Genomic DNA, 54561 nt, shown 5'->3' with positions numbered 1-54561 from the left:
CTGATCCTCTCCGTCGCGGCGATGATCATCCTGCGGCTGCGCCAAGAGTGAGCCCCGGCGGCGCGCGGCGCGCCCGCGTGTCCCCGGGGATGGCGGCGCGCGGGGCCCCGGCGAGGCATCCCTTCCGTGGCCGGCGTCTGCGATTGCGCATCGCCCGCCCGTCCGCTGCCCGCTCAGGACGCCGGGGCGGCAGGCGCGGATGCGAGGAAGGAGGCGAGGGTTTCGCGCAGGGCGTCCCAGTCCGTGAACTCGTGCGCGCCCCGGGCCGGGTCGTAGGGACGGCCGCGCAGAACGACGTGGCGGATCAGCTGCGAGGCGAAATAGTCGTATTCCCCGGTCTTCACCGCCCCGGCGACCAGCGCCTCGGCATCGGGGGTGAAGCCGGTGCGCATCTCCATCTCGGTCAGGTAGTCCTGCGCCTCCTCCAGCCCCTCGGGGAAGGCGGCGGAGAGGCTGACCGACAGCATCAGGGTCCGCTTTTCCTTCAGCTCCTCGCGGCGGGCGGCCAGCAGCACCTCGAAGGCTTCCGGGTGGCGGCGTTCGTGGACCGGGGCGGCGAGGATCACCGCGTCGGCGCCGTCGAGGGAGACGGCGGCGGTCTTCGCCGTGACGTCCACCAGCGCCACCTCCTGACCCGCGGCCCGAAGGGTGTCGGTGGCGAAACGGGCGATCTTGTGGGTCTGCCCCTCGCATGTGGCGTAGAGGATGAGGATGGTCATGGGCGGCCTCCGTGGTTTCGAGGCACGGTAGGGGAGCGGGGAGGCGGGGGCCTTGTTCTGGATCAAGAGGGGTTGGGCGAGGGTGGGGTGAAACCCCATCCTACCGGAGCGCGGCGAATGCTGCGAAGATGGGTGGGCGTCATGCGGAGGACCTTACGATGATGGCACGGACAACCTCGGTCCCTCCGTCATTCCCGAAGGCGGTGGCCGGGGCCTGGAGGGGCGGCCGGAGCGAGGGCGCAAGAGTGCCGGTTGTTGTGCCGGGTGGGGTGAAACCCCACGCGACGCTTTCCAGTTAGGAGGATTAGGCGACTATGCAAGATAAAATGAAGGGTGCAATTATTGGCGTGCTCGTCAGCTGTCTGTGCGCATTGGTGTTTTGGCTGGGCTTGCAGTCCGGTAGCTTTAGAGCTCAGCGGTTTTGGTATTTCTACTCAGCAATGTTTTATCTCAGCATTTTTCTAGCTTTGTGGTTTTTCTTTCGACATATAATTTGGGAAGTAATCCGGAGAGTATTTAAGAAATGACGAGCTCCTATACGTTTAGAGATGAGGGCTCTCTGCCGCTCGACGACGATGAAGGCGAGACTTTGCTGGGATGCATGAGCAGACACATACCTCCGACCTACAAGAACTGGATCAAGTGTTGGCGATGATCGGGCCGGACGAGGGTGGGGTCACCCTACCGGATCGTGGGGAATGGTGCGACGATGCGCCTGTTTAGTGTGAAAGGCTTGGCAATGAAGGAACGGATAACTCCGCACCTTCCGGCATCGCTGAAAGCGGCGGCGGAGGATTTTGCTTCTAAGTACGGGGTGTCCCTCAACCAGTTCATCTCAATGGCCCTGGCGGAGAAAGTCGGGGCACATCGGGCGTCGAACTTCTTCGCCGAGCGGTCGCAGGATGCGGATGCGGAGCGGGCGGTGCGGTTTCTGGAGGGGCGGCCGGAATGAGGGGGCGCGGGCCGTGGTGGTCGTTGCGGGTGGGGTGAAACCCCACCCGACGCTTTCAAGCCAAGCTTGCTTGGGTGGGCGTCACCCCTGCAACGCCCTGACCCCAAGCTCGCCCTCGTCCCGCGCCTGCATCGCCAGCGCCGCCGCGTGGGAGGCCGCCAGCGTGGTGAAGTAGGGGATCTTGTCCATCAGGGCGACGTTCCTCATCGAGCGTGAGTCCTCGATGGCCCGGGCGCCCTCGGTGGAGTTCATCACCAGCGCCACGCCGCCGTCCTTCATCACGTCGACGATGGTGCGGCCGCCCTCGTAGACCTTGTTCACCTCGGTCGCGGCGATGCCGTTCGCCTTCAGGAAGGCGGCGGTGCCGCGGGTGGCCAGCAGGCTCATCCCGAGGCCGGTCAGGATCCGGGCGGTGTCGAGGAACTGGTCGGTCTTGTCGGCGTCCTTGATCGACAGGAAGGCGGTGCCGGAGGTCGGCAGGGTCACGCCCGCGCCCATCTGCGCCTTGAGGAAGGCCTGGGGGAAGGAGCGGTCCCAGCCCATGACCTCGCCCGTCGAGCGCATCTCGGGGCCGAGCAGGGTGTCGACGCCGGGGAAGCGGGCGAAGGGCAGCACCGCCTCCTTGACCGAGTACCAGGGCATCGCCGGGTCGGCCAGCGTCATCGGGTCGGCATAGGGCAGCGTGTCGTCCGGCCCGGTGCCCGCGGGATAGGGCGGACGGCTGGGGAAGGCCGAGAGCTTCTCGCCGGCCATGAGGCGGGCGGCGATGGAGGCGATGGCGCTGTCCGTCGCCTTGGCCACGAAGGGCACGGTGCGCGAGGCGCGGGGGTTCACCTCGAGCACGTAGATCGTGCCGTCCTTGATCGCGAACTGGACGTTCATCAGGCCGACGACGCCGAGCTTCAGGGCCATGGCGGCGGCCTGGCGCTCCATCTCCTCGATCAGGTCGTCGGGCAGGGTGTGGGGCGGGAGCGAGCAGGCGGAGTCGCCGGAGTGCACGCCGGCCTCCTCGATGTGCTGCATGACGCCCGCGACGTGGACGTCGGTGCCGTCGCAGAGGCAGTCGACGTCCACCTCGGTCGCGCCGGAGAGGTAGCTGTCGAGCAGGACCGGGGTCTTGCCCGAGACGACAACGGCGTCGCGGATGTAGCGGGCGAGGTGGGCGTCGTCGCGCACGATCTCCATGGCGCGCCCGCCAAGGACGTAGGAGGGGCGGATCACCAGCGGGTAGCCGACCTTCTGGGCGATCTCCATGGCCTCGGCGTCGGAGCGGGCGATGCCGTTCACCGGCTGCTTCAGGCCCAGCTCGTTCAGCATGGCCTGGAACCGCTCGCGGTCCTCGGCGAGGTCGATCGCGTCGGGGGAGGTGCCGAGGATGGGGATGCCCGCGTCCTGAAGCGCGTTGGCGAGCTTCAGGGGGGTCTGGCCGCCGAACTGGACGATGACGCCGTGGAGCGTGCCGTTCTCCTGCTCGACGCGGAGGATCTCCATGACGTGCTCGAAGGTCAGCGGTTCGAAATAGAGGCGGTCGGAGGTGTCGTAGTCGGTGCTGACCGTCTCGGGGTTGCAGTTGATCATGATGGTTTCATAGCCCGCGTCCGACAGGGCGTAGCAGGCGTGGCAGCAGCAGTAGTCGAACTCGATCCCCTGGCCGATGCGGTTGGGGCCGCCGCCGAGGATGACGACCTTCCGGCGGTCCGAGGGGCGCGCCTCGTCCTCGACCTCGCCCATGACGGGGGTCTCGTAGGTCGAGTACATGTAGGGCGTCTGCGCCTCGAACTCGGCGGCGCAGGTGTCGATGCGCTTGAACACGGCGGTGACGCCGAGGTTGGTGCGGGCGCGGCGCACCTGTTCCTCTTCCCGGCCGGTCAGGTGGGCGAGGCGGGCGTCGGTGAAGCCCATCATCTTCAGGCGGCGCAGGCCCTGTTCGGTGACGGGCAGGCCCTTCTTGCGCACCTCCGCCTCGGTCTCGACGATCTCGCGGATGCGGGTGAGGAACCAGGGGTCGTATTTCGTCACCGCGTGGATGTCGTCGTCGGACAGGCCGTGGCGCATGGCCTGGGCGATGGTGCGCAGGCGGTCGGGGGTCTGGCGGGCAAGCGCCGCGGTGATGCTGGCGGCGTCGGGGGCGCCGGGGATGTCGATCTCGTCGAAGCCGGTGAGGCCGGTCTCGAGCGATGCCAGCGCCTTCTGCATCGATTCGTGGATGGTGCGGCCGATCGCCATGGCCTCGCCCACCGATTTCATCGCGGTGGACAGGAGGGGTTCGGAGCCAGGGAACTTCTCGAAGGCGAAGCGGGGGATCTTGGTCACGACATAGTCGATGGTCGGCTCGAAGGAGGCGGGCGTCACCTTCGTGATGTCGTTGTCGAGCTCGTCCAGCGTGTAGCCCACGGCGAGCTTCGCGGCGATCTTGGCGATGGGGAAGCCGGTGGCCTTGGACGCCAGCGCGGACGACCGGGACACGCGCGGGTTCATCTCGATCACCACCATGCGGCCGTCGTCGGGGTTCACGGCCCACTGGACGTTCGATCCGCCGGTTTCCACCCCGATCTCGCGCAGCACCGCGATGCTGGCCGAGCGCATGATCTGGTATTCCTTGTCGGTCAGCGTCAGCGCCGGGGCGACGGTGATCGAATCGCCGGTGTGCACGCCCATGGGATCGACGTTCTCGATGGCGCAGACGATGATCGCGTTGTCCGCGCGGTCGCGCACGACCTCCATCTCGAACTCCTTCCAGCCGAGCAGGGACTCGTCGATCAGGATCTGGGAGACGGGCGAGGCGTCGAGGCCGGACTTGCAGTAGTATTCGTATTCCTGCCGGTTGTAGGCGACGCCACCGCCGGTGCCGCCCAGGGTGAAGGCCGGGCGGATGATGGCGGGCAGGCCGACATAGTCGATGGCGGCCATGCACTCGGCCATGTTGTTGGCGATGGTGGCCTTGGGGTTCTCCAGCCCGATCCGCTCCATCGCCTCGCGGAACAGCTTCCGGTCCTCGGCCATCTCGATGGCCTTGCGGTTGGCGCCGATCAGCTCGACCCCGAACTTCTCCAGCACGCCCATCTCGTCGAGCTTCAGCGAGGTGTTGAGCCCGGTCTGCCCGCCCATGGTGGGCAGCAGCGCGTCGGGGCGCTCCTTCTCGATGATGCGCGCGACGATGTCGGGCGTGATCGGCTCGATATAGGTGGCGTCGGCGAGGCCCGGGTCGGTCATGATCGTCGCCGGGTTCGAGTTGACGAGGATGACGCGGTAGCCCTCTTCCCGCAGGGCCTTGCAGGCCTGTGCGCCGGAATAGTCGAACTCGCAGGCCTGTCCGATGATGATGGGGCCCGCGCCGATGATCATGATGGACTTGATATCGGTTCTTTTCGGCATGGCGCATCCCTCGGGCAAATCGCCGGGGGTTATAGCCGTGTGGGGCCGGGGCGCAAGGTCTGTGGTGCGTTCAGCCTGCCGATACGGTGCGCCCGGCCTTGTGGTCGGCGCCGGCGGCCGTGCCGTGGCGCGGCCGCGGGGGACGGAGCAGCATCATCAGCCACAGCGCCGTCATGGCCGCCGCTCCGAGGACCGACAGGTGCGACAGAACCAGCGGGCCAAGGCCGGGCGTCGTCAGCACCGGCAGGCTGAGGGGGGCGAAGACGGCCAGCAGCGTCGCGGGGTGCCAGCGCACCAGCAGTGCCGGAGCGAAGGCGACGGCGGCGAGGAAATGGTGCGCCCAGGCCAGGGGCGAGACCATGGCGAGCGCGATCATCGCCGCCGGCCAGAGCAGCACCCGGTGCGGCCGCCGTGCGAAGGCAACGGCGAAGCCGCCGAGGACGCCCAGCAGCGCCAGCCTGTCCAGCGTCGTCCAGAGCGCGCCCTTGCCGACGACGCCGATGGTCGCCGAATGGGCCTCGTACCCGGGCACCGTCACCTGGCGCGCCAGGATCTCGGCGCCGTGCCATGTCCCGGCGAGCGTGTCGAGCGAGAAGGTCAGCGGCAGCACCACGGCGGTCTGCGAGATGGCGTGCAGCTGGCGCAGGAACGCCGCATGCAGCGGCCAGCCGGCCAGCGCGAGAGAGAGCGCCGCCAGCCCGGCCCCGGTGACGGCGAAGGCGGCGGTGGCGCGTCCCTCCCGCCGCGCGACGAGGAAGACGACGAACAGCGCCGGATAGACCTTGATCGCGGCGGCCAGCGCCAGCGCGGCCCCGGCGACGACCGGCGCGCGGGCGCCCAGCCGCTCGATCGCCAGCACGCACAGGAAGGCCACGAGGATCTGCGGCTGCCCCTGTTCCAGCGCGACCGCGCCGAAGATCGTGCCGTGGAAGACCAGCGCGCCGAACAGCAGGAACAGCGGCAGCGCCAGCACCCGCCCGGTCGCGCGCCAGGCCAGCCAGCTCGTCGCGAGCCCCAGGGCGACGTTGATCCAGAGCGCGGCGCGCGCGAAGGTCGCGAAGCGCAGGGTCTCGGTCAGAGGGGCCACCAGCGCGGCGGTCAGCGGCGGATAGAGATAGGGATAGACATGCTGCCCGTGCCCCGCCGCCGCCGCCATCGCAGCCCACTCGCCGGGCGGGCGCATGGTGAACATCGTCTCGGCCGGGTAGACGAGGTGGGGCGCGCCCGCGGCCAGCGACTGGCCCGCCAGCCAGAGCGCCAGCAGATCCGCCGACATCGGGACGCGCAGAGCGGCGTGAAGGCAGACCGCCAGCGTCACGCACCACAGGACGCTGCGGGTCGCCGTGCCGATCTCTCTGGTCACTGCCTCGCCCCCGCCTGTCGACCTCTGCCCGTCAGGGTGCCCGTCGGCGATGGCGCAAGCGGGGCGGTCCCGGTGCAATTCCGTGGCAGGCCGGCATCAGCCGGCCGTGTCGCCCCCGTAGAGGTAGTCCCGCGTGATCGGCACCGCCTCCTTGTGGTGGGCCAGCTGTGCCTGGAACACCACCTGGGGGCCGTAGCGGAAGGTGAGTTCCGAGGCGATCAGGTAGAAGCGCCACATGCGGCAGAAGCGGTCGTCGTAGAGCGCGCGCACCTTGTCGATGTTGGCGACAAAGCGGTCGTCCCAGTGGCGGAGCGTCTTGGCATAGTGCATCCGCCAGACCTCGACATCGGTGATGTAGAGGCGTTCCAGCTCGATCGCCGCCGTCATCTCGGACATGGCGGGGATATAGCCGCCGGGGAAGATGTACTTCTCGATCCACGCGCTGGTCGCGCCCGGCGGGCCGGAGCGGCCGATGGTGTGGATCAGCGCCACGCCCTCGGGCGCCATGCGCTCTCGGACGGTGCGGAAATAGGTGCGGTACTGCGGCACGCCGACGTGTTCGAACATTCCGACCGACACGATGCGGTCGAAGGTCTCGGTCAGTTCCCGGTAGTCCATCAGCCGGATGTCGATCCGGTCGGCCAGCCCCGCCTCGGCCGCGCGCTGGTTGGCGATGCGGTGCTGTTCCTCCGACAGCGTGACGCCGACGACGCTGGCGCCGTGGTCCTTCGCCAGGGTCAGCGCCATTCCGCCCCAGCCGCAGCCGATGTCGAGGACCTTCATCCCCGGCTCCAGCCGGAGCTTCTTCGCGATGTGCTGCTTCTTCTGCTCCTGGGCCTGTTCCAGCGTGTCGTCGTCGCTGCGGAAGTAGGCGCAGGAGTATTGCTTGTCGGCGTCGAGGAACAGGTCGTACAGGGTCGAGGACAGGTCGTAGTGATGCGCCACGTTGGCGCGCGAGCGGCCGACCGGGTTCCACTGATGGACCGCCCGCAGATAGCGGCGGCTGAGGCGAAGCGGGCGCTGCCACGCCATGGGCGGCGCGTCCGTGGTGTTCGCGACGACGAGATCGAGGAAGCCGCGCACGTCGTCGTTCTCGATCTGGAGCGTGCCTTCCATGTAGCCCTCGCCGACGCCGAGGTCCGGCGTGGTGGCGATCCGGCGCAGAAGGCTCGGGTCGGTCAGGCGGACCGAGACGGGATCGCCGGTGCCGTCCCCGGCGGTCAGCTTCTTTCCCGATGGCAGTGTGACATGCAGCGTGCCCCGCCGCAAAAAGCGCATCAGGAAGGTTTCGAACATCCTTTCCCACATGGCGCGCCCCCTCTCGTTTTCGTTATCACCCGAGCAACCTGCGACATTCTGTCGGGAATTCAAGCAGACTCGGCCGGCTTCGGCCGATGCGGTCCTTGACTTCCCGGTCGCAGGCGGGTGTATCGGCGCGGATCAAGGCCCTTAACCGCAAAGCCCCGGGGGAGTTCCCATGCACGCCTACCGCAGCCACACCTGTGCCGCCCTCTCTGCCCAGAACGTGGGCGAGACCGTGCGCCTGTCCGGCTGGGTCCACCGTGTCCGCGACCACGGCGGCATCCTGTTCATCGACCTGCGCGACCACTACGGCATGACCCAGGTGCTGTGCGATCCCGACTCGGCCGTGTTCAGCCAGGTCGAGAAGGTGCGCGCCGAATGGTGCATCCGGATCGACGGCGAGGTGAAGGCGCGCGACCCAGAGCTCGTGAACCCGAAGATCCCGACCGGCGAGATCGAGGTCTTCGTGCGCGACATCGAGGTGCTGGGCGCGGCGGGCGAGCTGCCGCTGCAGGTGTTCGGCGACCAGGAGTACCCCGAGGAGACGCGGCTGCGCTACCGCTTCCTCGACCTGCGCCGCCAGAAGCTGCACGACAACATCGTGCTGCGTTCCGAGGTGGTGAAGGACCTGCGCCAGCGGATGTGGGACCAGGGCTTCAACGAGTTCCAGACGCCGATCATCACGGCGTCCTCGCCGGAAGGCGCGCGCGACTTCCTGGTCCCCTCGCGCCTGCATCCCGGCAAGTTCTATGCGCTGCCCCAGGCGCCGCAGCAGTTCAAGCAGCTGATCCAGGTGGCGGGGTTCGACCGCTACTTCCAGATCGCCCCCTGTTTCCGCGACGAGGATCCGCGCGCCGACCGTTCGCCCACCGACTTCTACCAGCTGGACGTCGAGATGTCGTTCGTCCGGCAGGAGGACGTATTCGCGACGATCCAGCCGGTTATCCAGGGCTGTTTCGAGCGCTTCGGCGGCCGGCCGGTGGATGCCAACTGGCCGATGATCTCCTATGCCGATTCCGCGCTCTGGTACGGCACCGACAAGCCCGACCTGCGCTGCCCGATCAAGATGCAGGTGGTGTCCGAGCATTTCGCGGGGAGCGGCTTCGCCATCTTCGCGAAGCTCCTGGCGCAGGAGGGCACCGAGATCCGCGCCATCCCCGCGCCCGGCGGCGGGTCGCGCAAGTTCTGCGACCGGATGAACGCCTTCGCCCAGAAGGAAGGGCTGCCCGGGATGGGGTACATCTTCTGGCGCGACGGCGACGACGGGATGGAGGCGGCCGGCCCGCTGGCCAAGAACATCGGCCCCGAGCGGACCGAGGCGATCCGCCAGCAGCTGGGCCTCGGCAAGGGCGACGCGGCCTTCTTCCTCGGCGGCAAGCCCGCCTCGTTCGAGCGGGTGGCGGGCCGCGCGCGCACCGTGATCGGCGAGGAGCTGGGGCTGACCGACCTGAACCGCTTCGCCTTCGCCTGGATCGTCGACTTCCCGATGTACGAGAAGGACGAGGAGACCGGGAAGATCGACTTCTCGCACAACCCGTTCTCGATGCCGCAGGGCGGGATGGAGGCGCTGGAGCGCGATCCGCTGAAGGTGCTGGGCTTCCAGTACGACCTCGCCTGCAACGGCTACGAGCTGGTGTCGGGCGCGATCCGGAACCACAAGCCCGAGATCATGTTCAAGGCCTTCGAGCTGGCGGGATACGGCGAGGACGAGGTCAGGAAGCGGTTCGGCGGCATGGTCAACGCCTTCACCTACGGCGCGCCGCCCCACGGCGGCTGCGCGGCGGGGATCGACCGGATGGTGATGCTGCTCGCCGACGAGAGCAACATCCGCGAGGTCATCATGTTCCCGATGAACCAGCGGGCGGAGGATCTGATGATGGGCGCGCCGTCCGAGCCCACCAACGAGCAGCTGCGCGAGTTGCGGCTGCGGGTGCTTCCGCCGGAATCCTGAGCCCGAGACCCGACATGTACGCCGAGGCCGTCCCCGTCGCCCGCCACGCCCTGAGCCGGATTTCCCACCTGCTCGACATCGTGGAGGCGTCGGGGCGGGCCGAGGCGCTGCTGTCGGCGCGCCTGTCCGAGGACATGTGGCCCTGCCGCGGCCAGCTGGCCAGCGCCACGGGCTTCGTGCTGCGCGCGACCCTGCCGCTGGCCGGGCGCGAGGTGCCGGTGGTGACGCTGGACTCCGACCTCGCCGCCCTGCGCCGCAAGGTGACGGAGGCGGCGGCGCTGCTCGACGGTCTCGACGCGGCGGATTTCGCGGGCGCGGCGCAGCGCGAGGTGGCGCATCGGGCGGGTTTCGCGGACCTCCGGCAGTCGGGCGCGGATTACCTGCGGCTCTTCGCCTTTCCGAACCTCTGGTTCCACGTCGCCATGGCCTATGCCGTGCTGCGGGCCGAGGGGGTCGAGATCGGCAAGGAGGATTATGACGGGCAGCACCGCTACCGGAAGGGGTTCCGGTTCTGAGGGGCTGCCCGGCCTGCACTGGCGATCCAGACGGGGCCGGGCCGAAGACCGGCCTGCCGCTTTTGTCCGAGAACGGAGGCGTCAGTCCTCCAGACTGTCTTCCTTCTTCTCCTCGACCAGCTTCCGCTCTTCCTCCTTGCGCTTCAGGAAGCGGTCGCCGTAGCCCGAGATCTCGCTCTCCGGGATCTCCTCCTTCGCACGGGTGAAGACCTCGTCCTCTTCCTCGTCGATGTGGTGGAGGTAGTCGTGCTCCAGCGTCCTGAACTTCTGGAGCCAGCCCGACGAGCTCATGTCCATGTCGTTCAGCTCTTCCATCAGGTCGTCGAGCTCCTTGTGCTCGGACACCGAGTGGCGGGCGGAATCCTGGCCCCAGGTCTTCGAGATCAGCTTGGAATAGAAGGTCTCCTCCTCGGCGGCGGCGTGGGATTTCACCTCGTGGTAGAACTTCGACCAGGCTTCCTTCCGCTCCTCGCTGGCGCCTTCCGTGCCGCCGATGGTTTCGAGCAGGGCGCGGTGTTCGTCATGGTCGGCCTTGATGGCCTCGTAGATGGATGGCATGCGGTCCTCCGGAAATATGCGACGGGTCAACCAACCCGCGCCGCTCCGGTTCCCTCGGGTCACGAGATCGAGCGGCGGGTCGGCGATGTCCTTCGGCCGCCGCCTCTCGATCTTCATGTCGCGCGTGTCGAAATCCGCGTCCGCGGTCTGCCCGGGCAGCTTGTCGCGCGGCACTGAGGCGGGCGAGGATGCCGGTGCGATGCGGCGGCTCCGCGGGGCCGAACGCGAAATCAACCCTCAGCGATAGCCGAGCGTCTCGGCCATCTCGCCGATGATGCCCGACAGGAAGGCATCGAAGCGGGCGTCGGGCTGGCGGGCCATGAAGTTCTCGGCCACCGGGTCGGGCGCGGCGGTGCTGCTGCGGGCCAGCTGCTGGATCGTCGCGTGGCCGCAGAACGGGACGTAGAACTCGGAATATCCGCCCTCGTGGACCAGCACCAGCTTGCCGCCGCACAGGTTGTCGGCCAGCGCCATGGTCCGCTCGGTCAGGGCGCGGAAGGTTTCCGCCGTCGCCATCATCCGCGCCAGCGGATCCATCAGCCCGGCGTCGAAGCCGCAGGCGACCACGATGGCGTCGGGTTCGAATGCGGTGAGCGCCGGAGCGACGAGGCGGTCGAAGGCCTCGAGATACCCCTTGTGGCCGGTGCCCGCGGGCAGGGGGACGTTCAGGTTGAACCCTTCGCCCGCGCCGGTGCCGCGGTCGCCGAAGAAGCCGGTGTCCTGCGGATAGTTCCTCTCCTGGTGCATGGAGATAGTCAGCACGTCGGCGCGGTCGTAGAAGATCGCCTCGGTCCCGTTGCCGTGGTGCACGTCCCAGTCGAGCACGGCGATGCGGCTTGCCGTCTTCGCGGCATAGGCGCGCTCGACCGCGATGGCGATGTTGGCGAGCAGGCAGAAGCCGTTGGGCTTGTCGGGCAGGCAGTGGTGGCCGGGCGGACGCGACAGGGCATAGGCGTTGTCGAGTTCACCGGCCAGCACCTTGTCGAGCGCGGTGCAGGCGAGGCCCGCCGAGAGCGTCGCCATCTCGAAGCCGCCGGGGCCGAAGGGGGTGCGGATGCCGATCTCCCCCCCGCCCGCGTCGGAGAGACGCTTGAACTCGGTCAGGAAGGCTTCGGGGTGGACACGGCGCAGATCCTCCATCGTCGCGGGCGGCGCGGATTGCGCGGCGAGCTCGGAGAGAAGGCCGGTGACGTCCAGCATGTTCTTCAGCCGCCGCTTCGTCTCGGGCGATTCGGGAAGGCCCCCGGCCGCCATGGGCTGCACCAGTCCGCCGACGGGGAGGTACTGCGCATAGTTGCCGCCGCCGTGCCAGAAGCAACGTTCGTCCCAGAAGAAGCCTGTGGTCATGGTGCGCCCTCGTCCCTTGATGTCCGTTGCCCCCCTGTGTCGCCGCTTCGCCCCCCGCCGTCAACGCGCGGCGCGGGCCCGGGCGGGGGCGAGGGTCCGTGCCACCAGCCACTTGTGCTTGCCGAGAGGGCGGATCCGGGCGAACCCCCGCGCCTCGAACATCCCGAGGGCGCCGTTGAAGAGGAAGGCGCCCGAGACCTTGCGCCCGTCCGTGTCCTCGGGGAACGCCTCGACCTGGCCGCCACCCGCTTCGGCGATGGCGTCGAGCGCACCGTCGAGCGCGGCGGAGGCCACCCCGCGGCCGCGGTGGGTCCTGCCGACGAAGAAGCAGGTGATGCGCCAGTCGGCCGGTACGGGATCGCCGGCGAGATAGGCGCGGCGGTTCTTGATCCGCGGAAGCTCGGCCGGGGGGCCGTACTGGCACCATCCGACACAGGCCGCGTCCTCGAACACCAGGGCGGCATGGGCCCGGCCTTCGCTCACCAGGGCCTTCTTCTCGTCCCGGTTCATGCCTGCCGAAACGCCCCAGCCGGGGCCCTTCGCATGGAAGCCCATGCACCAGCAGCCGCCCCAGACTCCGTTGTGCGCCTCGGCGAGGGCGGCGAAGGCGGGCCATGTATCGGGCGAGAGCAATCTGATGGCGAAGGCGGACATGGGATCCCCGGCCTGAGTCGGCGCGATGATAGGCCGGGAAACCGCGCGCGGGAAACTTTCCTGCGCCGCCTTCTCCGGCGCGGTCGCATGCGATAGCCTCCGGCGATGGACCTCCCCGACCTGACCCGCCTCGCCGTCCCCGGCGCGGAGATCGCGGTGCGCGTGACCCCGAAGGCGTCGCGCGAGCGGATTGTCGCCGGAGAGCCGTTGCGCGTCTACGTCACCGTCGTGCCGGAGGACGGGAAGGCGAACGCCGCGGTGGTGAAGCTGCTGGCGAAGGCGCTGGGGCTGCCGAAGACGCGGCTGGTGCTGGTGCGCGGCGACACGGCGCGCGACAAGGTGTTCCGGGTCGCGTGACTCAGTCCCGCTGGAGGCGGTAGACGCCTTCGGGCAGGTCCAGCGCCGCGGCGAGGTCGCGGACCATGGCGATGGACAGCGTCACCTTCTGCACCTCGCCGCTGCGCGCGTCGAGCTGTTCGACCGTCACGCAATCCTCGAAGGCGTTGATCGTCACGTCCTCCTGCCGGTAGGGCGCGGGATCGTCGACGAGGGTGACGACGGTGGCGTCGAAGTCGTGCTCGATGGTGAACATGAGTCCGAGCTTAGGCCCGCACCGGGCGGGTGCAAGGGCAATCGGCTCAGCCGCGGGCGCGGCGGACGCGGCGCCGGTGCAGGGCGTAGAGGACGGGCGCGAGGACGCGTTCGTAGAGCGCATCGGCCACCGCGTGCACCCTGGGGCGGCGCACGAGGCGGGCGAGCCAGCGCAGGCGCGGCAGCTCGTCCCAGACCGCGGCGAAGGCGTCGAGCCCGGCCAGCAGCTCGCCATCCTTCACGACGTGCAGGCGGCGGGCGGCGGTATCGGGGGTGAGGCCCCAGTCGGGCAGGGCGTCGCTGTCGAGGCCGCGGAAGGACAGCGGCAGGTCCTGCGCCTCGGCCGTGCGGCGGTAGGCGTCGATCTCGCGGCGGCAGACCGGGCAGGTGTGGTTGTAGATGACGGTGACGGGTTTGGTCATGTCGATGACATATGCGCGAGGCGGCTGCGGGACAGGAAAAATCGCTCCGCTGCGTCTGGCCGTCGCGGCAGGGGCGCGTATTGTCGGGGCAGCCAGGAACGGAGGCGGGCGATGCGGTTGATTGCGGTTCTGGGTCTGCTGGTGCTGGGCGCCTGCAGCGTGCAGTCTCCTCTCGTGGTCCGGTCGCCGGGGACGCCGCCGATCGACAGCGCGGCGCGCGGCCAGAGCGCGGCGCGCACCTTCGTCTCGGTGATCGAAACGGTCGAGCCGGTGGCCGAGCGCGAGTGCCGCGCCCGCACCGTGGGGGTGAACTGCGACTTCGTGATCGTCGTTGACGATCGAGTGGGCCTGCAGCCGAACGCCTTCCAGACGCTGGACCCGGAGGGGCGGCCCATCGTCGGCTTCACCCTGTCGCTGATCGCGGCGGCGCGGAACGCGGACGAGCTGGCCTTCATCCTGGGGCACGAGGCCTCGCACCATATCGAGGGCCACATCGAGCGCGGGCGGCAGTCGGCCTACGAGGGGGCGGTGCTGCTGGGCACCCTGGCGTCGGCCAGCGGCGCGAGTGCCGCGCGGGTGCGCGAGGCGCAGCAATACGGCGCGGCGCTGGGCGCGCGGCGCTATTCCAAGGATTTCGAGCTGGAGGCCGATGCGCTCGGCACGGTGATCGCGCTGCGGGCCGGCTATGACCCGGTGCGCGGGGCCGAATACTTCATGCGCACGCCGGATCCGGGCAACCGTTTCCTCGGCACCCATCCACCCAACGCGCAGCGGATCGCCACCGTCCGGCGGGTCGCTGCCGGGTTGTAGGTATACGTCCGATTCGCGGGACGCGTGCATCGGCGCCTCTTTTTCAGGCAACTTGTCTTCTGCGCCGTCTGCGCCGCGGGGTTAATCTTTGCCATCTCCCGGCCACTGTTTCGCCCCGAAGCGGCCGCGGGTGTTTTCTCGGACCTCAACTCCAAGCCTTTTGCATTTCCTGCATTCTCCTTTAGGTTGTTGAAAGAAGGCGCAGCCCGGGCCGCGCCAGAGAAACGTCCATCTCCGTCGCATCCCCGCGATGCATGGCGGCGCAGAGAAAGGATCCTTGTCATGACCATGGAGTTCAACATCCGGACCGGCCATCACGAGCCCCTCGTTCGGGATGCTTCCATCGCGCTCGACCACAGCGAGCGGTCCGATACCTCGGGCCAGACGCATTTCGAGATCGACCTGGCCGGGGGCACGCGGATCCTTTGTGCCGAGGGGCGCCTTTCGGTCGAAGACCTGCATGCCGGCTCGATGGTCTGGACCCTCGACCACGGGTTGCAGCCCCTGAAGGTGCTGCACCGCAACCGCGTCCGCTTCACTCCCGCCAACGGGCACATGCGCCCGATCCGCATCTCGGCCGGGGCGCTGGGACGTGGCTGCCCGACGAGCGACCTCGTGATGGCCCCGGAGAACCGGGTGCTGGTCACCGGCTGGCGGGCCGAGCTGTTCTTCGGCCGGGCCGAATACCTGGCTCCGGCCCATGCGCTGCTGTCGATGCCGGGGATCGAGCGCGTGACGGATTGCGACCACGTCGACTATTTCGGTCTGGTCTTCGCGCAGCGCGCGATCCTCGAAGTGGGCGGGATCATGGCCGACGGCCAGTTCCTGGGCGCGTCGAGCCGCGGAGCGCTGGGACGCAAGCAGCGCGACTCTATCTCGGCGCTGCAATTGTTCAGCCCCGACGACGAAGACGGCAGGTGATCCTCGCGGGCCCTTCGGGGCCCGCATTTCTTCGGAGGATCAGGCGGGACGTCCCCAGAGGTCGTACTCGTCCGCCTCTTCCACGGAGACCTTGAGGATGTCGCCCGGCTTCAGCCCCTCGAACCCCTCGTCGATGAAGAGCGTGCCGTCGATCTCGGGCGCGTCGCCCTTGGTGCGGCAGGTGGCCGCCTCGTCGTCCACCTCGTCCACGATCACGTCGAGCGTCGTGCCGACCCTGGCCTCGAGCTTCGCGGCCGAGATGGCCTGCGCCTTCTCCATGAACCGCTCCCACCGCTCCTGCTTCACCTCCGCCGGGACGTGATCCGGCAGCGCGTTCGACCGCGCACCCTTGACGTCCTCGTACTGGAAGCATCCGACCCGGTCGAGCTGCGCCTCGTCGAGCCAGTCGAGGAGCGTCTGGAACTCGGCCTCCGTCTCGCCCGGGTAGCCGACGATGAAGGTCGAGCGGAGCGTGATGTCGGGGCAGGTCGCGCGCCAGGCGGCGATCTCGTCCAGCGTCCGTGCCGCCGCGGCGGGGCGCGCCATGCGCTTCAGCGTGTCGGGATGGGCGTGCTGGAACGGGATGTCGAGGTAGGGCAGCACCAGCCCCTCGGCCATCAGCGGGATCAGCTCGCGGACGTGGGGATAGGGATAGACGTAGTGCAGACGGACCCAGGCGCCGAGGCTTCCGAGATCGCGGGCGAGGTCGGTGATGTGGGCGCGGTGGCCGTTCGCCTCGGCGTGTTTCAGGTCGACGCCGTAGGCGCTGGTGTCCTGCGAGATGACCAGCAGCTCCTTCACGCCCGCCGCCACCAGCCGTTCCGCTTCGCGCACCACCGCGTGGGCGGGACGCGAGGCGAGGCGGCCGCGCATGTCGGGGATGATGCAGAAGCGGCACTTGTGATTGCAGCCTTCCGAGATCTTCAGGTAGCTGTAGTGCCTTGGCGTCAGCGACACGCCCGAGGCCGGCAGCAGGTCGATGAACGGATCGGGGTCCGGCGGCACGGCGGCGTGCACGGCGTCGAGCACCTGTTCGTACTGGTGCGGGCCGGTGACGGCGAGAACCTTGGGGTGGGCGCCGGTGATGTACTCGGGTTCGGCCCCGAGGCAGCCGGTGACGATGACCCGGCCGTTCTCGGCCAGCGCCTCGCCGATGGCGTCGAGCGACTCGGCCTTGGCGGTGTCGAGGAAGCCGCAGGTGTTCACGATCACCGCGTCCGCGCCGCTGTAGTCGGGTGAGATGCCGTAGCCCTCGGCGCGGAGCCGCGTGAGGATGCGTTCCGAGTCGACCAGCGCCTTGGGGCAGCCGAGGGAGACCATGCCGATGGTCGGCTGGCCGGGACGGGGCGCGTCGCCGGGCCTGGCCTTCGGGGCCAGGTCGGGGCGCAGATCGGGCGGATTCTGGGACATGCTGCGCGCTATAGCCGATGGCGCGCAGGGTGCAACTGCAAAGCCTGCGGGACGTGACGGCGTGGACGGATTCCGCTAGGATCCGGGGCCGGTGACGGCAGTCGGAGGCGGTGTTGGAGCAGGCGGGACGGTTTCTTGCGTATCGCCGGGCGGTTCTGCTGCTGGCGCTCGGCTACTGGCTCTACCAGTTCCGCCACCTCGGGGAGGCCGGATTCGGCTGGCAGTTCCGCTATCTCACCATCTGGGCCCTGACCGCCTCCCTGCTCTCGGCCTTCGCGGTGCTGCGCCATGCGCGCGGGCGGGGGACACGTCCCGACACGCTGGCCTCGGTCGCGGCGGTGCTGAACGCGCTTGTGGTGCTGCTCTACTGGCGGCTCTACCTGATCGACCCGGCGCTGGTGAACGGGGCGAACGGGATCGTCTGGTGGCAGGAATACTACCTGCACCTCGCCGGGCCGGTGCTGCAGTGGATCGACGCGCTTCTCCTGATGGGCGCCTTCCGGGCGCCGCTGCGGGTACTGGGCGTTCTTGCGGTGCTGGTCCTTGCCTATGTCGGCTGGATCGAGCTTGCCGTCGCGCCGCTGAACGCCACGCCCGTGGGCGACGCGACCTCGGGGCTGCCCTATCCGTTCCTGAACGACCTCGATCTCGCGGACCGTCTGCGCTTCTACCTCTCGACCTCTGCCATGGCGGTGCTGTTCACCGGGCTCGGCTGGGGGATCTGCCTGGCCCGGCGCATGGTTCTGCGGCGGCGATTGGCGGCGGCGGAATAGGGGGCGCGGGATGCTGTCGGCCGTGGATGTCCGCCCCGCCTTCGACCCGCTGCCGCCCGAGCACCGCGCCCTGGCCGAGGCGGCCGAGGCCCGCGCCGTCGCCCTTGGCGCACCGGGGGCCGAGGGGCGGGTGCCGGGGCTTGTCGGTACCTCGGGGCGCGTCGGCTGGGCGGCGGTGCGGATGGCGCGCGGGCTGGTCGGGCGCGACGGGGCGGGGTTCTGCGAATGGGGCTCGGGCCTTGGACTTGTCACCCTGCTGGCCGAGCGGGCGGGGTTCGACGCATGGGGGATCGAGCTGGAGCCGGTGCTGGTGGCCGAGGCGCGCAGGCTGGCCGCGGCCCACGGCGGGCGGGCCCGCTTTGCCGTCGGGAGCTACAAGCCCGAGGGGTTCCTGGCGGGCGAGACACGGGCGGCAGACCTTGGGCCGGTGGAGGGCCTGCCGCTGTTCGGGGCCGACGTCACCTTCGTCTTCGGCTGGCCTGCCGAGGTCCGGGCGGTGTCGAAGATGTTCGCCGACCATGCACCCGAGGGGGCGCTGCTGCTGCTCTACCGTGGCGGCGCCGACCTGACCGCCTGGCGTCAGGACCGGTCGCCCGCCGCCAGCAGCGCCGCGAGGCCGCTGCGGTAATCGGGGTATTTCAACGTCACGCCGAGGTCGCGCTTGATGCGCGTGTTGTCGACCTTCTTGCTCTCGGCATAGAAGCTGCGCGCCATCGGCGACATCTCGGCGGTCTCGAAATCCACTTCCTCGGGCAGCGGCAGGCCCAGCAGTTCGGCGGCATGGGCGATCACGTCCTGCGGCGGCGCCGGGTCGTCGTCGCAGACATTGTAGATCGCGCCCGGATCGGGACGGGCGATCGAGGCGGCGAGCACCCGGGCGATGTCCTCGACATGGATCCGCGAGAACACCTGGCCCTCCTTCACGATCCGCCGCGCCGTGCCGTTCAGGACCTTGGAGAAGGGGCCGCGGCCGGGGCCGTAGATGCCCGCAAGGCGGAAGATGTGGAGCGGCAGTCCGCTCTCTTCCGCCAGCGCCTGCCACTGGCCTTCCGCCCGCACACGGTGCTGTCCGCGCCGGGTGGAGGGGGTGAGCGGCGTCGTCTCGTCCACCCAGCCGCCCTGGTGGTCGCCGTAGACGCCGGTGGTGGAGAGGTAGCCGACCCATCCGAGATGCGGCGCGGCGGCGGCGATGGCGGCGCGCGCCCCGGCGTCGGCCAGCACGGGGTCGCCGTTCTCGTCCGGGCCGGCGGAGACGAGCAGGTGCGTCGCGGTGGCGAGGTCGGGGGCGATCGCGTTGCCCGGCCAGACCAGCGGGGTGACGCCGGTCGCCGCGATCTCCTCCGCCTTGTCGGCGCTGCGGGTGGTGCCGGTGATCCGCCATCCTTCCGGCAGGAGCAGGGCGGCGAGGGCGCGGGCCGAGTAGCCGTGGCCGAAGCTGAACAGATGCTTTTCCATGGCGCCGAGGTTTCGCAGATTTTCCGGCGGCGGCAAGCGGGTTGCCCCTTTGTGCGGTGCGGCGCGGCAGCGGGCCGACGCGCCGCGTCCGGGGCCTGGCGCCGCGTCGGCCCTTGACCCCCGGCCGCGCGCCGTGGCTATGCTGCGCCGTGGCACGGGCAAAGAAGACAACAGGCAAGGCGGTGGCAGCGCGCAGGTTCCGGCCCGGACGGTGGCTGGCGCTCTGGACCGTGCGCCTGGTGCTGTTCGCCGCCGCGGTGCTGTTCATTGCGGTGGGCTGCTTCGCCGTCTTCGATCCGCCCACCACCCCCTACATGCGGGCCGAGCGCCAGCGCCTCGGCGCCATCGACCATGAATGGGTGCCGATCGACGATGTCGCCCCGGCGATGGCGCGTTCGGCCGTGGCGGCGGAGGATGCAAACTTCTGCGAGCACTGGGGCTTCGACATGACGGCGATCCGCATGGCGCTGGAGGACGGCGCGGCGCGCGGCGCCTCGACCATCAGCCAGCAGGTGGCGAAGAACCTCTATCTCTGGCAGGGCCGCTCCTGGACCCGCAAGGCGCTGGAGGCCGTCATCACCCCGGCGATCGAGCTTGTCTGGAGCAAGCGGCGGATCCTCGAGGTCTATCTCAACATCGCCGAGTTCGACGAGGGCGTGTTCGGCGTCGATGCCGCCGCCCAGCATTACTTCGGCGTGACCCCGGCCAAGCTGAGCGATACCCAGGCCGCGCGGCTGGCGGCGATCCTGCCCGATCCGAAGGGACGCTCGGCCAGCCGGCCGAGCGATTTCGTCCGCAAGCGGGCCGCGCAGGTGCGCGACGGGGCGGCCACGATCCGCGCCGATGGCCGCGCCGCCTGTTTCGAGGGTTGATTCGCCGTGGTAAGGGGGGCATCAATCCCCGACCCCTTCCCCTGGTGAACTCCCCATGAACCGTCTGTTCCACGTCCCGCTGTCGCCCTTCTGTCGCAAGGTGCGGCTGAGCCTTGCCGAGAAGAAGATCGAGGTGGAGCTGGTCGAGGAGCGGTACTGGGAGAACGACCCCGACTTCCTGCGCCGCAACCCGGCCGGCAAGGTGCCGGTGCTGCGCATGGGCTCGCAGATCCTGAGCGAGAGCGTGGCGATCTGCGAATACATCGAGGAGCTGCATCCCGAACCGCCCCTGCTGCCCGCCGACCCCGAGGGCCGTTTCGAGGTGCGCCGCCTGATCGGCTGGTTCGACGACAAGTTCCACCGCGAGGTGACGTCGAAGCTGCTTTACGAGCGGGTGAACAAGAAGGTCATGGGGCTCGGCTATCCCGACAGCACGAACATCAAGCAGGGGGCGAAGGCGATCAAGTTCCACCTCGACTACATGGCGTGGCTGCTGGACCAGCGCCGCTGGCTGGCGGGCGACGCGATGACGCTGGCCGATTTCGCCGCCGCGGCGCACCTGTCCTGCCTCGACTACATCTCGGACGTGGACTGGAACCGGAGCGAGACGGTGAAGGACTGGTACGCCAAGATCAAGTCGCGCCCCGCCTTCCGGTCGATCCTGGCCGACCAGATCTCGGGTTTCCTGCCGCCGCCGCATTACGCCGACCTGGATTTCTGAGGCGGCGGACCGGGTTTCGGGGGCTTTGCCCCCGGCCCTTCGGGCCTCCCCCAGGATATTTGTGAAGCAAAGATGGGATGTCCGTGTCCTCTGATCTGAAAGCTGCGCTGGAGGCGGAGGCGATGGACGCCGGGTTCGCGGCCATGGGCGTGTGCAGGCCGGACGCGATCCCGGACGCGGCGGGGCGGCTGTCGGCCTTCGTGGCCGCGGGGCGGCACGGGCAGATGGGATGGATGGCCGAGCGGATGGGCTGGCGGGGGGATCCGACAGCCCTGTGGCCCGCGGCGCGGTCGGTCGTCATGCTGGCCGAGAGCTATGCGCCGGAGGTCGATCCGCTGGCGGTGCTGGAGCGGCCCGACCTCGGGGCGGTCAGCGTCTATGCGCGGGGAAAGGATTACCACGACATCGTCAAGAAGCGGCTGAAGCGGGTGGGGCGCTGGCTGCTGGAACGGTGCCCGGGCGAGGAGATCAAGGTCTTCGTCGACACCGCGCCGGTGATGGAGAAGCCTCTGGCCCAGGCGGCGGGGCTGGGCTGGCAGGGCAAGCACACGAACCTTCTGGGGCGCGAGATCGGCAACTGGGTGTTCCTCGGGGCGATCTTCACCACGGTGGAGCTGGAGCCGGACGCGCTGGAGGCCGAGCACTGCGGCAGCTGCACCCGCTGTCTCGACATCTGCCCGACGGCGGCCTTCCCGGCGCCGTTCCAGCTGGATGCGCGGCGCTGCATCTCCTACCTCACGATCGAGCACAGGGGGCCGGTGGACGAGGATCTGCGGCCGCTGCTCGGGAACCGGATCTACGGCTGCGACGACTGCCTGGCGGTCTGTCCCTGGAACAAGTTCGCCGCCGCGGCGCGGGATCTGCGCTATCGTGGCGGGGGCGATCTGGACGCGCCGCGGCTGGCGGATCTGGCGGCCCTGGACGATGCGGGCTTCCGGGCGCGGTTCTCGGGCAGCCCTATCAAGCGCATCGGACGGGATCGTTTTGTGCGAAATGTGTGCTATGCCATTGGCAACGCGGCGGATTCGGTGCAGGTGCAGGTGCTGGAGCCGCTTCTGGCCGATGCCGACCCCGTGGTGCGCGATGCGGCGGCCTGGGCGAGGCGACGGTTGACGGAGGAACGGCCCTCGCCGGGGGGGCGGCGGAAGGACGGTCGATAGGGGACGGGCGGCGCGCGGTGCTGGGACGTAGCATTCTCCACAAGCTCGGGACGGGCTTCGAGCGGGTCATGGACGCCGCGCTCCGGAATCGCGACGCGAGCCCGGTTCTGGACGGCTATCGCGGCTTCGCGACGCCCGACCGGCTGATCCTGCGCGGCCGGGTGCTGACCGCGTCGCGCCGCACCGCGCCGCTGCCGGACCAGGGGAAATACGCCAACCTGCGCCAGATGCTGTCCCTGTTCCTGACCGACGAGGTGGCGGGCGTCACCGTCCAGGCGCGTGGCCTGACCGCGGTGAGCGACGGCGAGGGCTATGTCTGGCTCGAGGTCCCGCGGGAGGGCGAGGGGCCGGGCTGGCACCAGGTCGAGACGGTCATCGTGGGCGGTCAGGATCCGCCGGTGCCGTTTCCGGTGATGGTGCCCTCGCGCGAGGCGCGGCTCGGCATCATCTCGGACATCGACGACACGATGATGAAGACCGGGGCCTATTCGCTGCCGAGGAACCTCTGGACCACCTTCACCGGCTCGGCCCTGACGCGGAAGGTGTTCCCGGACGCCGTGGTGCTGATGGATCACCTGCACGCCCACGGCCGGAACCCCGTCTTCTACGTCAGTTCCAGCCCCTGGAACCTGCACTATTTCCTGGACAAGGTCTTCGCCCGTGCCGGGCTGGTGGCGGGGCCGATGTTCCTGCGCGATTTCGGCGTCGGCACCGCCGCGAAGGGCGGCAACGCCCATGCCGAGCACAAGGGCGCGGCGATCGAGCGGATCCTCGCGGCAAATCCCGATCTGCCCTTCGTCCTGTTGGGCGACACCGGGCAGCACGATGCCGAGATCTATCACCGCGTCTGCGAGCGGGCAGGGGGCCAGGTCGCCGGCGTGATCCTGCGCGAGGCGGGCCGGAGCCTGGGCGAGGAGGAGCGCCAGAAGATGGCGGCGATGCGCAACATGGGGGTCTTCGTGCACGGCGGCGCCGACTTCACCGGCGTGGCCGAGGCTCTGGACCGCGCGGGGATTGCGGTCTAAGGGCTGGACCCGTTCCCTTCCGGAAGGCCCTTCATGTCCCCGTTCCGCGGTATCCTGTTCAAGCTCGGCTCGGTCACGCTGTTCGTGCTGATGTCGGCGCTGATCAAGGGGGCCTCGGCCGAGGTGCCGCCGGGGCAGGCGGTGTTCTTCCGCTCGGCCTTCGCGGTGCCGGTGATCCTCGGCTGGCTGATGTGGCGGGGGGAGCTTTCGACCGGGCTCGCCACCGTCAACCCCATGGGGCACGTCTGGCGGGGGGTGGTCGGGACCACCTCCATGGGCCTCGGCTTCGCCGGGCTCTATTTCCTGCCGCTGGCCGAGGTGCAGGCGATCCAGTACGCCGCGCCGCTGCTGGTCGTCGTCTTCGCCGCGATGTTCCTGGGCGAGGAGGTGCGGCTGTTCCGCCTGTCGGCCGTGGCGATGGGGATCGCCGGAGTGCTGATTGTGCTCTCGCCGCGGCTCACGGCGCTTTCGGGCGGATCGGTCGAGCCGGAAGAGGCGCTGGGCGCGATGCTGGTGCTGATGTCGGCCACCTGCGCGGCGCTGGCGCAGGTCTTCGTGCGCAAGCTGGTCAAGACCGAACAGACCTCGGCCATCGTCTTCTGGTTCTCGATCACCGCCTCGGTCATGGCGCTGTGCTCGTTGCCCTTCGGCTGGGCGGTGCCCAGCCCCAAGGTCGCGGCGATGCTGGTGGCGGCGGGGCTGCTTGGCGGCTTCGGGCAGATCCTGCTGACCACGAGCTATCGCCTGGCCGACGTGTCGGTGGTGGCGCCGTTCGAATACGCCTCGATCCTCCTGTCGGTCGGCATCGGCTATGCCGTCTTCGGCGAGACGCCGACGCTCGTCATGCTGGCCGGGGTCGCGGTGGTGATCGCCGCCGGGATCTTCATCATCTGGCGCGAGCGCGCGCTGGGGCTGGAGCGTGCCAAGGGCCGCAAGGTGATGACGCCGCAGGGCTGAGCGCCCGATCGCCGATCCGGGGCGGGATCGCGGGAATGTGCCTTGGGCGACCCCGGCGGATTTGCTATCGCTGCGGCAGGTTTGGTCCGGCATGGCGGGCCGGTTTCGGAAGGGCCCTGGCATGAAGACCGCGACCATCGCCGCCATCCGGTTCGGTTACGGGCTGGGCCCGGAGGGGCAGCCCGACTCGCCCGATGCCGTGCTGAAGTCGCTGAAACTGCCGGACAAGGTGGCCCAGGCCTATCCGATGCTGGACCTTGCCGCCGCGCAGAAGATGGTGACCGAGGTGCACGCGCTCGCTCGGAAGGTGAAGGGCGGGGGAAAGGCGGCGGCAGAGCGGCGCACCGCCAAGCAGAAGGAGATCAACCTCGAGACCTTGGGCGCCCTGCGCGTGAGCCTCGCGCGGATCGCCGAGACCTCCTCGCCGTTCCGCGAGCGCCTGACCACCTTCTGGTCCGACCATTTCACGGCGCCGGTCCGCGGCGTGAGCCTGACGCCCTTCGCCATCGCCAAGATCGATGGTGCCCTTCGGCCGAACCTCACCGGCCGCTTCGCCGACCTGCTGAGCGCCGCCGTGCTCCATCCGGCGATGCTGCTCTACCTCGACCAGACCTCCTCGGTCGGCCCCAATTCGCCGGCAGGCAAGAAGCGGAACCTCGGCCTGAACGAGAACCTGGCGCGCGAGGTGCTGGAACTGCACACCATGGGCGTCGGCGGGTCGTTCACACAGGACGACGTCCGCCAGTTCGCAGAGCTTCTGACCGGGCTGGACTTCCGCGCCGCCCGGGGCTTCGCGTTCCTCCCCCCCAAGGCCGAACCCGGGGCGGAGACGATCCTGGGCCAGAGCTATGGCGGCGAGCAGCCTGCGCGCCTCGACGACATCCTCGCGTTCCTCGACGATCTCTCGGTCCACCCCGACACCGCCGCCCATGTCTCGCGCAAGCTGGCGGTGCACTTCGTGTCCGACGATCCGCCGCAGGCGCTGGTCGACCAGATGAGCGCCACCTGGACGAAGACGGGCGGCGACCTGTTCGCCGTCTACGATGCGATGCTCCGCCATCCCGATGCCTGGACGCCGGTCTTCGCCAAGGCCAAGCAGCCGTTCGACTTCGTGGCTTCCGGCATCGTCGCCCTAGGGATCGGGGGCGACGAGATCATGGCGATGGACGACAAGAAGTTCCGCCGCGCGATGTTCCGCACGCTCAACGTGATGGGGCAGCGGTTCATGCTGCCCGGGGGGCCCAACGGCTGGCCGGAAGAGGCCGAGGCCTGGATCACCCCGCTCGGCGTGTCGCAACGGATCCTCTGGGGGCTCCAGGTCCCCTCGATGCTGCGCAAGGAACTGCCCGACCCCCGCAGCTTCGTGACGCGGGTGCTGGACGATGCCGCCTCGCCGCGCCTGGTCTGGGCCGTCGGCGCCAGCGAGACGGTGCCGCAGGGGGTGGGGCTGGTCTTTGCCTCGCCCGAATTCAACCGCCGCTGATCCGGCACAGGAAAGGACGCAGCGATGCCCAAGACCCTTACCCGGCGCGGCCTGCTGACCCGCGGCGCGGCGCTCATCGGCTGTTCGGCCGCCGCCTCTCCGCTGATGACCACCGTGACCTTCGCCGCCGCCCCCTGGGACGCGCGGCTGGTGACGATCATCCTGCGCGGCGCGATGGACGGGCTCGACGTCGTGCGCCCCGTGGGCGATCCGGATTATGCCGCGGCCCGCGCGGGGCTTCTGAAGGAGACGGCGCCGGGCCTGCCGCTGGACGGCTTCTTCGAGCTGAACCCGGCCCTGTCGCCGCTGATGCCGCTCTGGAAGGCCGGGCAACTCGGCTTCGTGCAGGCGGTTTCGACCCCCTACCGCGATAAGCGCAGCCATTTCGACGGCCAGGACATCCTGGAGGCGGGCACCGGGCTTGACGTGCCGGACCATACCCGGCGCGACGGCTGGCTGAACCGGATGCTGCAGACGCAACCGGGCGTGGAGAGCAGCACCGCCTATGCCATCGGCAGCGACGAGATGAAGGTGCTGGAGGGGCAGGCGCCGGTGATGAACTGGTCGCCCAATGCCGAGCTTTCGGTCTCGCCCCAGGCGCGGCTGCTGCTGAACGAGATCTACCACGACGACCCGCTGTTCCGGGACTCCGCGACCGAGGCGATCGAGCTTGCGGCCCTGCGCGAGCGCGACGGGGCGCAACTGGTCGGGGACGCGGCGTTGCCCGGGGGCAAGCTGATTCCCGAGGAGGAGCTGGCCGCCTTCACGGCCGGCCGGCTGCGCGAGGAATCCCGCATCGCCGCCTTCTCGATCAACGGCTGGGACACCCACCGCGACCAGCAGAAGGCGCTGCCCCGCACGCTGAACCGGCTGGCGCGGACCGTCCTGGCCCTGCGCAAGGGGCTTGGCCCGGTCTGGGAGCGCACCACCGTGCTGGCGATGACCGAGTTCGGCCGCACGGTGCGCGAGAACGGTTCGGGCGGGACGGATCACGGCACCGGCGGCGCGATGCTGCTGGCCGGGGGCGCGGTGCGCGGCGGCAAGGTCTATGGCAAGTGGCCGGGGCTGTCCGAGACCGCCCTCTACGAGCGGCGCGACCTGATGCCGACGGCCGACGTGCGGGCCTATGCCGCCTGGGCTTTGCACGGCAACTACGGTGTCAGCCGGTCGCAGCTGGAAACCGAGATCTTCCCGGGGCTCGACATGGGGGCGGATCCGGGCCTGCTGCTCTGAACTTTTCGCCCCGCAGGTCGGGGCGGCAGGGGCCGTAAGGATCAGGACGTGCGCAGCACCTTCGGCGCGCCGGTGTCCGGGGCGTCCTCGGCCAGTTGTGGGGGCGTGCCGAGCGCGAGGGTCCCGATCACGGCCACGATCAGCGACATCAGCCCGGCCCCGAGAATCAGCCGATCCAGAAGGTCGGTCTTCCGCTTCGGGCGCAGGGCAAGGGCGACGATCGCTTCCATCACGTTACTCCGATCATTCTCCGCAGGGGCAGCTCTGCGGGTCGAGAGCTAAGATGGTGACGAAATCGGACAAAAGTGAGATTGAAGCGGTGCAACTTGGGGGCATCGACGGAAGGACGACGGAATGAGGGATGACGACACGCGCCTTGGCCGCAGGGTTCCCGGTTGGGTGCCGCCGCCGATGCCGGGGCCGCCGCTGCTGGAAGGCCGGTTCGCGCGGCTTCGGCGGCTGGAGGCCGGTGCCCATGCCGCCGCGCTCTTCCGCGCCAACGGCGAGGATGCGGCGATGTGGGACTACATGCCCTACGGTCCCTTCGCGGACGTGGCGGAGTATGCCGACTGGATGCGCCGTGACGCGAGCGGGTCCGACCCCTTCTTCTACGCGATCGAGGACCGCGCGTCGGGTGCGCCCGGCGGTGTCGCCAGTTTCCTCAGGATTTCGCCCGCGGCGGGCAGCATCGAGGTCGGCCACATCGCCCTGTCCGCGGGCCTGCGCCGCACCCCCGCCGCCACCGAGGCGATGTTCCTGATGATGGCCTGGGCCTTCGGCGCGGGCTATCGCCGGTACGAGTGGAAGTGCAACGCGCTGAACCTCGCCTCCCGCCGTGCGGCGCAACGGCTGGGTTTCAGCTTCGAAGGCGTGTTCCGACAGGCCGCGGTGGTCAAGGGGCGGAACCGCGACACCGCCTGGTTCGCGGTGACCGATTCGGACTGGCCCGCCCTTGCCGCCGCCTTCGAGACCTGGTGCGGGCCGGAGAACTTCGACCCCGACGGCCGACAGCGCCGTGCCCTGGGCGAGCTGACCGCGCCGGTGCGGGTCGCCTCGGACCCGGCCCTTGGCGCCTGAGGATGGGTGCGGCGGTCCGCAGACGTGACCGCCCTTCGTGGAAGGCCCGGCGGCATCGTGGCAATACGCGGCTTCCCTGCCCACCGGCTCAGACCGCGATCTTCCGGGTGTCGAGACGTTCGCGGACCAGGGCGCCGATGCGCGATACTTGAGGCCCGGTCGGACGGCCTTCCCGCTGCAGATGCGTCAGCGCCTCGGCAGCCTCCGTCAGCGCATGGTCGCCGATGCTGCGGCCGAGTCCGCCGAGAAAGCCGCACAGGTACTCGATCCCGGCCGGGTCCAGGTCGCCACCCAGCAGGTTCGCAAGGTGGGACAGGTCGTCGAGCAGCGCGGCCTCGTCCGCGACGATGACTTCGTCCAGCACGGGCCGGGGACGGCGCGGCCGGTCGGGGTGCGGCAGCCGGTCGAGGATCGTGCCCAGAAAGGCCTCGATCCCCGGGATCGGCTTTTCGAGGAAGGCGTCCGCCCCCGCCCCGAGCGCGCGGTCCCGCAGGTGGGAATCGCCGGAGGTCGCCAGCAGCACCGGCACCCGCGGGCGCGCGGCGTCGAGGTCGCGGATCAGGTCCAGCCCCGATCCGTCCGGCAGGCCCAGATCGACCAGCACCACCGTCGGGCGATAGACCTTGAGGTGGCGCCCGGCCGCGGCGAGCGTGTCGGCCCGGCGGATCCGCGCCCCGAGCCGCAGGCACATCAGCCGCACGCCTTCGCTGGCGAATCGGCTGTCCTCGACGATCAGGACGGTCTGGCCCAGCAACGGACGCTCGGCCGTCGGCCGGCAGGGGAACAGGAATTCGTCGCGCATCTCCGGCATCTCGTCCTCCGTTCGCAGGCGCGTCTCGGCGCAGGACGACTGTCGGCCACGAAAGATAACACCGCGTTAAGACGCGCAGGCTGCGGCCATGCGCCCCTTGCGACCGCGGCCTGCCCTGCGCATAACGGCTGCGAGCCTAGCGAGGGAGCGCGCCATGATCGGACGGCTGAACCACATCGCCATCGCGGTGCCCGACCTGGCCGCCGCGTCGGCGCAGTACCGCGACACGCTGGGCGCCACGGTCGGCGCCCCCCAGGACGAGCCCGACCATGGCGTGACCGTCGTCTTCATCGACCTGCCGAACACCAAGATCGAACTGCTGCACCCGCTGGGCGAGGGCAGCCCCATCGCCGCCTTCCTCGAGCGCAACCCGTCGGGCGGCATCCATCACATGTGCTACGAGGTCGAGGACATCTTCGCGGCCCGCGACCGGCTGACCGCAAGCGGCGCGCGGGTGCTGGGTGACGGCGCCCCGAAGATCGGCGCCCACCGCAAGCCGGTGCTGTTCCTGCATCCGAAGGACTTCAACGGCTGCCTGATCGAGTTGGAGCAGAGCTGAGGCGCGGCCTCGTCCTTCCTGTCCGCAACAGTCACCGTCCGACCCGTCAGCCCGAAAGGAGACCTGCCATGGGCATCACCTCTGCCATCGTCCTGTTCGCCGTGATCTGGTTCATGGTGCTGTTCATCGCCCTGCCCATCGGCCTGCGCACCCAGGGCGACGAGGGCGAGATCGTGCCGGGCACCCACGCCGGCTCCCCGGCCGAGTTCAACCTGAAGCGCAAGGCGATGTGGGTCACCATCGTCTCGGCCGTGATCTGGTGCGTGATCGCCGGGATCATCTTCTCGGGTATGATCAGCGTGCGCGATCTGGACTGGTTCGGACGGATGGACCCGCCGGTGTCGCAAGGCGATGGAACAGATGGGTGAAGGTGGCCGCGCCCAGCACAGGCACCAGCAGGTTCAGGAGCGGCACCGTCAGCGGCAGCGCCATCAGCGTTCCCGCGCCCCAGATCGTCGCGGCATGACGGCGCCGCATCGCCTTCGCCTCGGGGCGTGAGAGGCGGCGGAGCGCGACGAGCTGGAAGTACTCGCGGCCCAGCAGATAACCGTTCATCACGATGAAGATCACCGGGCCGAAGGGCAGGAAGAAGGCGTAGATCACGAAGGCCACGATGTTGGCGAGGATCAGCACGCCCATGAACTTCACGCTGTCGCCAAGCCCCTCCAGGATCCCGACGCGCCGGCCGGGGGGCAGGGCGGGATAGTGCCGCGCCTCGACCGCGTCGGCCACGTCGTCGAGGAAGAGCGAGGTGAAGGCCGAGGCGACCGGCACCATCAGGAACACCGACATCACCAGCATGAGGATGACCGACGCGCCCGACAGCAGGTCGTCGACCCAGGTCACCTCGCCCAGCATCGGTATATCGAGCGTGTCGGGCACCATCCAGTTCACGAGGCCCAGGAAGGCGGCATAGACCGCGAACAGCAGCGCGACGGTCAGTGCGAGGCCCAGCAGCAGCACCCGCCGGAACGCCGGATCGCCGACCTGGCGCAGCGCCCGGATGGCCGAGCCGAGGATCACGCGGGCGATCCGGGCACGAACCAGGTGGTGATCGCGTCGATGTCGGGGCGCGGCCGCTCGGGCGGTTCGGAGGATTCCGAGCCGAGGTGGACGAAGCCTGCGATGCTCTCGCCCCCGGCGAGGCCAAGCCAGCCGGTGATCTCCTCGTCATAGGCCATCCAGCCCGACAGCCAGTTCGCCCCCCAGCCCGCGGCCAGCGCGGCGTTCAGCAGCGACAGGCAGACCGCGCCGGCCGAAAGGGTCTGTTCGATCGCCGGGATCTTCTCGGACGCCTTCGGCGCCGCGACCACCGCGACGACGAGGTTCGCCTTGCCGTAGGTGTCGAGGTCCTTGGCCAGCTTCTCGGGATCGGTGCCGAGCGCCTCGCCCCGTTCGCCGATCCGCTCGGCCAGCGCTTCGAGGGCGCGGCGATCCAGCACGATGAAGCGCCAGGGCTCGAGCTTGCCGTGATCGGGGGTGCGGGCGGCGGCGGTCAGCAGGGTGCAGAGCTCGTCCCGGTCCGGCACCGGCAGGCCCAGCGTCTTGGCCGGGCGCGAGCGGCGGGTCAGCAGGAAATCGAGCGCTGCGGGGTTCGGTGCGGGCATGGGGCTCTCCTCGGTTGCCCTCCATGTCGGCGGTGCGCCGGGCGAGGTCAAGGGCGGGAGGGCGCCACCGGATCCGCGCCGGGTCGCCCGAGGTGGCGATTCGTGTTATGATCGACGGTGCGGAAACCGCATCACGAGAGAGGAGACCGATCATGCCCCGTCATATCGCCGACACTCCCGGCACGCGCACCGGCACCGCCCGGTTGAAGAACTTCCTCGGCCGCGCCCGCCGCGAGGGCCCGACCCCGCAGACCGCCGAACTGCACCGCCGCCCCCGCCGCCGCGACGCCGCCCTGCGCCTTCAACGTTTCCTGAGGGTGCTGCGCGCCGAGGGGTGAGACCCCTCCGGCGGTCCGCCGAATGCGGCGGGCCGTCACCGCCTGCACAGCCCCCGGGGCGCCGCGCGATCCGATGTGACCGGCGCAGCGAGACACGCGCGTGGATCGTTTCGATCCCGCGATGCGTGTTCTGTATTGTCACTTGAGAATTGGTGCCCAGGAGAGGACTCGAACCTCCACACCGTTGCCAGTACTAGCACCTGAAGCTAGCGCGTCTACCATTCCGCCACCTGGGCAGGTTGCGTGACGGGCGATCTACGGCAGGCGGCGGGGACTGTCAACGGCCTCGGCCCAGAAATTTCGCGGCGTCGTCGGGGATGCGCGGCGGCACGGGCGGATGCGGGGGAAAGCGGGGCAATTGCGCCTTGTGCGGTGCGGGAGGCGCAAGTAAACCGGGTGCGATCCTCAGCCAGGCGGACAGAGACATGACCAGACTTGTCACCATCTTCGGCGGCTCCGGCTTCATCGGGCGCTATGTCGCGCGGCGGATGGCCAAGGCGGGCTGGCGGGTGCGGGTGGCGGTGCGCCGCCCCAACGACGCCATGTTCGTGCGCCCCTACGGAACCGTCGGCCAGGTCGAGCCGGTGTTCTGCAACATCCGCGACGACGATTCGGTGCGCGCCGTGCTGAGGGGGGCCGATGCCGTCGTGAACTGCGTCGGCATCCTGGCCGAGAGCGGCAGGCAGACCTTCGACGCCGTCCAGGCCGAGGCGCCCGGGCGGATCGCGCGGCTGTCGGCCGAACTCGGGATTTCCCGGCTTGTCCATGTCTCGGCCATCGGCGCGGACGAGGACAGCGACAGTGCCTATGCCCGCACCAAGGCGCGGGGCGAGGCGGCGGTGCTGGAGGCCTTTCCGCAGGCGACCATCCTGCGCCCCTCCATCGTCTTCGGCCCCGAGGACGAGTTCTTCAACCGCTTCGCGGGTCTCACCCGGCTTGGCCCCGTCCTGCCGGTGGTGGGCGCGAACACGCGGTTCCAGCCGGTCTATGTCGACGACGTGGCGCTGGCCGCGGTCGAGGGGCTGACCGGGTCGGCCCACGGCGTCTATGAACTCGGCGGGCCCGAGGTGATGACCTTCCGCGCGCTGATGAAGCAGATGCTGGACGTGATCCAGCGGCGGCGGCTGGTGGTGAACATCCCGTTCTGGCTGGCGGGAATCATGGGCTCGGGTTTCGACCTGCTGGGCCGCATGACCGGCGGGCTGATCGCCGGGCCGCTGACGCGCGACCAGGTGCGCAACCTCGCCCATGACAACGTGGTGTCGCCGGACGCCCGCACCTTCGCCGATCTCGGGATCGCGCCGACCTCGATGGAGACGGTGCTGCCCGAGTACCTGTGGCGGTTCCGCCCCTCGGGCCAGTATGCCGCAATCAAGGCCTCGGCGCGGAACCTGCGCCGCCGCTCTCAGGAATAGGCCCAGACCAGCAGACCGACCCCGAGGATCACCCGGTAGATCACGTAGGGCGTGAAGCTGACCGAGCGCAGAAGGCGCATCATCAGGGTCAGCGCCAGCAGGGCGGCGACGAAGGCGAAGGCGGCGCCGATGGCGGCATCCTTCGCCAGCTGCGCGTCGGCGGATCCGGCGACCTCGGCCCCGAGCAGGATGCCCGAGGCGAGGATCGTCGGGATCGACATCAGCATCGACAGCCGCGCCGCGTCCTGCCGCTCGTATCCCAGGAGCCGCGCCGCCGAGACGGTGATGCCCGAACGGGAGGTGCCCGGGATCAGCGCCACCATCTGCCAGAGCCCCATGACCAGCGCGTGCTTCAGCGTCCACTGCTCCGCCACCCGGTCGGTCGCGCCGCGCTGGTCGGTCCAGTAGAGGAACAGGCCGAACAGCAGCATGGTCCAGCCGATCACCGCGGCCGAGCGCATCGTCTCGTCCAGCCCCGTCAGCTTCAGGACCAGACCGGCGAGGATGACCGGGATCGTGGCGACGATCAGGCAGAGGGCCAGGAACGCCCCCGGCGTGTCCACCTTGCCCCGCACCAGCCGCCCGAGGCCGACAAGCCCCGTCGAGACGTCGCGCCAGAAGTATAGGATGACAGCGCCGAGGGTGCCGACATGCACGGCCACGTCGATCGCCTGGCCCTGGTCGGCCATGCCGGTAAGCGCGGGCAGCAGGATCAGGTGCCCGGAGGACGAGATCGGCAGGAATTCGGTCAGGCCCTGGATGATGGCGACCAGAAGGAGATTGAAGAGTGTCATGCAGGGGACCTGGATGGGGTGCGCGCAAGGCGCTGACGGAATTGGGAAACTTCTATATATGTCGCGTGTGCTGACCTTGTTTCGCCCGCTTGGCGCGCCAGCCCTTGCCGGGGTCGCCAAATAATTGCAACTAGGTCAGCACCAGTGACTTTTCTTTTCCCGGCTTTCGGTTTAGAGGGGGAAGCTGACAGTTAGCTGAGGTTTTGCGGATGGCCAAGAACGTCATGTTGAAATTCGTGAACGTGGCACGGGACATGCCGCAGAAGCGTCCGCCCGACCTCCGCCGCCAGGATTTCAACGAGATCTACGGGGAATACGCGCGCGAGAAGGCGGCGGAGCAGTCCGGCCGCTGCTCGCAATGCGGCGTGCCCTACTGCCAGAGCCACTGCCCGCTGCACAACAACATCCCCGACTGGCTGCGCCTGACCGCCGAGGGGCGGCTGCAGGAGGCCTACGAGGTCTCGCAGGCCACCAACACCTTCCCCGAGATCTGCGGCCGCATCTGCCCGCAGGACCGGCTGTGCGAGGGCAATTGCGTGATCGAGCAGTCGGGCCACGGCACCGTCACCATCGGCTCGGTCGAGAAATACATCACCGACACCGCCTTCGAGGAGGGCTGGGTCAAGCCGATCACCAACGCGGGCGAGCGGGCCGAGTCCGTCGGGATCATCGGCGCGGGCCCCGGCGGGCTGGCGGCGGCGGACATGCTGCGGCGCAACGGCATCCAGGTGTCGGTCTACGACCGTTACGACCGCGCGGGCGGGCTGATGACCTACGGGATTCCCGGCTTCAAGCTGGAGAAGGACGTGGTGATGAAGCGGATCCGCCAGCTGGAGGAGGGCGGCGTGCAATTCGTGCTGAACTGCAACGTGGGCGAGGACATCGCCTTCGACGCCATCCGCGGGCGGCACGATGCGGTGCTGATCGCCACCGGCGTCTACAAGACGCGCGAGCTCACGGGCCCGGGGTCGGGCGCCGAGGGGATCGTGCGGGCCATCGACTTCCTGACGGCTTCCAACCGCAAGAGCTTCGGCGACGACGTGCCCGAGTTTGACAGCGGGGCACTGAACGCCAAGGGCAAGAAGGTGGTCGTGATCGGTGGCGGGGATACCGCCATGGACTGCGTCCGCACGGCGGTGCGGCAGGGCGCGACCTCGGTCAAGTGCCTCTACCGGCGGGACCGGGCGAACATGCCGGGCAGTCAGCGCGAGGTGGCGAACGCCGAGGAGGAGGGAGTCGAGTTCGTCTGGCTCTCGTCCCCGAAGGGGTTCACCGGCGATACCGTCGAAGGGGTCATGGTGCAGAAGATGCGTCTCGGTCAGCCGGACGCGACGGGGCGGCAGATGCCCGAGCTGATCGAGGGCTCGGACTATGTCGAGGAGGCGGATCTGGTGATCAAGGCCCTCGGCTTCGAACCGGAGGACCTGCCGAAGCTCTGGGGTGTCGAGGGGCTGGAGGTCAGCCGCTGGGGCACCATCGTTGCCGATTTCCGCACCCACGCGACCAGCATCGAGGGCGTCTATGCCTGCGGCGACATCCAGCGCGGCGCCTCGCTGGTGGTCTGGGCGATCCGCGACGGGCGCGAGGCGGCCGAGGCGATGCTGGAGTACATCAACGGCGCGGCGAGCGTCGCCGCCGAGTGACGTCGATGCCGCAGGCCCGGCGCCGGGTTCGCGGGGCGGGCCTCGGCACGGGGTTTCAACAAGGTCAGCCAGACTGACCCGTTCAAGTGAGGAAGGATCGACGCCGTGGCCGAACCGCTGGTTGGACGGTGCCTTTGCAGGGCGGTGACGATCACCGTCGCCACGCACCGCCCCGAGGTCGGCGCCTGTCACTGCGGCATGTGCCAGCGGTGGAGCGGCGCCGCCTACTTCATGTTCACCGCCCCGCCCGAGGCGGTCCGGATCGAGGGGCCGGTGACGGAATACCGCAGTTCGTCCTTCGCCACGCGCGCCTTCTGCGGCACCTGCGGCAGCCCGCTGTGGCTGCGCGACGACGGTTCGGATTACGAGTTGATGCCGGGGCTTTTTCCCGGCGCCAAGGATTTTCCGCTGGTCAGCGAAGTCTACGCCGACCGGCGGCTGGCCTCGGTGCAGCTGGCCGGCGATCACCGCCGGGCCACTGCGGCCGAGTACGAAGCAAGTCACCCCTTTGTGGACGGGAGCGAAACATGACCAACTACGACGAGGCCTGGGTTGCCGCCGAAGAGGCCAAGCGCAAGTGGATGGCCGAGAACTCGCTTTACCGCGACGAGGACGAGCATGCGTCCTGCGGGGTGGGCCTGGTCGTGGCCATCGACGGCAAGCCGTCGCGCAGGGTGGTCGAGCACGGGATCGAGGCGCTGAAGGCGGTGTGGCACCGCGGCGCGGTCGATGCCGACGGGCGGACCGGCGACGGGGCGGGGATCCACGTGCAGATCCCGGTCGACTTCTTCTACGACCAGATCAAGCGGACGGGGCACCAGCCGCACACCGACCAGATGATCGCCGTGGGCCAGGTGTTCCTGCCCCGCACCAACTTCAGCGCGCAGGAGACCTGCCGGACCATCGTCGAGTCCGAGGTGCTGCGCATGGGATACTACATCTACGGCTGGCGGCACGTCCCGGTGAACATCGAGGTGCTGGGCGAGAAGGCCAACGCGACGCGGCCCGAGATCGAGCAGATCCTGATCTCGAACTCCAAGGGCGTGGACGAGGAGACCTTCGAGCGCGAGCTTTACGTCATCCGGCGGCGGATCGAGAAGGCGGCGGCGGCGGCCGGGGTGGGCACGCTGTACCTCGCGTCGCTCTCGTGCCGGTCGATCATCTACAAGGGGATGATGCTGGCGCAGGACGTGGCCGAGTTCTATCCCGACCTCAAGGACGAGCGGTTCGAGAGCGCTTTCGCGATCTATCACCAGCGCTATTCCACCAACACCTTCCCGCAGTGGTGGCTGGCGCAGCCGTTCCGCATGCTGGCCCACAACGGCGAGATCAACACGCTGAAGGGCAACCTGAACTGGATGCGGAGCCACGAGATCCGCATGGCTTCCTCCACGTTCGGCGACCTCGCCGAAGACATCAAGCCGATCGTCTCGCTCGGGTCGTCCGACTCGGCGGCGCTCGATTCCGTGTTCGAGGTGCTGGTGCGCGCGGGCCGTTCGGCGCCGATGGCGAAGACGATGCTGGTGCCGGAAAGCTGGAGCAAGCAGGCCGAGGAGCTGCCGGAAGCCTGGCGCGACATGTATTCCTACTGCAACTCGGTGATGGAGCCCTGGGACGGTCCCGCCGCTCTGGCGATGACGGACGGCCGCTGGGTCTGTGCGGGGCTCGACCGCAATGGGCTGCGCCCGATGCGCTATGTCGTGACGGGCGACGGGCTGGTGATCGCGGGGTCCGAGGCCGGGATGGTGCCGGTTGACGAGGGATCGGTGGTCGAGAAGGGCGCGCTCGGTCCCGGGCAGATGCTGGCCGTCGACATGCGCAAGGGCAAGCTCTACCACGACGAGGGCATCAAGAACAAACTGGCGGCGGCGCTGCCCTTCGGCGAGTGGGTCGGCAAGATCAACGAGCTGGACGAGGTGCTGTCGGGCGCGACCGAGGCGCCGCTGTTCACCGGCGGCGAGCTGAGGAAGCGGCAGATCGCGGCCGGCTACACCATGGAGGAGCTGGAGCAGATCCTGGCCCCCATGGCGGAGGACGGCAAGGAGACGCTGGCCTCCATGGGCGACGACACGCCCTCGGCAGTGCTGTCGACGAAGTACCGCCCGCTCAGCCACTTCTTCCGGCAGAACTTCAGCCAGGTCACGAACCCGCCCATCGACTCGCTCCGGGAATACCGGGTGATGAGCCTGAAGACGCGGTTCGGCAACCTGAAGAACGTGCTGGACGAGGATTCGTCGCAGACCGAGATCCTGGTGCTCGACTCGCCCTTCGTCGGCAACGCGCAGTTCGACAAGCTGCTGGAGGCGTTCAACGCCCCTTACGTCGAGATCGACTGCACCTTCCCCGAGGGGGCCCACCCGGGCGCGCTCGGCGAGGCGCTGACAAGGATCCGGGCCGAGGCCGAGGATGCCGTGCGCTCGGGCGCGGGGCACATCGTTCTGACCGACCAGCACCAGAGCGCCGACAAGGTGGCGGTGCCGATGATCCTCGCCACGTCGGCGGTGCATTCCTGGCTGACGCGGCAGGGGCTGCGGACCTTCTGCTCGCTCAACGTGCGCTCGGCCGAGTGCATCGACCCGCACTATTTCGCGGTGCTGATCGGCTGCGGCGCGACGGTGGTGAACGCCTACCTCGCCGAGGATTCCATCGCCGACCGGATCTCGCGCGGGCTGCTTGACGGCACCCTTACCGAAGCGGTGGCGCGCTATCGCGCGGCCATCGACCAGGGCCTGTTGAAGATCATGGCGAAGATGGGGATCTCCGTCGTCTCGTCCTATCGCGGCGGCCTGAACTTCGAGGCGGTGGGCCTGTCCCGCGCCATGTGCGCCGAGTATTTCCCCGGCATGCAGAGCCGGATTTCCGGCATCGGCGTCTCGGGCATCCAGCACAAGGCGGAAGAGATCCACGCGCTCGGCTGGCGCGGCGGGCGCGACGTGCTGCCCATCGGCGGCTTCTACAAGGCGCGGCGCTCGGGCGAGACCCATGCCTGGGAAGCGACCTCGATGCACATGCTGCAGATGGCCTGCAACAAGGCGAGCTTCCAGATGTGGAAGCAATATTCGGCCAAGATGCGTTCGGCCCCGCCGATCCATCTGCGCGACCTCCTGGACATCAAGCCCCTGGGCAAGCCGATCCCGCTGGAGGAGGTGGAGAGCATCACCTCGATCCGCAAGCGCTTCGTCACTCCGGGCATGTCGCTGGGGGCGCTTTCCCCCGAGGCGCACAAGACGCTGAACGTGGCGATGAACCGGATCGGGGCGAAGTCCGACTCGGGGGAGGGCGGCGAGGATCCGGCGCATTTCCACCCCGAGCCGAACGGCGACAACCCGTCGGCGAAGATCAAGCAGGTGGCGTCCGGGCGCTTCGGCGTGACCGCCGAGTACCTGAACCAGTGCGAGGAGCTGGAGATCAAGGTCGCCCAGGGCGCGAAGCCCGGCGAGGGCGGGCAGCTGCCGGGGATGAAGGTGACGAAGCTGATCGCGCGGCTCCGGCACTCGACCCCCGGCGTCACGCTGATCTCGCCGCCGCCGCACCACGACATCTACTCGATCGAGGACCTGGCGCAGCTGATCTACGACCTGAAGCAGATCAACCCGCGGGCCAAGGTGACCGTGAAGCTGGTGGCCTCTTCCGGTGTCGGCACCATCGCGGCCGGTGTGGCGAAGGCCAAGGCCGACGTGATCCTGATCTCGGGCCACAACGGCGGCACCGGGGCGTCCCCGGCCACGTCCATCAAGTACGCGGGCCTGCCGTGGGAGATGGGGCTGACCGAGGCGCACCAGGTGCTGGCGATGAACAACCTGCGCTCGCGGGTGACGCTGCGCACCGATGGCGGCCTCAGGACGGGCCGCGACATCGTCATGGCGGCGATGATGGGGGCCGAGGAGTTCGGGATCGGCACCGCCGCCCTGATCGCCATGGGCTGCATCATGGTGCGCCAGTGCCAGTCCAACACCTGCCCGGTGGGGGTCTGCACGCAGGACGAATCCCTGCGCGCGAAGTTCACCGGCAACGCGGACAAGGTGGTGAACCTCATCACCTTCTACGCCACCGAGGTGCGCGAGATCCTGGCCTCCATCGGGGCGAGGTCGCTCGACCAGGTGATCGGACGGGCGGACCTTCTGAGCCAGGTGTCGCGCGGCTCTGCGCATCTGGATGACCTCGACCTGAACCCGCTGCTGATCACCGTCGATGGTGCGGCGAACATCAAGTACTGGAAGACGCGCGAGCGGAACGAGGTGCCCGACACGCTCGACGCCGAGATCGTGAAGGATGCCGAACGCTTCCTGAAGGACGGCGAGAAGATGCAGCTGTCCTACGCGGTGCAGAACACGCACCGCACCGTCGGCACGCGGACCTCGAGCCACATCGTCGGTCGGTTCGGGATGCGCAACACGCTGCAGCCGAACCACCTGACGGTGAAGCTGACGGGATCGGCCGGGCAGTCGCTGGGTGCCTTCGCGGCGCCGGGGCTGAAGATCGAGGTCTCGGGCGACGCCAACGACTATGTCGGCAAGGGGCTGTCGGGGGGCACCATCGTGGTGCGCCCGCCGATGATGTCCCCGCTCGTCGCCGCCGAGAACACGATCATCGGCAACACCGTGCTTTACGGTGCGACCGACGGCTATCTCTTCGCCGCGGGGCGTGCGGGCGAGCGGTTCGCCGTGCGGAACTCGGGCGCGAAGGTGGTGATCGAGGGCTGCGGGTCGAACGGCTGCGAGTACATGACCGGCGGCGTCGCGGTGATCCTCGGCGACATCGGCGCGAACTTCGGGGCGGGGATGACGGGCGGCATGGCCTATCTCTACGACCCCGAGGACCGGGCGCGGACGCTGATGAACATGGAGACGCTGGTGACCTGCCCGGTCACGGTCGACCACTGGGAGGCCGAGCTGAAGTCCCTTGTCGAGCGGCACCTGGCCGAGACCGGCAGCCGCCGCGCGGCGGACATCCTCCAGCACTGGTCGGAGAGCCTGGAGCACTTCGTGCAGGTCTGCCCGAAGGAGATGCTGGCGCACCTGAGCCACCCGCTCGGGATCGAGGCGAAGGCGGTGCCCGCGGAGTGAGTTGGGCGGCCCGGGTGGTTGGCGGAAGGGTGGGGTGAAACCCCACCCTACGGCTTGGGACGTACGGTGGTCCTCGGTCTTCGGCATGCGTGCCGCTCTGCCCGGCGTTGCCGCCGGGCGAGACGTCTTAGCGGGTGCGGCCGGAGTTTTCCAAACTCCGCCAGCTCGAAACGCACGATCTCCAGCCCCATTGCGATCTCACCAGGGTGCGGCGGCCATTGTCCCGGCACGGAACGCCCGCCCGTCCCCTCAGCTCGCGTAGGTCGAGCCTTCCTCGTCGAGGATCGCCTTCAGCTCGTTCAGGTGCCGCAGGTCCTGCTCGGGGTACTCCTCGATCTCGCGCGCCGTCTTCTCGGCCACCTCGTCGGGCAGGACGCGCAGGGGGCGGCCGGTCTGGAGCGCGCGGATATAGGTCTCGGCGGCGCGCTCGAAATAGTAGAGGCGGTTGAAGGTCTCGGCCACGGTGTCGCCGATGACCATTACGCCATGGTTGCCCATCACCATCACCTTCTGCTTCGGGTCGTTGAAAAGCTGGGCGCAGCGCACGCCCTCGTCCTCGAAGGCGAGGCCGCCGTAGTTCTCGTCGATCACCACGCGGTTGAAGAAGGTGGCGCAGTTCTGGTCGATCGGCGGCAGCCGCGAGTCGGCTAGGGACGCCAGCACCGTCGCGTGGATCGAATGGACGTGCATCGCGCAGCGGGCGTGGGGACAGTGGCGGTGCAACCCGCCGTGCAGGCCCCAGGCGGTGGGGTCGGGGGCGTCGGGCCCCTCCAGCGTCTTCGGATCGTTGGCGTCGACCACGATCAGGTCCGAGGCGCGGATGCGCGAGAAGTGCATCTGGTTCGGGTTCATCAGGAACTTCGTCCCGTCGTCGTTGATGGCGAGGGAGAAGTGGTTCGCCACCGCCTCGTGCATGTTCAGCCGCGCGGTCCAGCGGAAGGCGGCGGCGAGGTCCACGCGCTCGGGCCAGTGGTCCATGTTGGGGCGGAGGGAAGTGACGGGCATCGGCGGGCTCCTGCTGTCGGGGGTCTGGCGGAGTGCAGCAGCCGGTGGCCGGGATGTCAATTGGCGGGGACGGTTCGGGCTGCGCCGTCGGACGCCTCCGGCGGGAGTATTTGGGCAAAGAAGAAGACCACTCTTGCTCCTTCAATGCCGACCGGTCCGCTTCGTGGCGGGGGCTCGGATGCCACGGGGCGCCGACGTTCAGCCCTGAAGCAGGTGCATCAGCGCGGCTTCGTCGCGCCGGAGACCGCGGATGGCGGGGGCGCGTTCCAGCAGGATCCGGCGCTCTTCCAGGGGCGTGCCCGCCAGGTCGATGACCTTGGGGTGGATGTAGCTGTTGCGCGCGATGGTGGGCGTGTTGGCAAGGCGTTCCGAGGCGGTGTCGGCCATGGCCTTGATCGTCAGGTCCTCGGCCCGCAGCGCGACGTCCATCGCCGCCGCGCTGCCGTTCCATGTGCGGAAGGTCTTGGCGGTCAGGCCGTGCACGCCGCTGATGTCCTCCAGGAGTGCGTTCACCGCCTCCGAGGACACGCTGTGGGGATCGCCGTCGTCGTCGATCCAGCGCACGAGCGTCGCGCCGGGCAGATCCTCGAGCCGGTGGAGCGCACGTTGCAGGGTGGCGTCCTTCAGCGAGCGCCTCACCTTCTGGCCGCCCTTGGCGGTGTAGCTGAGACGCAGGCCATCGGCCTTGTCGTCCAGTTTCACGTGGCGGCGGCGCAGGGTGGTGGCGCCGAAGCTGCCGTTCTCCGCCGCGTATTCCGGGGTGCCGATGCGCATCGACAGGCGGTCGAGCATGGCGAGCAGCGCCGCGAGGGCGAAGGGGCGGGAGCCTGCCTCCTCCTTCAGATCCTTCAGGATCCGGCGGCGGATGGCGGGCAGCGCCGTGCCGAAGGCCGCGAGGTCGCCGAACTTCTTCTCCGACCGGTAGGACGTCCAGTCGGGGTGGTAGCGGTATTGCTTCCTTGCCCGCGTGTCCTTGCCCGTGGCCTGGAGGTGGCCGTTCGGCTTGGGGCAGATCCAGACGTCGACATAGGCGGGGGGCACGGCGAGGGCGGCGAGGCGTTTCCGCTCGACCTTGCAGTCGATCGTGGTGCCGTCCGGCGCGCGGTAGGTGAAGCCGCGCCCGGCCTTCCTGCGGGTGATGCCGGGGCGGGTGTCGGGATAGTAGACAAGACCGGGAATGGGGGACATGGGACCTCGGAAAATCGTCACACAGGGCGCTTACCTTGGCCGAAACGCCGTGCCGGGTCGCGCCGTTCCGTGCTGCGGCGCTCTGCCGCCGCTCTTGTGGAAGCGGGGGTTTTCCGGCTAGGGAGCCGAAACCACTCCGCGGCGGCGGATTGCGCCCGCCGGTCAGACCAGAGGACGCGCCATGTTCCCGCCCAGCCGCAACCTGCCCCTCGTCACCCCCGATGCGCCCGCGCACGAGACCTTCGACGACCCGGCCGCGGCGGTGAATCGGTTGCAGGAGTTGTACGACGCGGCCTGTGCCTTTCTCTCCGGCCATTTCTCGAAGATCGCCGAGGGCCGCAAACCCGAGGCGCGGTATCGCGCCTATTACCCCGAGATCCGCTTCACCACGACCAGCTTCGCCGCCGTGGACAGCCGGCTGAGCTTCGGCCACGTGGCGATGCCGGGCACCTATTCGACCACGATCACCCGGCCCGACCTCTTCGCCAACTACCTGCGCCAGCAGATCCGGCTGCTGATCGGCAACCATGGCGTAGGGGTCGAGATCGGGCTGTCGCAGACCCCGATGCCGGTGCATTTCGCGGTGGCCGACGATCCGACCGTGACGGTGCCGCAGGAGGGCGCGCTGGAGTTCCCGCTGCGCGACGTCTTCGACGTGCCGGATCTGGCGACGACCAACGACGACATCGTGAACGGCTTCGGCTTCACCTATCCCGACGGCTCGGCCCCGCTGGCGCCGTTCACCGCGCAGAGGATCGACTACTCTCTGGCGCGGCTGTCGCACTATACCGCGACGGCACCCGAGCATTTCCAGAACCACGTCCTGTTCACCAATTACCAATTCTACGTCGAGGAGTTCGAGGCCTATGCCCGCCGGGCGCTGGCCAACCACGACAGCGGCTACACCGCCTTCGTCGGCCCTGGCAACGTGCAGATCACGAAGGGCGACCAGCCGCTGCCGGTGCCGGTGAAGCTGCCGCAGATGCCGTCCTATCACCTGAAGCGGGCGGACGGGGGCGGGATCACGCTGGTCAACATCGGGGTGGGGCCGTCGAACGCGAAGACGGCGACGGACCACATCGCGGTGCTGAGGCCCCATGCCTGGATCATGGTCGGTCACTGTGCGGGCCTGCGCAACTCGCAGCGGCTGGGGGACTTCGTGCTGGCCCACGCCTACCTGCGGGAGGACAAGGTGCTGGACGACGACCTGCCGCTCTGGGTGCCGGTGCCCGCGCTGGCCGAGATCCAGATCGCGCTGGAGCGGGCGGTGGCGCGGGTGACCGAGCTGGAGGGGTACGACCTGAAGCGGATCATGCGCACGGGCACGGTGGCGAGCCTCGACAACCGCAACTGGGAGCTTCGGGACCAGGCGGGGCCGGTGCAGCGGCTGAGCCAGTCCCGTGCCGTGGCGCTGGACATGGAAAGCGCGACGATCGCAGCGAACGGATTCCGCTTCCGGGTGCCCTACGGCACGCTGCTTTGCGTGTCCGACAAGCCGCTCCACGGGGAGCTGAAGCTGCCCGGCATGGCCTCGGATTTCTACCGCACGCAGGTCGCGCGGCACCTCCTGATCGGGATTCACGCGATGGAGTCGCTGAACGGAATGCCGCTGGATCGCATCCATTCGAGGAAGCTGAGGTCGTTCGAGGAGACCGCATTTCTTTGAAACGGGCGAAAACCGCCGAAAAACCGCTTGTTTGCTGACGAAATCCGACCACTAATCGTTGTGTCGGTCCAATATATACAGTTAAATCCCGGCAATGACCCCCACACCGGGCAGATTGAGGAGACCATACATGGCAAAACCGATGACCAAGACCCAACTCGTCGCCGCGCTGGCCGAGGAGATGGAGGCCGACAAGAAGACCGCGAACACCGCGCTCGAGTCGATCATCAACATCATCACCAAGGAAGTGTCGGCCGGCGGCGCCGTGACCCTTCCCGGCGTCGGCAAGATCTACTGCCGCGAGCGTCCGGCGCGCATGGTGCGCAATCCCGCCACGGGCGAGCAGATGCCGAAGGACGCCGACAAGGTGGTGAAGATGACCATCGCCAAGGCGCTGAAGGACAGCGTGAACGGCTGAGCCCTTGCAGGGCCGACAGGAAACGGGCCGTCCTTCGGGGCGGCCCTTTTCGTTGCGCGCCTGCCCCGTATGGGCAGCGCGCCGTCGCTGCCCTATCCTGCCCCGAGCAGGGAGGAGCGCGGCATGGCCGGGGCCGACGACTTTTTCGCGAGAGGCTGCGGGCGCTGTGCCCGTCATGGCACGCCGGAGTGCTCGGTCCGGTTGCGCGAGGACGGGCTGGCGGCGCTGCGGCGTCTGTGCCTTGACGCGGGACTGGAGGAGGCGGTGAAGTGGAGCCACCCCTGCTATGTCCATGCCGGGCGCAACATCGCCATCATAGGTGCCTTCCGCAACGATATCCGCCTGACCTTCTGTGACCCCGGCCTGCTGGACGATCCCGCGGGGCTGCTGGAACGGGCCGGGCCGAACTCGGCCCAGCCGAGCCTTCTCCGCTTCTCCGGGGCGAAGGAGGTGGCCGGGAAGGCCGCGACGGTGAGCGCCTTCCTCGGGCAGGCAATGGAGCATGCCGCGGCCGGGCGGCGGGGCGCGCGGTCTGCCCCGGACACGACCCTGCCGGAGGTGCTGACCGCGGCGCTGGACGACGATCCCGAACTGGCCGAAGCCTTCGCCGCCCTCACCCCGGGCCGTCAGCGCAGCTATGTGATCGCGCTGTCCTCGGCGAAGACCGAGGCGACGCAGCTGAAGCGGATCGCGAAGTTCAGGGACAGGATCATCGCGGGAAAGGGGGCGACGGATCGCTGAGCCGCCTCAGTCCGGTGACAGCAGGTAACCCGCGCCGCGCACGGTCTGGAGGTAGCGGGGCTGTTTCGGGTCGCTCTCGATCTTGCGACGGAGGCGGGTGATCTGGACGTCGACCGCGCGCTCCTGCGCCTGTCCGCCGCCGCGGCCAAGGTCGTCGACCAGCTGGGTGCGGCTGATCGGCTCGCCCGGGCGGGCCGAGAAGATCTTCATCAGCTGGGTCTCGGTGGCGGTGAGGCGTACGACGCTGTCGCCCTGCCACATCTCGCCCCGTTCGATGTCGTAGCGGATCGCGCCGAGGTGCAGCACCTTGGGTGCGTCCTGCGGCACCGGGTCGGCGGGGACGCGGCGCAGGATGGCGTTGATCCTGAGCAGCAGTTCCTTCGGCTCGAAGGGCTTCGGCAGGTAATCGTCGGCGCCGGCCTCGAGCCCGCTGATGCGGTCCGCCGTCTCGTTCTTGGCGGTCAGAAGCAGGATCGGCACCGTCAGCGTCTCGCGCAGCGACGCGGTGAGCGCGACGCCGTCCTCGCCCGGCATCATCACGTCGAGCACGATCAGGTCGAAATCGAGCCCGTCGAGCAGGCGGCGGGCATGGGCGGCGTCGCGGGCGGCGGAGACGAAGAAGCCGTGGCGGATCAGGAATCTCTGGAGCAGCTGGCGGATGCGCTCGTCGTCGTCGACGATCAGCAGGTGCAGGTCCGAGACGCCGCTCACGATCCGGACTCGTCGGTGAAGGCGAACTGGCGGCGCTGGTCGGGGTCCATCATCGCCTCGAGCACCTGCCGGAAGCCCGCGACCGCCTCGGGGCCCGCGGCGCGATAGGCGGCACGGACGCGGCGGCCCTGGACCTCGGACAGCGCCCGCTCCAGCGTCTTGCCCTTGTCGGTGAGGAAGAGGTGCCGCTCACGCTTGTCCTTCTGGCCGATCCTGCTTTGCACCAGACCATCGTCGATCAGGCTGCGCAAGACACGGTTCAGGGACTGCTTCGTAACACCGAGGATGCCGAGAAGGTTGTTCACGGTGGTGCCGGGCGTGCGGTTGATGAAGTGCAGCGCCCGGTGGTGGGCGCGGCCGTAGCCGTGCTGTTCGAGGATGCGGTCGGGGTCGGCGGTGAAGCCGCGGTAGGCGAAATACATCGCCTCGATCCCGCGCCTCAGTTGCTCGTCGGTCAGGAAGAGGAGGTTCTCGGCCCCCGGTCGCTGTTCTCCCATCGCCGTTTCCTTTCGCGGAGTGCCCGTTCCTTGGTCACAGTTTATGTCAGCCATGTTGACATTCCAAGACTCAACTGTTAGCGAACCGTCACAAACCGCGCAATAAAACATCCGGATCGGACCTATCTTGCGCAACTATCGGAAAGTGCGCCCCTGCGCGGGGCCAACAAGAGGACGCATGCCATGGATGGCGCTTACGACGACCGCGACGGCAAGATCTGGATGGACGGCAAGCTGGTGGAGTGGCGCGATGCCAACGTGCACCTGCTGACCCACGCGATGCACTATGCCTCGTCGGTGTTCGAGGGCGAGCGGTGCTACGGCGGCAAGATCTTCGAAAGCCGCCGCCATTCCGAGCGTCTGCGCTACTCCGCCTCCTGCCTTGACTTCGAAATCCCCTATACCGTGGACGAGATCGAGGCGGCGAAGCAGGAGGTCCTGACCGCCAACGGCTTCACCGATGCCTATGTCCGCGCGGTGGCCTGGCGCGGGGCGGGGCAGGACATGGGCGTCGCGGCCAAGCGCAACCCGGTGCGCCTGGCGGTCGCCGCCTGGGAATGGGGCAACTACTATGGCGACGCGAAGATGAAGGGCGCCAAGCTCGACATCGCCAAGTGGAAGCGGCCGAGCCCCGAGACGGCGCCGAGCCATGCGAAGGCGGCCGGCCTCTACATGATCTGCACGATGTCGAAGCATGCCGCGGAGTCGAAGGGCTGTTCCGACGCGATGATGTTCGACTACCGCGGCTACGTGGCCGAGGCGACGGGAGCGAACATCTTCTTCGTCAAGGACGGCGAGGTGCACACGCCCGACCCAGACTGTTTCCTGAACGGGATCACCCGGCAGACCGTGATCGGGATGCTGAAGGACCGCCAGATCAAGGTCCACGAACGGCACATCATGCCGGAGGAACTGGAGGGCTTCGAACAGTGCTGGCTGACCGGCACCGCGGCCGAGGTGACGCCGGTCGGCCAGATCGGCGACTACAACTTCGAGGTCGGCGCGATCACCCGCGAGATCGCCCAGAGCTACGAAAAACTGGTCCGCAGCTGACCGGGCGCTGCCGGGGGCGGGATTTCCGGCAGGGCGGTCTCCGGTACAGAGGCGGGATCGTCGGAAATCCGGCCCCGCCCCCCTAGCCGCGCACCCGTGGCGGCGCGCAATCTGACGTCCGACCGACCGGCGGCCGGACGGGCCGCGGCAGCCCCGAACGGAGCGGCGCGCACTTTTCCGTGCCCTCTGGAACACGGCGCTTTTCCGCTCGGCGTCGCCACGCTCGGCGGAATTGCGCTGCACCGGGCGGGTGTCGCAACAAAGTGGCGGAACGAGAATTTTTTTGTGAAACTTTATGCGGCCTCGCGCGTGGATTGGGGTGTAGTAACCAATCAGTGGGAGAGCGACAGTGGCGCACCTCAGTAATTCCTTCACTTCATTCAACACATTTCTGAACGGCGCGGACCGCGTCTGGACAACCGACATGACCGCCCTGAACGGATCGGGCGTGTCGGGCACCGTGATCGCCGCCCTGCAGATGGAGGATGACGGAACCGGGTACCTCAACGTCGCTCTGGCCGGCGAAGGCTTCGCGGCCAACCAGACCCATATCCAGCATATCCACGGCCGGTTCGACGAGAACGGCAATCCGATCGACAGCGTGACCCCGACCCTGGCCGACGACGCCGATGGCGACGGCTATGTCGAGGTGCTGGAAGGCCTTGGCCGGTATGGCGACATCATCCTGCCGCTGGCCAACGAGGACGGCATCAGCCCGAGCGCCGACTTCAACGGTGACCTCTCCTTCATCCAGAGCTACCAAATCGAGGACGCCGCCAATTTCTTCAGCCCGGTCAGCGGCGCCCAGTACGACTTCGAGGACCTGATGGATCTCGCGCTGCGCGAGTATGTCATTCACGGCGTGACCGTACCCGCGGGCGTCGGAGCCGGAACGGACGGCGAGGTTGACGGAACGGGCGGCTACACCCCGATCCTGCCTGCCGCGGCGGGCGAGTTCACCGAAACCGACGTAGCCACGGCGCAGGGCATCCTTGCGGGCCAGATCGACAGCGCCAGCGGCACCTACCTGTTCGGTTCGGGCGACGACCGGTTCAACGCCGATCTCGGCAACGACACGCTCAACGGCGGCGCCGGTGACGACATGCTGTTCGGCGGCTCGGACGACGACGTGGTGATCGGCGGACGCGGAATGGACACGCTTGCGGGCGGCCTCGGCGACGACCGTCTGTTCGGCCGGTCTGGCAATGACGTGCTGCTCGGCGAAGGCGGCGACGACGAAGGCAACGCCGGCGGCGGCAACGACATCGTGAGCGGCGGCTTCGGCGCCGACATCTTCGGTGGCGGCGATGGCCAGGACTACATGGACGGCGGCGCGCAGAACGACACCCTGAACGGCGGTGTCGGCAACGACACCATGCTCGGCGGTGGCCAGCGCGACGTGATGAACGGCGGCGCGGACAACGACCTGATGAACGGCCAGTGGGGTGCCGACACCCTGCGCGGCGGCGAGGGGTCCGACACGATGGCCGGCATGTCCGGGCGCGACCTGCTGACCGGCGATGAAGGTCAGGACTATGCCTCGGGCGGCACTGGCAACGACACGATCACCGGTGGTGCGGGGGACGAGAACCTGGCTAACGGTGCCGACACCGGTGCGTCGGGCGCCCTGACCGCTGCCGACTACGACAACTCCTACGCCGGCGGCGCGGGCGACGACCTGATCGTGGGCGGCATCGGCGACGACATCATCACCGGTGACGACGACAGCCGCGTCTCGACCGCCACGACCGAGGCCTTCGATGTCACGGCCGACGGGTCCGACGTTCTCTACGGCGGAGCGGGCAACGACGAGATCCACACCGGGTCCTGGGCCGACAGCGACGACGGCTTCACCAACGCCCAGACCGGTATGGCGGACGACATCGCCTATGGCGGCGACGGCGACGACATCATTCGCGGCGCGGGCGGCAACGACCGGCTGTTCGGTGACGCAGGCAACGACGATGTCGGCGGCGGCGGCGGTGACGACCTGATCGTCGGCGGTGCGGGTGACGATGTCCTCAACGGCAACGACGGGAACGACATCCTGGGCGGCGGCGCAGGGAACGACGAACTGACCGGCGGCGTCGGGATGGACGAGTTCCATTTCAACGTCGTCGACGGCGCCACCACCGCGCCCGGCAGCCAGGGCGTCCTGGTGTCGAACTCCGACGTCATCTACGACTTCGCGCAGGGCGAGGACGTGATCTCGTTTCTCGATGACGGCGCCATCAGCTTCGCCAACTCGTCCGACAGCGGCGTGCGCGGGGCGAGCGATCTCTCGGCGCTGGATTTCGACACCATCGCGTCCCTCTCCGAGCTCGATGCCGCGAACGATCAGCAGGTCATCTACACGACCGGCGGCGCGCTCGAGCTTGCGCTCGGCACGGGTGCCGCGGTCGAGGCCTACATCGCGGGGCAGGTCGACGGTTCGACCGTGATCGCCTACGACGACGACTGGTCGAACACGGACAACCGCGAACTGGTCGTCGCCATCTCCGACTTCGACGGCCTGATGACCGCCGCCGATTTCGACGTCTACTGAGTTACACTCGGGGCGCGCCTCGCGCGCGCCCCGGGTCGCGAAAACCCGGGGCCCGGCCCCGGCCGGAAGGGACGTCGGTGGTTCATCGGCGTCCCTTTCCCGATTTGCGCGTTCCGGGCCCGCAAATCGACCTGCCAATTCCCCGCGCAGCACTGCCCCGCAAACGGAACACCGGCGAGATTGGGCATGCGCGTCCGGCCGAGACGCAAAGCAGGGCTCGTGAATGTGCTACGATACCTGGGAAGTGGCAGCCCGTAGGGGAGTCGAACCCCTCTTTCCAGGTTGAAAACCTGGCGTCCTAACCGATAGACGAACGGGCCACTGTCGGTGTGCCGGTGTCTAGGGAATGTCCCGCGCGGTGGCAAGAGCAATTCCGACCGGGGTCTGCGGAAAATCGCCCGGTCGCGGCGTCAGGCCCCGGCGGCGTCCTCGAGGCGCAGCTGGACGCGGGTGCGGCCGCCCCACTGGTTCAGCTCGAGCCGCCCGGCGAGGTGGAACCGCTGTCCCTGGCCCGTGGAAAGCAGGGCGGCGAGGGGGCCGTCGCAGGCGCCGAAGGCGATGGCGTCGAGCCGGGGCCCCATCCCGTCGGAGAAAGTCAGCTTCAGGTGCGATTCGCCCACGCGGCGGCTCTGGTGGATCAGCACGTCGGGGAAGGCGAAGCGGGGGGCGGGGGCGCCCATGCCGAAGGGACCGGCGCGGTCGATCTCGGCGATCAGCTCGGGCGTCGCGGCGCCCGGCATCAGCACCGAATCGAGCCGCAGCGCCTCGGGGCCGCCCTGGCCTGCGCCCTGCTTCGCCAGCAACCCGGCGAGGCGCTCCATGGCGGGGGCGATCCGCGCCTCCTCCACGGTCAGGCCCGCGGCCATGCGGTGTCCGCCGCCCTTCAGCAGCAGCCCCTCGGCGGCGACCTTGTGGATCGCCGCGCCGAGGTCGACGCCCGAGACCGAGCGGGCCGATCCCTTGCCGATGCCGCCGTCGAGGCCGATCACCACCGCGGGCCGCCCTGTCGCCTCCTTCAGCCGGGCGGCGACGATGCCGACGACGCCGGGGTGCCAGCCTTCGCCCGCGGCCCAGACCAGCGGGCCGTCGATGCCCCGCGCCTCGGCCTGGGCGAGGGCGGCGGCGCGCACGGCGGCCTCGATCTCGCGCCGCTCGGTGTTCAGCTGGTCGAGCCGTGCGGCATGGGCGGCGGCCTCGTCCGGGGAGACGCAGGAGAGGAGCCGCGCGCCAAGGTCGGAGGCACCGATGCGCCCGCCCGCGTTGACCCGGGGGCCGAGCAGGAAGCCGAGATGATAGCAGGTGGGCGCGGTGTCCATCCGCGCGACGTCGGACAGGGCGGCAAGGCCCGGACGGGCGCGGCGCGCCATGACCTTCAGCCCCTGGCGCACCAGCGCGCGGTTGACGCCGACCAGCGGCGCCACGTCGGCCACGGTGGCGAGCGCCACGAGATCGAGCATCGCCATCAGGTCGGGCCCCTTCACGCCGTCCTCGCGCAGGCGGCGGTTCGCCTCGACCAGCAGCAGGAACACGACGGCGGCGGCGCAGAGGTGGCCCAGGTCGCCGCTTTCGTCCTGGCGGTTCGGGTTCACCACGGCGACGCAGTCGGGCAGCGTCTCGGCCCCGAGGTGGTGGTCCAGCACGATGACGTCGGCCCCCTTCGCGGCGGCGATCGGGCCGTGGGAGAGGGTCCCGCAGTCTACGCAGACGATCAGGTCGTGACGCGTCGCGAGGTCCGCCATCGCGGCCTCGTTCGGGCCGTAGCCCTCGTCGATGCGGTCGGGGATGTAGAGGGTGCAGTCGCGGCCCATCTCCCTGAGCCAGCAGATCAGCAGCGCGGCCGAGGCGCCGCCGTCGACGTCGTAATCGGCGAAGACGGCGATCCGCTCTCGCCGCTTCACCGCCAGAAGGAACCGCTCGGCGGCCGCGCCCATGTCGCGCAGGCCGAGGGGGTCGGGCAGCAGGTCGCGCAGGGCGGGGGCGAGGAAGCCCGGCACCTCGGCCGCGGCCACGCCTCGCCGCGCCAGCACGGCGGCCAGCGGGAGGGGCAGGGCGAGGGCCTGTACCAGCGCCTCGGCCTGCCGCGATTCGTCCACGGTGGGGCCCGTCCAGGGTCGCCCGGTCAGGGAGCGTTCGACCCCGAGGAAGGCGGAAGTGACGTGATCGCGGGGCATGTTATCCACATCTTGTGCTCGATGGATCATAGCCTACCACATCGAAGCCCCGCCCGGCCACCTCCCGAAAGCCGATCCTGGCTCTTTCCTGCCGGAAAGACGCGCCGGAAGGCGTCTTGCGCCCGCCAGCTATCTCACCGGGTTGCGATAGGTCATGCGGCGGACGGAGCCCGTCTTGGACCGCATCAGGATCGTCTCGGTGGTCAGGAAGCCCGGCTCGCGCTTGATACCGGCCACGATGGAGCCGTCGGTAACGCCGGTGGCGGCGAAGATGACGTCGCCGCTCACCAGGTCGTCGCGGGTGTAGACGCGGTCGAAGTTGGTGATCCCCGCCTTCTTCGCGCGGCCCTTTTCGTCCTCGTTGCGGAAGATCAGGCGGCCGAACATCTGCCCGCCCATGCACTTCAGAGCGGCGGCCGCCAGCACGCCCTCGGGGGCGCCGCCCGATCCCATGTACATGTCGATGCCGGTCTTGTCGGCCTCGGCGCAGTGGATGATGCCGGCCACGTCGCCGTCGGTGATCAGGCGGATCGCAGCGCCGGTGGTGCGGATCTCGGCGATCATCTCCTCGTGGCGGGGGCGTTCCAGCACGCAGACGGTGATGTCCTCGGTCGAGCATCCCTTGGCGGCGGCCAGCGCGCTGACCCGTTCGGCGGGGCTCATGTCCATGGTCACGACACCGCGGCGGAAGCCGGGGCCGATGGCGAGCTTGTCCATGTAGACGTCGGGCGCGTGCAGCATCGAGCCGCGCCCGCCCATGGCGATCACGGTCAGCGCGTTCGGCATGTCCTTCGCCGTCAGCGTGGTGCCTTCGAGCGGGTCGAGCGCGATGTCGACCTCGGGGCCGTTGCCGGTGCCCACCTCCTCGCCGATGTAGAGCATCGGAGCCTCGTCGCGCTCGCCCTCGCCGATCACGACGGTGCCCTTGATGTCGAGCTTGTTCAGCTGGTTGCGCATGGCGTTGACGGCGGCCTGGTCGGCCTTCTTCTCGTCGCCGCGGCCGATCAGGCGGGCCGAGGCGAGCGCGGCGGCCTCAGACACCCGGGCGAGGCCGAGGGAGAGCATGCGGTCGTGGAATTCGGGGGCGTCGGCCATGGTCTGATCCTCGGGTCAGGAAAATGCGGGTTGTCCAAGGGTCTACCCCGCCAGCGAAGCCCCGCACAAGCCTGTTCGCCGCGCGGGGTGCGGTGCGCTCAGACGTCCTCGATCCGGATCGCCACCGGCTCGCCCACCAGCACGCCGGTTCCGGCCATGGCGGCGATGGCGGTGTCGAGCGCGGCGCGGGCGGTCCTGTGGGTCACGATCAGAACCGGGGCCGTGGTGTCGGCGTGGTCGTACTGGCGCATCCGGTCGATGGAGATGCCGTTCTCGCCGAGCACGGTGGCGATCTTCGCCAGCGCGCCGGGTTTGTCCTGCAGCGTCATGCGGATGTAGAAACTGGCCGGGGTGCCGGTGCTGGCGGCGGGGGCGGGCTTCAGCGCCGCGGCGGGCTGGCCGAAGGTGGAGAGCCGGGTGCCGCGGGCGATGTCGATGACGTCGGCCATCACGGCGCTGGCGGTCGGGCCCATGCCGGCGCCCGCGCCGCGCAGGACGATCTGGCCGACGCTGTCGCCTTCCAGCACCACCATGTTCGTGCCGCCCTCGAGCTGGCCGAGGGGGGAGGCAGCGGGGACGAGGCAAGGGGTCATCCGCTGCTCGAGCCCCCGGCCGCTCATCTGCGCGACGCCCAGCAGCTTGACGCGGAAGCCCATGTCGGCGGCCTGGCGGATGTCGTCGATGGTGATGCGGCCGATCCCCTCGAGCTGCACCGAGTCGAAATCCACCTGGGTGCCGAAGGCGATGGCGGCGAGCAGCGCCAGCTTGTGGCCCGCGTCGATCCCGCCGACGTCGAGGTTCGGGTCGGCTTCGAGATAGCCGAGGTCCGCGGCCTCCTGGAACACGTCGGCATAGGGCAGGCCCGCGCTTTCCATCCGGGTCAGGATGTAGTTGCAGGTGCCGTTCATCACGCCCATGACGCGGGTCACGTCGTTGCCGGCAAGGCCTTCGGTCAGCGCCTTGACCACCGGGATGCCGCCCGCGACGGCAGCCTCGAACCGGATCACGGCGTCCGCCGCCTCCGCCGCCTCGGCCAGGGCCTGGCCGTGGTGGGCGAGAAGCGCCTTGTTGGCGGTGACGACGTCCTTTCCGGCGGCGATCGCCGCCTCGACGGCGTTGCGCGCCGGGCCGCTGTCGCCGCCGACGAGCTCCACGAAAACGTCAACGTCGTCGCGGCGGGCGAGGGCGACGGGATCGTCCTCCCAGGCATAGTCCTTCAACCTCAGGCCCCGCTCCTTCGTGCGGTCGCGGGCGGAGACGGCGGAGATCGTGACCGGGCGGCCGCTGCGCGCTTCGAGCAGGGCGGCGTGGCGCTGGACGATCTTGACGACGCCGGCGCCGACGGTGCCGAGCCCCGCGATTCCGAGGCGAAGGGGGGTGGACATGGGGCGCTCTCCGAGGATCTCTGAGGTTCGGCGCTGGCTTAGCCTGTTTGGTGTCGCGCTTCAACGCGGCTCGGTACGCCGTCAGCTGCCCGCAATCCGTGCGGCATTGCGCGCCCCGGCCTCGCGCAGGCGGGCGCGTTCGGCGTCGGTCAGGGCGGAGCCGCGAAGCCGCGCGGCGCGGGCCCGCAGCGCCGCGGCGCGGGCTTC

The 54561-nt window shown here is 69.1% G+C and carries 52 protein-coding genes and 2 tRNA genes (1 of these 54 only partly in view); 29 read left to right on the top strand and 25 right to left on the bottom strand.

Going from position 1 to position 54561, the window contains the following annotated elements:
• On the top strand, positions 1–51 hold the final stretch of the coding sequence (locus tag A7B20_RS15160) for a phosphate-starvation-inducible protein PsiE (protein ID WP_245866978.1). Its footprint begins 414 nt before the window's first position; the window shows 51 of its 465 coding nt (coding positions 415–465); the start codon falls outside the window, past its left edge; its stop codon occupies positions 49–51.
• Positions 52–173: 122 nt separating this feature from the next.
• Here A7B20_RS15160 and A7B20_RS15155 read toward each other — a convergent pair whose 3' ends face one another.
• A complete protein-coding gene (locus tag A7B20_RS15155) occupies positions 174–719 on the bottom strand; it encodes a flavodoxin domain-containing protein (RefSeq protein WP_102109425.1) in 546 nt (181 codons plus the stop codon).
• 709 nt (positions 720–1428) lie between these two features.
• Here A7B20_RS15155 and A7B20_RS15150 point away from each other — a divergent pair.
• A complete protein-coding gene (locus A7B20_RS15150) occupies positions 1429–1671 on the top strand; it encodes a pilus assembly protein HicB (RefSeq protein ID WP_157937700.1) in 243 nt (80 codons plus the stop codon).
• 81 nt (positions 1672–1752) lie between these two features.
• On the opposite strand, the gene carB is transcribed toward A7B20_RS15150, so the two are convergent.
• The 3 genes from carB to A7B20_RS15135 form a co-directional block, all read right to left on the bottom strand.
• Positions 1753–5046: a carbamoyl-phosphate synthase large subunit gene (gene carB, locus A7B20_RS15145; protein ID WP_102109423.1), complete on the bottom strand. Its 3294-nt coding sequence runs from the start codon at positions 5044–5046 to the stop codon at positions 1753–1755.
• 70 nt (positions 5047–5116) lie between these two features.
• The gene (locus A7B20_RS15140) at positions 5117–6409 is read right to left on the bottom strand and encodes a glycosyltransferase family 87 protein (protein WP_102109422.1); all 1293 of its coding nucleotides are present in this window, start codon (positions 6407–6409) and stop codon (positions 5117–5119) included.
• A 96-nt stretch (positions 6410–6505) separates the two neighbouring features.
• Positions 6506–7717, bottom strand: a complete 1212-nt coding sequence (locus A7B20_RS15135; RefSeq protein WP_102109421.1) for a class I SAM-dependent methyltransferase — start codon at positions 7715–7717, stop codon at positions 6506–6508.
• A gap of 169 nt (positions 7718–7886) precedes the next feature.
• Between A7B20_RS15135 and aspS the strand changes: the two genes are divergently transcribed.
• Complete coding sequence (gene aspS / locus A7B20_RS15130) at positions 7887–9662, top strand: aspartate--tRNA ligase (RefSeq protein WP_102109420.1); 1776 nt, start codon at positions 7887–7889, stop codon at positions 9660–9662.
• Between the two features lie 14 nt (positions 9663–9676).
• Complete coding sequence (locus A7B20_RS15125; protein ID WP_102109419.1) at positions 9677–10177, top strand: DUF1993 family protein; 501 nt, start codon at positions 9677–9679, stop codon at positions 10175–10177.
• Positions 10178–10258: 81 nt separating this feature from the next.
• Here A7B20_RS15125 and A7B20_RS15120 read toward each other — a convergent pair whose 3' ends face one another.
• From A7B20_RS15120 to A7B20_RS15110, 3 genes are all read right to left on the bottom strand, one after another.
• Positions 10259–10735, bottom strand: coding sequence for a hemerythrin domain-containing protein (locus A7B20_RS15120; RefSeq protein ID WP_102109438.1), 477 nt, complete (start codon positions 10733–10735; stop codon positions 10259–10261).
• Between the two features lie 237 nt (positions 10736–10972).
• Entirely contained in the window at positions 10973–12082 is a 1110-nt protein-coding gene (locus A7B20_RS15115) for a class II histone deacetylase (RefSeq protein WP_102109418.1), read from the bottom strand.
• 60 nt (positions 12083–12142) lie between these two features.
• On the bottom strand, positions 12143–12736 hold the full coding sequence (locus A7B20_RS15110; protein WP_102109417.1) for a GNAT family N-acetyltransferase: 594 nt from the start codon (positions 12734–12736) through the stop codon (positions 12143–12145).
• Between the two features lie 105 nt (positions 12737–12841).
• On the opposite strand from A7B20_RS15110, the gene A7B20_RS15105 reads away from it, so the two are divergent.
• Complete coding sequence (locus A7B20_RS15105; RefSeq protein ID WP_102109416.1) at positions 12842–13093, top strand: DUF167 domain-containing protein; 252 nt, start codon at positions 12842–12844, stop codon at positions 13091–13093.
• A gap of 1 nt (position 13094) precedes the next feature.
• Here the strand turns inward: A7B20_RS15105 and A7B20_RS15100 are convergent, their stop codons facing one another.
• Entirely contained in the window at positions 13095–13328 is a 234-nt protein-coding gene (locus A7B20_RS15100; protein WP_102109415.1) for a hypothetical protein, read from the bottom strand.
• Between the two features lie 46 nt (positions 13329–13374).
• Entirely contained in the window at positions 13375–13749 is a 375-nt protein-coding gene (locus A7B20_RS15095; RefSeq protein WP_102109414.1) for a thiol-disulfide oxidoreductase DCC family protein, read from the bottom strand.
• Positions 13750–13860: 111 nt separating this feature from the next.
• On the opposite strand from A7B20_RS15095, the gene A7B20_RS15090 reads away from it, so the two are divergent.
• Positions 13861–14559, top strand: a complete 699-nt coding sequence (locus tag A7B20_RS15090) for a M48 family metallopeptidase (RefSeq protein WP_102109413.1) — start codon at positions 13861–13863, stop codon at positions 14557–14559.
• Between the two features lie 282 nt (positions 14560–14841).
• Positions 14842–15480, top strand: coding sequence for a Hint domain-containing protein (locus A7B20_RS15085; RefSeq protein ID WP_102109412.1), 639 nt, complete (start codon positions 14842–14844; stop codon positions 15478–15480).
• A 39-nt stretch (positions 15481–15519) separates the two neighbouring features.
• Here the strand turns inward: A7B20_RS15085 and rimO are convergent, their stop codons facing one another.
• Positions 15520–16890: a 30S ribosomal protein S12 methylthiotransferase RimO gene (gene rimO, locus A7B20_RS15080; protein ID WP_102109411.1), complete on the bottom strand. Its 1371-nt coding sequence runs from the start codon at positions 16888–16890 to the stop codon at positions 15520–15522.
• Between the two features lie 113 nt (positions 16891–17003).
• Between rimO and A7B20_RS15075 the strand changes: the two genes are divergently transcribed.
• Both A7B20_RS15075 and A7B20_RS15070 read left to right on the top strand, forming a co-directional pair.
• Positions 17004–17663, top strand: a complete 660-nt coding sequence (locus tag A7B20_RS15075) for an androgen-induced gene 1 family protein (RefSeq protein ID WP_157937699.1) — start codon at positions 17004–17006, stop codon at positions 17661–17663.
• A gap of 10 nt (positions 17664–17673) precedes the next feature.
• On the top strand, positions 17674–18291 hold the full coding sequence (locus A7B20_RS15070) for a class I SAM-dependent methyltransferase (RefSeq protein WP_102109409.1): 618 nt from the start codon (positions 17674–17676) through the stop codon (positions 18289–18291).
• Here A7B20_RS15070 and A7B20_RS15065 read toward each other — a convergent pair.
• Positions 18243–19118, bottom strand: coding sequence for an SDR family oxidoreductase (locus A7B20_RS15065; protein ID WP_102109408.1), 876 nt, complete (start codon positions 19116–19118; stop codon positions 18243–18245). The genes A7B20_RS15070 and A7B20_RS15065 overlap by 49 nt on opposite strands.
• Before the next feature lie 182 nt (positions 19119–19300).
• Between A7B20_RS15065 and mtgA the strand changes: the two genes are divergently transcribed.
• The 7 genes from mtgA to A7B20_RS15030 all read left to right on the top strand — a co-directional run bounded on the left by mtgA (position 19301) and on the right by A7B20_RS15030 (position 26569).
• Positions 19301–19990 (top strand): monofunctional biosynthetic peptidoglycan transglycosylase, encoded by a 690-nt coding sequence (gene mtgA / locus A7B20_RS15060; RefSeq protein WP_281260107.1) that lies wholly within the window; start codon positions 19301–19303, stop codon positions 19988–19990.
• A gap of 55 nt (positions 19991–20045) precedes the next feature.
• The gene (gene fzlA, locus A7B20_RS15055; RefSeq protein WP_102109407.1) at positions 20046–20711 is read left to right on the top strand and encodes an FtsZ-binding protein FzlA; all 666 of its coding nucleotides are present in this window, start codon (positions 20046–20048) and stop codon (positions 20709–20711) included.
• A gap of 77 nt (positions 20712–20788) precedes the next feature.
• Complete coding sequence (gene queG / locus A7B20_RS15050) at positions 20789–21871, top strand: tRNA epoxyqueuosine(34) reductase QueG (protein WP_102109406.1); 1083 nt, start codon at positions 20789–20791, stop codon at positions 21869–21871.
• Between the two features lie 17 nt (positions 21872–21888).
• Positions 21889–22896: a phosphatase domain-containing protein gene (locus A7B20_RS15045; RefSeq protein ID WP_102109405.1), complete on the top strand. Its 1008-nt coding sequence runs from the start codon at positions 21889–21891 to the stop codon at positions 22894–22896.
• A gap of 33 nt (positions 22897–22929) precedes the next feature.
• On the top strand, positions 22930–23853 hold the full coding sequence (locus A7B20_RS15040; RefSeq protein ID WP_102109404.1) for a DMT family transporter: 924 nt from the start codon (positions 22930–22932) through the stop codon (positions 23851–23853).
• A gap of 121 nt (positions 23854–23974) precedes the next feature.
• Positions 23975–25336 carry a DUF1800 domain-containing protein gene (locus A7B20_RS15035; RefSeq protein WP_157937698.1) on the top strand — a complete coding sequence of 454 codons (1362 nt, stop codon included), beginning with the start codon at positions 23975–23977 and terminating at the stop codon, positions 25334–25336.
• Positions 25337–25360: 24 nt separating this feature from the next.
• Positions 25361–26569, top strand: a complete 1209-nt coding sequence (locus tag A7B20_RS15030; protein WP_102109402.1) for a DUF1501 domain-containing protein — start codon at positions 25361–25363, stop codon at positions 26567–26569.
• 41 nt (positions 26570–26610) lie between these two features.
• On the opposite strand, the gene A7B20_RS15025 is transcribed toward A7B20_RS15030, so the two are convergent.
• Entirely contained in the window at positions 26611–26799 is a 189-nt protein-coding gene (locus A7B20_RS15025; protein WP_102109401.1) for a hypothetical protein, read from the bottom strand.
• A gap of 124 nt (positions 26800–26923) precedes the next feature.
• Here A7B20_RS15025 and A7B20_RS15020 point away from each other — a divergent pair, with 124 nt between their 5' ends.
• Complete coding sequence (locus tag A7B20_RS15020) at positions 26924–27646, top strand: GNAT family N-acetyltransferase (RefSeq protein ID WP_102109400.1); 723 nt, start codon at positions 26924–26926, stop codon at positions 27644–27646.
• A gap of 88 nt (positions 27647–27734) precedes the next feature.
• Here the strand turns inward: A7B20_RS15020 and A7B20_RS15015 are convergent, their stop codons facing one another.
• Positions 27735–28448 carry a response regulator gene (locus tag A7B20_RS15015; protein WP_102109436.1) on the bottom strand — a complete coding sequence of 238 codons (714 nt, stop codon included), beginning with the start codon at positions 28446–28448 and terminating at the stop codon, positions 27735–27737.
• Positions 28449–28611: 163 nt separating this feature from the next.
• On the opposite strand from A7B20_RS15015, the gene mce reads away from it, so the two are divergent.
• Both mce and A7B20_RS15005 read left to right on the top strand, forming a co-directional pair.
• A complete protein-coding gene (gene mce, locus A7B20_RS15010; protein WP_102109399.1) occupies positions 28612–29016 on the top strand; it encodes a methylmalonyl-CoA epimerase in 405 nt (134 codons plus the stop codon).
• Between the two features lie 68 nt (positions 29017–29084).
• A complete protein-coding gene (locus tag A7B20_RS15005; RefSeq protein ID WP_102109398.1) occupies positions 29085–29384 on the top strand; it encodes a DUF1467 family protein in 300 nt (99 codons plus the stop codon).
• On the opposite strand, the gene A7B20_RS15000 is transcribed toward A7B20_RS15005, so the two are convergent.
• On the bottom strand, positions 29311–30039 hold the full coding sequence (locus tag A7B20_RS15000) for an EI24 domain-containing protein (protein WP_102109397.1): 729 nt from the start codon (positions 30037–30039) through the stop codon (positions 29311–29313). The genes A7B20_RS15005 and A7B20_RS15000 overlap by 74 nt on opposite strands.
• Entirely contained in the window at positions 30036–30623 is a 588-nt protein-coding gene (locus tag A7B20_RS14995; protein WP_102109396.1) for a nitroreductase family protein, read from the bottom strand. Before A7B20_RS14995 ends, A7B20_RS15000 begins: the two co-directional genes overlap by 4 nt.
• 152 nt (positions 30624–30775) lie before the next feature.
• Here A7B20_RS14995 and A7B20_RS14990 point away from each other — a divergent pair, with 152 nt between their 5' ends.
• Positions 30776–30961 carry a hypothetical protein gene (locus tag A7B20_RS14990; RefSeq protein ID WP_102109395.1) on the top strand — a complete coding sequence of 62 codons (186 nt, stop codon included), beginning with the start codon at positions 30776–30778 and terminating at the stop codon, positions 30959–30961.
• Positions 30962–31111: 150 nt separating this feature from the next.
• On the opposite strand, the gene A7B20_RS14985 is transcribed toward A7B20_RS14990, so the two are convergent.
• Positions 31112–31197: transfer RNA gene (locus A7B20_RS14985), tRNA-Leu, on the bottom strand.
• A 189-nt stretch (positions 31198–31386) separates the two neighbouring features.
• Here A7B20_RS14985 and A7B20_RS14980 point away from each other — a divergent pair.
• Positions 31387–32376, top strand: a complete 990-nt coding sequence (locus tag A7B20_RS14980) for a complex I NDUFA9 subunit family protein (RefSeq protein ID WP_102109394.1) — start codon at positions 31387–31389, stop codon at positions 32374–32376.
• On the opposite strand, the gene A7B20_RS14975 is transcribed toward A7B20_RS14980, so the two are convergent.
• A complete protein-coding gene (locus A7B20_RS14975) occupies positions 32367–33170 on the bottom strand; it encodes an undecaprenyl-diphosphate phosphatase (RefSeq protein WP_102109393.1) in 804 nt (267 codons plus the stop codon). The genes A7B20_RS14980 and A7B20_RS14975 overlap by 10 nt on opposite strands.
• Before the next feature lie 209 nt (positions 33171–33379).
• On the opposite strand from A7B20_RS14975, the gene A7B20_RS14970 reads away from it, so the two are divergent.
• From A7B20_RS14970 to gltB, 3 genes are all read left to right on the top strand, one after another.
• Complete coding sequence (locus A7B20_RS14970; protein WP_102109392.1) at positions 33380–34813, top strand: NAD(P)-dependent oxidoreductase; 1434 nt, start codon at positions 33380–33382, stop codon at positions 34811–34813.
• A 105-nt stretch (positions 34814–34918) separates the two neighbouring features.
• Positions 34919–35344 carry a GFA family protein gene (locus tag A7B20_RS14965; protein ID WP_172961029.1) on the top strand — a complete coding sequence of 142 codons (426 nt, stop codon included), beginning with the start codon at positions 34919–34921 and terminating at the stop codon, positions 35342–35344.
• Positions 35341–39879 carry a glutamate synthase large subunit gene (gene gltB / locus A7B20_RS14960; RefSeq protein ID WP_102109391.1) on the top strand — a complete coding sequence of 1513 codons (4539 nt, stop codon included), beginning with the start codon at positions 35341–35343 and terminating at the stop codon, positions 39877–39879. The genes A7B20_RS14965 and gltB overlap by 4 nt, the downstream gene beginning before the upstream one ends.
• A gap of 249 nt (positions 39880–40128) precedes the next feature.
• Here gltB and A7B20_RS14955 read toward each other — a convergent pair whose 3' ends face one another.
• Together A7B20_RS14955 and A7B20_RS14950 are read right to left on the bottom strand one after the other, a co-directional pair.
• On the bottom strand, positions 40129–40884 hold the full coding sequence (locus tag A7B20_RS14955; protein ID WP_102109390.1) for a class II aldolase and adducin N-terminal domain-containing protein: 756 nt from the start codon (positions 40882–40884) through the stop codon (positions 40129–40131).
• Positions 40885–41082: 198 nt separating this feature from the next.
• A complete protein-coding gene (locus tag A7B20_RS14950) occupies positions 41083–42072 on the bottom strand; it encodes a DNA topoisomerase IB (RefSeq protein ID WP_102109389.1) in 990 nt (329 codons plus the stop codon).
• 181 nt (positions 42073–42253) lie between these two features.
• On the opposite strand from A7B20_RS14950, the gene A7B20_RS14945 reads away from it, so the two are divergent.
• The 3 genes from A7B20_RS14945 (at position 42254) to A7B20_RS14935 (ending at position 44897) form a co-directional block, all read left to right on the top strand.
• Positions 42254–43738: an AMP nucleosidase gene (locus A7B20_RS14945; RefSeq protein ID WP_102109388.1), complete on the top strand. Its 1485-nt coding sequence runs from the start codon at positions 42254–42256 to the stop codon at positions 43736–43738.
• Between the two features lie 130 nt (positions 43739–43868).
• Positions 43869–44156, top strand: a complete 288-nt coding sequence (locus A7B20_RS14940) for an HU family DNA-binding protein (protein WP_102109387.1) — start codon at positions 43869–43871, stop codon at positions 44154–44156.
• 123 nt (positions 44157–44279) lie between these two features.
• A complete protein-coding gene (locus A7B20_RS14935) occupies positions 44280–44897 on the top strand; it encodes a YdeI/OmpD-associated family protein (protein ID WP_102109386.1) in 618 nt (205 codons plus the stop codon).
• Positions 44898–44903: 6 nt separating this feature from the next.
• Here the strand turns inward: A7B20_RS14935 and A7B20_RS14930 are convergent, their stop codons facing one another.
• Positions 44904–45608 carry a response regulator gene (locus A7B20_RS14930; protein WP_102109385.1) on the bottom strand — a complete coding sequence of 235 codons (705 nt, stop codon included), beginning with the start codon at positions 45606–45608 and terminating at the stop codon, positions 44904–44906.
• Positions 45605–46105 (bottom strand): MarR family winged helix-turn-helix transcriptional regulator, encoded by a 501-nt coding sequence (locus A7B20_RS14925; RefSeq protein ID WP_102109384.1) that lies wholly within the window; start codon positions 46103–46105, stop codon positions 45605–45607. The genes A7B20_RS14930 and A7B20_RS14925 overlap by 4 nt, the downstream gene beginning before the upstream one ends.
• A gap of 183 nt (positions 46106–46288) precedes the next feature.
• Here A7B20_RS14925 and A7B20_RS14920 point away from each other — a divergent pair, with 183 nt between their 5' ends.
• Together A7B20_RS14920 and A7B20_RS21730 are read left to right on the top strand one after the other, a co-directional pair.
• The gene (locus A7B20_RS14920) at positions 46289–47158 is read left to right on the top strand and encodes a branched-chain amino acid aminotransferase (RefSeq protein WP_102109383.1); all 870 of its coding nucleotides are present in this window, start codon (positions 46289–46291) and stop codon (positions 47156–47158) included.
• A gap of 424 nt (positions 47159–47582) precedes the next feature.
• Positions 47583–49703 carry a calcium-binding protein gene (locus A7B20_RS21730; RefSeq protein WP_102109382.1) on the top strand — a complete coding sequence of 707 codons (2121 nt, stop codon included), beginning with the start codon at positions 47583–47585 and terminating at the stop codon, positions 49701–49703.
• 245 nt (positions 49704–49948) lie between these two features.
• Here the strand turns inward: A7B20_RS21730 and A7B20_RS14910 are convergent.
• The 4 genes from A7B20_RS14910 to A7B20_RS14895 form a co-directional block, all read right to left on the bottom strand.
• Positions 49949–50023, bottom strand: a tRNA-Glu gene (locus tag A7B20_RS14910).
• Between the two features lie 90 nt (positions 50024–50113).
• Positions 50114–51874, bottom strand: a complete 1761-nt coding sequence (recJ, locus tag A7B20_RS14905; RefSeq protein ID WP_102109381.1) for a single-stranded-DNA-specific exonuclease RecJ — start codon at positions 51872–51874, stop codon at positions 50114–50116.
• A 129-nt stretch (positions 51875–52003) separates the two neighbouring features.
• The gene (gene glpX, locus A7B20_RS14900) at positions 52004–52969 is read right to left on the bottom strand and encodes a class II fructose-bisphosphatase (RefSeq protein ID WP_102109380.1); all 966 of its coding nucleotides are present in this window, start codon (positions 52967–52969) and stop codon (positions 52004–52006) included.
• Positions 52970–53067: 98 nt separating this feature from the next.
• Complete coding sequence (locus A7B20_RS14895; RefSeq protein ID WP_102109379.1) at positions 53068–54354, bottom strand: homoserine dehydrogenase; 1287 nt, start codon at positions 54352–54354, stop codon at positions 53068–53070.
• Positions 54355–54561: the final 207 nt, after the last annotated feature.

This window comes from Oceaniglobus roseus (genome assembly GCF_002869745.1).
GTDB lineage: Bacteria > Pseudomonadota > Alphaproteobacteria > Rhodobacterales > Rhodobacteraceae > Oceaniglobus > Oceaniglobus roseus.
This window is presented reverse-complemented; position numbering and strand designations above follow the sequence as displayed.

What these genes read in the sequence shown, in the direction of transcription:
- A7B20_RS15155 (WP_102109425.1), bottom strand. Translation starts at nt 719, where the DNA reads ATGACCATCCTCATCCTCTACGCCACATGCGAGGGGCAGACCCACAAG.
- A7B20_RS15150 (WP_157937700.1), top strand. Translation starts at nt 1,429, where the DNA reads ATGCGCCTGTTTAGTGTGAAAGGCTTGGCAATGAAGGAACGGATAACT.
- carB (WP_102109423.1), bottom strand. Translation starts at nt 5,046, where the DNA reads ATGCCGAAAAGAACCGATATCAAGTCCATCATGATCATCGGCGCGGGC.
- A7B20_RS15135 (WP_102109421.1), bottom strand. Translation starts at nt 7,717, where the DNA reads ATGTGGGAAAGGATGTTCGAAACCTTCCTGATGCGCTTTTTGCGGCGG.
- aspS (WP_102109420.1), top strand. Translation starts at nt 7,887, where the DNA reads ATGCACGCCTACCGCAGCCACACCTGTGCCGCCCTCTCTGCCCAGAAC.
- A7B20_RS15125 (WP_102109419.1), top strand. Translation starts at nt 9,677, where the DNA reads ATGTACGCCGAGGCCGTCCCCGTCGCCCGCCACGCCCTGAGCCGGATT.
- A7B20_RS15120 (WP_102109438.1), bottom strand. Translation starts at nt 10,735, where the DNA reads ATGCCATCCATCTACGAGGCCATCAAGGCCGACCATGACGAACACCGC.
- A7B20_RS15115 (WP_102109418.1), bottom strand. Translation starts at nt 12,082, where the DNA reads ATGACCACAGGCTTCTTCTGGGACGAACGTTGCTTCTGGCACGGCGGC.
- A7B20_RS15110 (WP_102109417.1), bottom strand. Translation starts at nt 12,736, where the DNA reads ATGTCCGCCTTCGCCATCAGATTGCTCTCGCCCGATACATGGCCCGCC.
- A7B20_RS15105 (WP_102109416.1), top strand. Translation starts at nt 12,842, where the DNA reads ATGGACCTCCCCGACCTGACCCGCCTCGCCGTCCCCGGCGCGGAGATC.
- A7B20_RS15100 (WP_102109415.1), bottom strand. Translation starts at nt 13,328, where the DNA reads ATGTTCACCATCGAGCACGACTTCGACGCCACCGTCGTCACCCTCGTC.
- A7B20_RS15095 (WP_102109414.1), bottom strand. Translation starts at nt 13,749, where the DNA reads ATGACCAAACCCGTCACCGTCATCTACAACCACACCTGCCCGGTCTGC.
- A7B20_RS15090 (WP_102109413.1), top strand. Translation starts at nt 13,861, where the DNA reads ATGCGGTTGATTGCGGTTCTGGGTCTGCTGGTGCTGGGCGCCTGCAGC.
- A7B20_RS15085 (WP_102109412.1), top strand. Translation starts at nt 14,842, where the DNA reads ATGACCATGGAGTTCAACATCCGGACCGGCCATCACGAGCCCCTCGTT.
- rimO (WP_102109411.1), bottom strand. Translation starts at nt 16,890, where the DNA reads ATGTCCCAGAATCCGCCCGATCTGCGCCCCGACCTGGCCCCGAAGGCC.
- A7B20_RS15070 (WP_102109409.1), top strand. Translation starts at nt 17,674, where the DNA reads ATGCTGTCGGCCGTGGATGTCCGCCCCGCCTTCGACCCGCTGCCGCCC.
- A7B20_RS15065 (WP_102109408.1), bottom strand. Translation starts at nt 19,118, where the DNA reads ATGGAAAAGCATCTGTTCAGCTTCGGCCACGGCTACTCGGCCCGCGCC.
- fzlA (WP_102109407.1), top strand. Translation starts at nt 20,046, where the DNA reads ATGAACCGTCTGTTCCACGTCCCGCTGTCGCCCTTCTGTCGCAAGGTG.
- queG (WP_102109406.1), top strand. Translation starts at nt 20,789, where the DNA reads ATGTCCGTGTCCTCTGATCTGAAAGCTGCGCTGGAGGCGGAGGCGATG.
- A7B20_RS15040 (WP_102109404.1), top strand. Translation starts at nt 22,930, where the DNA reads ATGTCCCCGTTCCGCGGTATCCTGTTCAAGCTCGGCTCGGTCACGCTG.
- A7B20_RS15035 (WP_157937698.1), top strand. Translation starts at nt 23,975, where the DNA reads ATGAAGACCGCGACCATCGCCGCCATCCGGTTCGGTTACGGGCTGGGC.
- A7B20_RS15030 (WP_102109402.1), top strand. Translation starts at nt 25,361, where the DNA reads ATGCCCAAGACCCTTACCCGGCGCGGCCTGCTGACCCGCGGCGCGGCG.
- A7B20_RS15025 (WP_102109401.1), bottom strand. Translation starts at nt 26,799, where the DNA reads ATGGAAGCGATCGTCGCCCTTGCCCTGCGCCCGAAGCGGAAGACCGAC.
- A7B20_RS15020 (WP_102109400.1), top strand. Translation starts at nt 26,924, where the DNA reads ATGAGGGATGACGACACGCGCCTTGGCCGCAGGGTTCCCGGTTGGGTG.
- A7B20_RS15015 (WP_102109436.1), bottom strand. Translation starts at nt 28,448, where the DNA reads ATGCGCGACGAATTCCTGTTCCCCTGCCGGCCGACGGCCGAGCGTCCG.
- mce (WP_102109399.1), top strand. Translation starts at nt 28,612, where the DNA reads ATGATCGGACGGCTGAACCACATCGCCATCGCGGTGCCCGACCTGGCC.
- A7B20_RS15005 (WP_102109398.1), top strand. Translation starts at nt 29,085, where the DNA reads ATGGGCATCACCTCTGCCATCGTCCTGTTCGCCGTGATCTGGTTCATG.
- A7B20_RS14995 (WP_102109396.1), bottom strand. Translation starts at nt 30,623, where the DNA reads ATGCCCGCACCGAACCCCGCAGCGCTCGATTTCCTGCTGACCCGCCGC.
- A7B20_RS14990 (WP_102109395.1), top strand. Translation starts at nt 30,776, where the DNA reads ATGCCCCGTCATATCGCCGACACTCCCGGCACGCGCACCGGCACCGCC.
- A7B20_RS14980 (WP_102109394.1), top strand. Translation starts at nt 31,387, where the DNA reads ATGACCAGACTTGTCACCATCTTCGGCGGCTCCGGCTTCATCGGGCGC.
- A7B20_RS14975 (WP_102109393.1), bottom strand. Translation starts at nt 33,170, where the DNA reads ATGACACTCTTCAATCTCCTTCTGGTCGCCATCATCCAGGGCCTGACC.
- A7B20_RS14970 (WP_102109392.1), top strand. Translation starts at nt 33,380, where the DNA reads ATGGCCAAGAACGTCATGTTGAAATTCGTGAACGTGGCACGGGACATG.
- gltB (WP_102109391.1), top strand. Translation starts at nt 35,341, where the DNA reads ATGACCAACTACGACGAGGCCTGGGTTGCCGCCGAAGAGGCCAAGCGC.
- A7B20_RS14955 (WP_102109390.1), bottom strand. Translation starts at nt 40,884, where the DNA reads ATGCCCGTCACTTCCCTCCGCCCCAACATGGACCACTGGCCCGAGCGC.
- A7B20_RS14950 (WP_102109389.1), bottom strand. Translation starts at nt 42,072, where the DNA reads ATGTCCCCCATTCCCGGTCTTGTCTACTATCCCGACACCCGCCCCGGC.
- A7B20_RS14945 (WP_102109388.1), top strand. Translation starts at nt 42,254, where the DNA reads ATGTTCCCGCCCAGCCGCAACCTGCCCCTCGTCACCCCCGATGCGCCC.
- A7B20_RS14940 (WP_102109387.1), top strand. Translation starts at nt 43,869, where the DNA reads ATGGCAAAACCGATGACCAAGACCCAACTCGTCGCCGCGCTGGCCGAG.
- A7B20_RS14935 (WP_102109386.1), top strand. Translation starts at nt 44,280, where the DNA reads ATGGCCGGGGCCGACGACTTTTTCGCGAGAGGCTGCGGGCGCTGTGCC.
- A7B20_RS14925 (WP_102109384.1), bottom strand. Translation starts at nt 46,105, where the DNA reads ATGGGAGAACAGCGACCGGGGGCCGAGAACCTCCTCTTCCTGACCGAC.
- A7B20_RS14920 (WP_102109383.1), top strand. Translation starts at nt 46,289, where the DNA reads ATGGATGGCGCTTACGACGACCGCGACGGCAAGATCTGGATGGACGGC.
- A7B20_RS21730 (WP_102109382.1), top strand. Translation starts at nt 47,583, where the DNA reads ATGACCGCCCTGAACGGATCGGGCGTGTCGGGCACCGTGATCGCCGCC.
- recJ (WP_102109381.1), bottom strand. Translation starts at nt 51,874, where the DNA reads ATGCCCCGCGATCACGTCACTTCCGCCTTCCTCGGGGTCGAACGCTCC.
- glpX (WP_102109380.1), bottom strand. Translation starts at nt 52,969, where the DNA reads ATGGCCGACGCCCCCGAATTCCACGACCGCATGCTCTCCCTCGGCCTC.
- A7B20_RS14895 (WP_102109379.1), bottom strand. Translation starts at nt 54,354, where the DNA reads ATGTCCACCCCCCTTCGCCTCGGAATCGCGGGGCTCGGCACCGTCGGC.